This is a genomic window from Nonomuraea cypriaca, from assembly GCF_015645445.1.
In the GTDB taxonomy this organism is placed as follows: domain Bacteria; phylum Actinomycetota; class Actinomycetes; order Streptosporangiales; family Streptosporangiaceae; genus Nonomuraea; species Nonomuraea cypriaca.
This window is the reverse complement of sequence record NZ_JADOGI010000016.1, coordinates 1-54,091: the sequence shown is the minus strand read 5'-3', so window position 1 is coordinate 54,091 and position 54,091 is coordinate 1. Positions and strand designations below refer to the sequence as shown.

Annotated in this window: 58 protein-coding genes and 1 tRNA gene (1 of these 59 cut by a window edge); 27 read left to right on the top strand and 32 right to left on the bottom strand. The window is 69.7% G+C overall.

All coding sequences use genetic code 11. The annotated features are described in order from the left end of the window. Window positions 1-415: the 3' end of an RNA polymerase sigma factor gene (locus tag ITP53_RS07875; protein WP_195894633.1), read on the top strand. It extends 743 nt beyond the left edge of the window; 415 of the gene's 1,158 nt are visible here — the last part of the coding sequence; the start codon falls outside the window, past its left edge; it ends in the stop codon at window positions 413-415. Between the two features lie 81 nt (window positions 416-496). Here ITP53_RS07875 and ITP53_RS59115 read toward each other — a convergent pair whose 3' ends face one another. Both ITP53_RS59115 and ITP53_RS07865 read right to left on the bottom strand, forming a co-directional pair. Next, window positions 497-628: a hypothetical protein gene (locus ITP53_RS59115; RefSeq protein ID WP_268960975.1), complete on the bottom strand. Its 132-nt coding sequence runs from the start codon at window positions 626-628 to the stop codon at window positions 497-499. Beyond that, window positions 622-948, bottom strand: coding sequence for a helix-turn-helix domain-containing protein (locus tag ITP53_RS07865; RefSeq protein WP_195894632.1), 327 nt, complete (start codon window positions 946-948; stop codon window positions 622-624). The genes ITP53_RS59115 and ITP53_RS07865 overlap by 7 nt, the downstream gene beginning before the upstream one ends. A 91-nt stretch (window positions 949-1,039) precedes the next feature. Here ITP53_RS07865 and ITP53_RS07860 point away from each other — a divergent pair, with 91 nt between their 5' ends. After that, window positions 1,040-1,426, top strand: coding sequence for a helix-turn-helix domain-containing protein (locus tag ITP53_RS07860; protein WP_236050559.1), 387 nt, complete (start codon window positions 1,040-1,042; stop codon window positions 1,424-1,426). A gap of 121 nt (window positions 1,427-1,547) precedes the next feature. Here ITP53_RS07860 and ITP53_RS60995 read toward each other — a convergent pair whose 3' ends face one another. Both ITP53_RS60995 and ITP53_RS07850 read right to left on the bottom strand, forming a co-directional pair. After that, window positions 1,548-1,817, bottom strand: coding sequence for a helix-turn-helix domain-containing protein (locus ITP53_RS60995; protein WP_195894631.1), 270 nt, complete (start codon window positions 1,815-1,817; stop codon window positions 1,548-1,550). Window positions 1,818-1,893: 76 nt separating this feature from the next. Next, window positions 1,894-3,063 (bottom strand): citrate/2-methylcitrate synthase, encoded by a 1,170-nt coding sequence (locus ITP53_RS07850; protein ID WP_195894630.1) that lies wholly within the window; start codon window positions 3,061-3,063, stop codon window positions 1,894-1,896. Between the two features lie 135 nt (window positions 3,064-3,198). On the opposite strand from ITP53_RS07850, the gene ITP53_RS07845 reads away from it, so the two are divergent. Continuing rightward, window positions 3,199-4,293: an isocitrate/isopropylmalate dehydrogenase family protein gene (locus ITP53_RS07845; protein WP_195894629.1), complete on the top strand. Its 1,095-nt coding sequence runs from the start codon at window positions 3,199-3,201 to the stop codon at window positions 4,291-4,293. A 30-nt stretch (window positions 4,294-4,323) separates the two neighbouring features. After that, on the top strand, window positions 4,324-5,616 hold the full coding sequence (locus ITP53_RS07840) for a CitMHS family transporter (RefSeq protein WP_207755639.1): 1,293 nt from the start codon (window positions 4,324-4,326) through the stop codon (window positions 5,614-5,616). On the opposite strand, the gene ITP53_RS07835 is transcribed toward ITP53_RS07840, so the two are convergent. After that, window positions 5,603-5,755 (bottom strand): hypothetical protein, encoded by a 153-nt coding sequence (locus ITP53_RS07835; RefSeq protein WP_195894628.1) that lies wholly within the window; start codon window positions 5,753-5,755, stop codon window positions 5,603-5,605. The genes ITP53_RS07840 and ITP53_RS07835 overlap by 14 nt on opposite strands. A 6-nt stretch (window positions 5,756-5,761) precedes the next feature. Between ITP53_RS07835 and ITP53_RS07830 the strand changes: the two genes are divergently transcribed. Further along, window positions 5,762-6,721 (top strand): TAXI family TRAP transporter solute-binding subunit, encoded by a 960-nt coding sequence (locus ITP53_RS07830; RefSeq protein ID WP_236050557.1) that lies wholly within the window; start codon window positions 5,762-5,764, stop codon window positions 6,719-6,721. A gap of 108 nt (window positions 6,722-6,829) precedes the next feature. Here ITP53_RS07830 and ITP53_RS07825 read toward each other — a convergent pair whose 3' ends face one another. Both ITP53_RS07825 and ITP53_RS07820 read right to left on the bottom strand, forming a co-directional pair. Further along, on the bottom strand, window positions 6,830-8,338 hold the full coding sequence (locus ITP53_RS07825) for a HAMP domain-containing sensor histidine kinase (protein ID WP_195894627.1): 1,509 nt from the start codon (window positions 8,336-8,338) through the stop codon (window positions 6,830-6,832). Between the two features lie 6 nt (window positions 8,339-8,344). Then, complete coding sequence (locus tag ITP53_RS07820; protein ID WP_195894626.1) at window positions 8,345-9,028, bottom strand: response regulator transcription factor; 684 nt, start codon at window positions 9,026-9,028, stop codon at window positions 8,345-8,347. A 170-nt stretch (window positions 9,029-9,198) separates the two neighbouring features. On the opposite strand from ITP53_RS07820, the gene ITP53_RS07815 reads away from it, so the two are divergent. The 3 genes from ITP53_RS07815 to ITP53_RS07805 are packed head-to-tail and all read left to right on the top strand — an operon-like array spanning window position 9,199 to window position 12,210. After that, the gene (locus ITP53_RS07815; protein WP_195894625.1) at window positions 9,199-10,221 is read left to right on the top strand and encodes a tripartite tricarboxylate transporter substrate-binding protein; all 1,023 of its coding nucleotides are present in this window, start codon (window positions 9,199-9,201) and stop codon (window positions 10,219-10,221) included. A gap of 1 nt (window position 10,222) precedes the next feature. Beyond that, window positions 10,223-10,684, top strand: coding sequence for a tripartite tricarboxylate transporter TctB family protein (locus ITP53_RS07810; RefSeq protein WP_195894624.1), 462 nt, complete (start codon window positions 10,223-10,225; stop codon window positions 10,682-10,684). A gap of 20 nt (window positions 10,685-10,704) precedes the next feature. After that, window positions 10,705-12,210, top strand: coding sequence for a tripartite tricarboxylate transporter permease (locus ITP53_RS07805; protein WP_195894623.1), 1,506 nt, complete (start codon window positions 10,705-10,707; stop codon window positions 12,208-12,210). A 20-nt stretch (window positions 12,211-12,230) separates the two neighbouring features. On the opposite strand, the gene ITP53_RS07800 is transcribed toward ITP53_RS07805, so the two are convergent. The 5 genes from ITP53_RS07800 to ITP53_RS07780 all read right to left on the bottom strand — a co-directional run bounded on the left by ITP53_RS07800 (window position 12,231) and on the right by ITP53_RS07780 (window position 22,575). Further along, complete coding sequence (locus ITP53_RS07800) at window positions 12,231-14,393, bottom strand: penicillin acylase family protein (protein WP_328814287.1); 2,163 nt, start codon at window positions 14,391-14,393, stop codon at window positions 12,231-12,233. A 518-nt stretch (window positions 14,394-14,911) separates the two neighbouring features. After that, window positions 14,912-17,677, bottom strand: coding sequence for an FtsX-like permease family protein (locus ITP53_RS07795; protein WP_207755637.1), 2,766 nt, complete (start codon window positions 17,675-17,677; stop codon window positions 14,912-14,914). Further along, window positions 17,674-20,925, bottom strand: coding sequence for a permease (locus ITP53_RS07790; protein WP_195894622.1), 3,252 nt, complete (start codon window positions 20,923-20,925; stop codon window positions 17,674-17,676). Before ITP53_RS07790 ends, ITP53_RS07795 begins: the two co-directional genes overlap by 4 nt. A gap of 16 nt (window positions 20,926-20,941) precedes the next feature. Next, the gene (locus ITP53_RS07785; protein WP_195894621.1) at window positions 20,942-21,646 is read right to left on the bottom strand and encodes an ABC transporter ATP-binding protein; all 705 of its coding nucleotides are present in this window, start codon (window positions 21,644-21,646) and stop codon (window positions 20,942-20,944) included. After that, window positions 21,643-22,575 carry an ABC transporter ATP-binding protein gene (locus tag ITP53_RS07780; RefSeq protein WP_195894620.1) on the bottom strand — a complete coding sequence of 311 codons (933 nt, stop codon included), beginning with the start codon at window positions 22,573-22,575 and terminating at the stop codon, window positions 21,643-21,645. The genes ITP53_RS07785 and ITP53_RS07780 overlap by 4 nt, the downstream gene beginning before the upstream one ends. Before the next feature lie 800 nt (window positions 22,576-23,375). On the opposite strand from ITP53_RS07780, the gene ITP53_RS59110 reads away from it, so the two are divergent. Then, the gene (locus ITP53_RS59110; protein ID WP_207755636.1) at window positions 23,376-23,540 is read left to right on the top strand and encodes a VOC family protein; all 165 of its coding nucleotides are present in this window, start codon (window positions 23,376-23,378) and stop codon (window positions 23,538-23,540) included. A gap of 242 nt (window positions 23,541-23,782) precedes the next feature. Here ITP53_RS59110 and ITP53_RS07770 read toward each other — a convergent pair whose 3' ends face one another. After that, window positions 23,783-24,679 carry a M23 family metallopeptidase gene (locus ITP53_RS07770; protein ID WP_195894619.1) on the bottom strand — a complete coding sequence of 299 codons (897 nt, stop codon included), beginning with the start codon at window positions 24,677-24,679 and terminating at the stop codon, window positions 23,783-23,785. 345 nt (window positions 24,680-25,024) lie between these two features. On the opposite strand from ITP53_RS07770, the gene ITP53_RS07765 reads away from it, so the two are divergent. Continuing rightward, window positions 25,025-25,453 carry a protein-tyrosine phosphatase family protein gene (locus tag ITP53_RS07765; protein WP_195894618.1) on the top strand — a complete coding sequence of 143 codons (429 nt, stop codon included), beginning with the start codon at window positions 25,025-25,027 and terminating at the stop codon, window positions 25,451-25,453. 13 nt (window positions 25,454-25,466) lie between these two features. Here the strand turns inward: ITP53_RS07765 and ITP53_RS59105 are convergent, their stop codons facing one another. The 4 genes from ITP53_RS59105 to ITP53_RS07750 form a co-directional block, all read right to left on the bottom strand. Continuing rightward, window positions 25,467-25,595 carry a hypothetical protein gene (locus ITP53_RS59105; RefSeq protein ID WP_268960974.1) on the bottom strand — a complete coding sequence of 43 codons (129 nt, stop codon included), beginning with the start codon at window positions 25,593-25,595 and terminating at the stop codon, window positions 25,467-25,469. 161 nt (window positions 25,596-25,756) lie between these two features. Continuing rightward, entirely contained in the window at window positions 25,757-26,137 is a 381-nt protein-coding gene (locus ITP53_RS07760; protein WP_195894617.1) for a hypothetical protein, read from the bottom strand. Window positions 26,138-26,329: 192 nt separating this feature from the next. After that, window positions 26,330-26,467: a DUF6351 family protein gene (locus ITP53_RS07755; protein WP_195894616.1), complete on the bottom strand. Its 138-nt coding sequence runs from the start codon at window positions 26,465-26,467 to the stop codon at window positions 26,330-26,332. 6 nt (window positions 26,468-26,473) lie between these two features. After that, complete coding sequence (locus ITP53_RS07750; protein ID WP_195894615.1) at window positions 26,474-26,623, bottom strand: hypothetical protein; 150 nt, start codon at window positions 26,621-26,623, stop codon at window positions 26,474-26,476. Between the two features lie 6 nt (window positions 26,624-26,629). Here ITP53_RS07750 and ITP53_RS07745 point away from each other — a divergent pair, with 6 nt between their 5' ends. After that, window positions 26,630-26,905 (top strand): FCD domain-containing protein, encoded by a 276-nt coding sequence (locus ITP53_RS07745; protein WP_195894614.1) that lies wholly within the window; start codon window positions 26,630-26,632, stop codon window positions 26,903-26,905. A 321-nt stretch (window positions 26,906-27,226) separates the two neighbouring features. Here the strand turns inward: ITP53_RS07745 and ITP53_RS60140 are convergent, their stop codons facing one another. The 3 genes from ITP53_RS60140 to ITP53_RS07735 form a co-directional block, all read right to left on the bottom strand. Then, window positions 27,227-27,337, bottom strand: a complete 111-nt coding sequence (locus tag ITP53_RS60140; RefSeq protein WP_328814280.1) for a carbohydrate-binding protein — start codon at window positions 27,335-27,337, stop codon at window positions 27,227-27,229. Further along, window positions 27,307-28,683 (bottom strand): hypothetical protein, encoded by a 1,377-nt coding sequence (locus ITP53_RS07740; protein ID WP_195894613.1) that lies wholly within the window; start codon window positions 28,681-28,683, stop codon window positions 27,307-27,309. Before ITP53_RS07740 ends, ITP53_RS60140 begins: the two co-directional genes overlap by 31 nt. Window positions 28,684-28,778: 95 nt before the next feature. After that, a complete protein-coding gene (locus ITP53_RS07735) occupies window positions 28,779-29,309 on the bottom strand; it encodes an AAA family ATPase (protein WP_195894612.1) in 531 nt (176 codons plus the stop codon). Between the two features lie 133 nt (window positions 29,310-29,442). Between ITP53_RS07735 and ITP53_RS07730 the strand changes: the two genes are divergently transcribed. The 5 genes from ITP53_RS07730 to ITP53_RS07710 all read left to right on the top strand — a co-directional run bounded on the left by ITP53_RS07730 (window position 29,443) and on the right by ITP53_RS07710 (window position 34,124). After that, window positions 29,443-31,254, top strand: coding sequence for a flavin-containing monooxygenase (locus tag ITP53_RS07730; protein WP_195894611.1), 1,812 nt, complete (start codon window positions 29,443-29,445; stop codon window positions 31,252-31,254). 290 nt (window positions 31,255-31,544) lie between these two features. After that, entirely contained in the window at window positions 31,545-31,751 is a 207-nt protein-coding gene (locus tag ITP53_RS07725) for a hypothetical protein (protein WP_195894610.1), read from the top strand. Beyond that, window positions 31,748-32,149, top strand: coding sequence for a type II toxin-antitoxin system VapC family toxin (locus tag ITP53_RS07720; protein WP_195894609.1), 402 nt, complete (start codon window positions 31,748-31,750; stop codon window positions 32,147-32,149). Before ITP53_RS07725 ends, ITP53_RS07720 begins: the two co-directional genes overlap by 4 nt. Before the next feature lie 71 nt (window positions 32,150-32,220). Next, the gene (locus tag ITP53_RS07715) at window positions 32,221-33,378 is read left to right on the top strand and encodes a sensor histidine kinase (protein ID WP_195894608.1); all 1,158 of its coding nucleotides are present in this window, start codon (window positions 32,221-32,223) and stop codon (window positions 33,376-33,378) included. Between the two features lie 104 nt (window positions 33,379-33,482). Continuing rightward, entirely contained in the window at window positions 33,483-34,124 is a 642-nt protein-coding gene (locus ITP53_RS07710; protein ID WP_328814275.1) for a response regulator transcription factor, read from the top strand. Here ITP53_RS07710 and ITP53_RS07705 read toward each other — a convergent pair whose 3' ends face one another. After that, complete coding sequence (locus tag ITP53_RS07705; RefSeq protein ID WP_195894607.1) at window positions 34,125-34,556, bottom strand: VOC family protein; 432 nt, start codon at window positions 34,554-34,556, stop codon at window positions 34,125-34,127. It lies immediately after the preceding gene. A 43-nt stretch (window positions 34,557-34,599) separates the two neighbouring features. Here ITP53_RS07705 and ITP53_RS07700 point away from each other — a divergent pair, with 43 nt between their 5' ends. From ITP53_RS07700 to ITP53_RS07685, 4 genes are all read left to right on the top strand, one after another. Next, entirely contained in the window at window positions 34,600-35,394 is a 795-nt protein-coding gene (locus ITP53_RS07700) for an MBL fold metallo-hydrolase (protein ID WP_195894606.1), read from the top strand. A gap of 73 nt (window positions 35,395-35,467) precedes the next feature. Next, on the top strand, window positions 35,468-36,043 hold the full coding sequence (locus tag ITP53_RS07695) for a PadR family transcriptional regulator (protein ID WP_195894605.1): 576 nt from the start codon (window positions 35,468-35,470) through the stop codon (window positions 36,041-36,043). Continuing rightward, window positions 36,040-36,414 carry a hypothetical protein gene (locus ITP53_RS07690; RefSeq protein WP_195894604.1) on the top strand — a complete coding sequence of 125 codons (375 nt, stop codon included), beginning with the start codon at window positions 36,040-36,042 and terminating at the stop codon, window positions 36,412-36,414. The genes ITP53_RS07695 and ITP53_RS07690 overlap by 4 nt, the downstream gene beginning before the upstream one ends. 309 nt (window positions 36,415-36,723) lie before the next feature. Next, on the top strand, window positions 36,724-37,467 hold the full coding sequence (locus ITP53_RS07685) for a hypothetical protein (RefSeq protein ID WP_195894603.1): 744 nt from the start codon (window positions 36,724-36,726) through the stop codon (window positions 37,465-37,467). A 291-nt stretch (window positions 37,468-37,758) separates the two neighbouring features. On the opposite strand, the gene ITP53_RS07680 is transcribed toward ITP53_RS07685, so the two are convergent. Both ITP53_RS07680 and ITP53_RS07675 read right to left on the bottom strand, forming a co-directional pair. Further along, complete coding sequence (locus ITP53_RS07680; protein ID WP_328814271.1) at window positions 37,759-39,177, bottom strand: sensor histidine kinase; 1,419 nt, start codon at window positions 39,175-39,177, stop codon at window positions 37,759-37,761. Then, on the bottom strand, window positions 39,174-39,845 hold the full coding sequence (locus tag ITP53_RS07675) for a response regulator transcription factor (protein WP_195894602.1): 672 nt from the start codon (window positions 39,843-39,845) through the stop codon (window positions 39,174-39,176). Before ITP53_RS07675 ends, ITP53_RS07680 begins: the two co-directional genes overlap by 4 nt. Window positions 39,846-40,020: 175 nt before the next feature. On the opposite strand from ITP53_RS07675, the gene ITP53_RS07670 reads away from it, so the two are divergent. Beyond that, entirely contained in the window at window positions 40,021-40,512 is a 492-nt protein-coding gene (locus ITP53_RS07670; protein WP_195894601.1) for a hypothetical protein, read from the top strand. Between the two features lie 167 nt (window positions 40,513-40,679). On the opposite strand, the gene ITP53_RS07665 is transcribed toward ITP53_RS07670, so the two are convergent. After that, window positions 40,680-41,117 (bottom strand): hypothetical protein, encoded by a 438-nt coding sequence (locus tag ITP53_RS07665; RefSeq protein WP_195894600.1) that lies wholly within the window; start codon window positions 41,115-41,117, stop codon window positions 40,680-40,682. A 220-nt stretch (window positions 41,118-41,337) separates the two neighbouring features. On the opposite strand from ITP53_RS07665, the gene ITP53_RS07660 reads away from it, so the two are divergent. After that, the gene (locus ITP53_RS07660; RefSeq protein ID WP_195894599.1) at window positions 41,338-41,874 is read left to right on the top strand and encodes a peptidylprolyl isomerase; all 537 of its coding nucleotides are present in this window, start codon (window positions 41,338-41,340) and stop codon (window positions 41,872-41,874) included. A 277-nt stretch (window positions 41,875-42,151) separates the two neighbouring features. Continuing rightward, on the top strand, window positions 42,152-43,039 hold the full coding sequence (locus ITP53_RS07655) for a rhomboid family intramembrane serine protease (protein ID WP_195894598.1): 888 nt from the start codon (window positions 42,152-42,154) through the stop codon (window positions 43,037-43,039). A gap of 36 nt (window positions 43,040-43,075) precedes the next feature. Here the strand turns inward: ITP53_RS07655 and ITP53_RS07650 are convergent, their stop codons facing one another. Further along, window positions 43,076-43,321, bottom strand: coding sequence for a cell division protein CrgA (locus tag ITP53_RS07650; protein WP_195894655.1), 246 nt, complete (start codon window positions 43,319-43,321; stop codon window positions 43,076-43,078). A gap of 144 nt (window positions 43,322-43,465) precedes the next feature. Here ITP53_RS07650 and ITP53_RS07645 point away from each other — a divergent pair, with 144 nt between their 5' ends. The 3 genes from ITP53_RS07645 to ITP53_RS07635 are packed head-to-tail and all read left to right on the top strand — an operon-like array spanning window position 43,466 to window position 44,824. Further along, a complete protein-coding gene (locus tag ITP53_RS07645; protein ID WP_195894597.1) occupies window positions 43,466-44,077 on the top strand; it encodes a class E sortase in 612 nt (203 codons plus the stop codon). A 1-nt stretch (window position 44,078) separates the two neighbouring features. Next, on the top strand, window positions 44,079-44,237 hold the full coding sequence (locus ITP53_RS07640) for a hypothetical protein (protein ID WP_195894596.1): 159 nt from the start codon (window positions 44,079-44,081) through the stop codon (window positions 44,235-44,237). Next, a complete protein-coding gene (locus tag ITP53_RS07635; protein WP_195894595.1) occupies window positions 44,234-44,824 on the top strand; it encodes an anthranilate synthase component II in 591 nt (196 codons plus the stop codon). Before ITP53_RS07640 ends, ITP53_RS07635 begins: the two co-directional genes overlap by 4 nt. Before the next feature lie 117 nt (window positions 44,825-44,941). Here ITP53_RS07635 and pknB read toward each other — a convergent pair whose 3' ends face one another. The 7 genes from pknB to ITP53_RS07600 all read right to left on the bottom strand — a co-directional run bounded on the left by pknB (window position 44,942) and on the right by ITP53_RS07600 (window position 53,666). Next, on the bottom strand, window positions 44,942-46,798 hold the full coding sequence (gene pknB / locus ITP53_RS07630; protein WP_195894594.1) for a Stk1 family PASTA domain-containing Ser/Thr kinase: 1,857 nt from the start codon (window positions 46,796-46,798) through the stop codon (window positions 44,942-44,944). A gap of 83 nt (window positions 46,799-46,881) precedes the next feature. Continuing rightward, window positions 46,882-48,258 (bottom strand): serine/threonine-protein kinase, encoded by a 1,377-nt coding sequence (locus ITP53_RS07625; protein ID WP_195894593.1) that lies wholly within the window; start codon window positions 48,256-48,258, stop codon window positions 46,882-46,884. Between the two features lie 21 nt (window positions 48,259-48,279). Next, on the bottom strand, window positions 48,280-49,740 hold the full coding sequence (locus tag ITP53_RS07620) for a peptidoglycan D,D-transpeptidase FtsI family protein (protein ID WP_195894592.1): 1,461 nt from the start codon (window positions 49,738-49,740) through the stop codon (window positions 48,280-48,282). Beyond that, on the bottom strand, window positions 49,737-51,131 hold the full coding sequence (locus ITP53_RS07615) for an FtsW/RodA/SpoVE family cell cycle protein (protein ID WP_195894591.1): 1,395 nt from the start codon (window positions 51,129-51,131) through the stop codon (window positions 49,737-49,739). Before ITP53_RS07615 ends, ITP53_RS07620 begins: the two co-directional genes overlap by 4 nt. After that, complete coding sequence (locus tag ITP53_RS07610) at window positions 51,128-52,441, bottom strand: Stp1/IreP family PP2C-type Ser/Thr phosphatase (RefSeq protein ID WP_195894590.1); 1,314 nt, start codon at window positions 52,439-52,441, stop codon at window positions 51,128-51,130. Before ITP53_RS07610 ends, ITP53_RS07615 begins: the two co-directional genes overlap by 4 nt. Further along, window positions 52,438-52,908 (bottom strand): FHA domain-containing protein FhaB/FipA, encoded by a 471-nt coding sequence (locus ITP53_RS07605; RefSeq protein ID WP_195894589.1) that lies wholly within the window; start codon window positions 52,906-52,908, stop codon window positions 52,438-52,440. Before ITP53_RS07605 ends, ITP53_RS07610 begins: the two co-directional genes overlap by 4 nt. Window positions 52,909-52,925: 17 nt before the next feature. Then, the gene (locus ITP53_RS07600) at window positions 52,926-53,666 is read right to left on the bottom strand and encodes an FhaA domain-containing protein (RefSeq protein ID WP_195894588.1); all 741 of its coding nucleotides are present in this window, start codon (window positions 53,664-53,666) and stop codon (window positions 52,926-52,928) included. Window positions 53,667-53,865: 199 nt separating this feature from the next. On the opposite strand from ITP53_RS07600, the gene ITP53_RS07595 reads away from it, so the two are divergent. Then, window positions 53,866-53,948: transfer RNA gene (locus ITP53_RS07595), tRNA-Leu, on the top strand. Window positions 53,949-54,091: the final 143 nt, after the last annotated feature.

The following is a 54,091-nucleotide window of genomic DNA, read 5'->3' as shown; positions in this document are numbered from 1 at the left end:
CGTCGAGGTCCTGCAGGCGGCCCTCGCCCGCGACCGGCTGGGCGAATTCCAGGCCCAGGCCGCCATCGCGGCACTCCACGCTGACGCGCCCACCGCCGAGGAGACCGACTGGGTGCAGATCGTCGAGTGGTACGACGAGCTCGTGCGCCTGACCGACAGCCCGGTCGTGCGGCTCAACCGCGCGGTGGCCGTCGGCGAGGCCGACGGACCGCGCGCCGGGCTGGCGGCGCTCGCGGCGCTGGACGACTCACTGCCCCGCCACGCCGCGGTGGCGGCGTACCTCCACGAGCGCGACGGCGACATGGTGACGGCGGCACGGCTGTACGCCGAGGCGGCCAGAAAGGCACCCAACCTCGCCGAGCGCGACCACCTGACGCGCCAGGCCGCCCGTCTCAACGCCCGCCGGTGTCGCTGACGGGTCGCCCTCGAACTTCTCGCAGCACTCGGGCGAGGCCCGGTGGCCAGAGCGGTCGCCTCAAAGTGAGAATCTCGCGGATCATCGGGCCGGAGTGGCCGGAGCGATGACGATCGTGGGGTGGTAGCGGCTGACCGCGAGCACGGCGTCGCGCGCCCCTCTGGCCTCCTTGGCCGTGGCAGGCGCGGCGCCGCGGCTGGCGAACGTCAACACGGTACGGATCCGAGCCGGCGACAGCCGGGCGATGATGTGCGCGGCGGCCACGGCGGCGAGCGCGGGCGGGCGGCGCCGCCAGGGCAGCCGCGGCCGTGGGCGGGCACCATGTGCCCGCCCACGAGGTCGGTCTCAGATACTCGCAGCGCCGAGGCGAGTCCGGAGATGTAGGAGCGCCGGTCGAGGGTGCTCAGCCCGCGCTCGATGTTGAACAGGTGAAACTTGCTCATGCCTGCCTGGTCGGCCAGTTCGACGAGCGTCATCCCTCTCCAGTGACGCAGTGTCCGCAGCCTGGCCCCGATGGTAGTTTCATCGTTCACAGCCCTGCGCCTCCTGAAGGCTCGGCAACTTCAGGCTACGGCGTGAGGCTTTTCTGTTGCCATGCCGAATGGCGATCGGGGGCCAGGAACTATGCGGCCAGAGCCCGAGAAGCAGCGCTATGAGCTCTATTTGATGAAACGCCAAGGGGGAGGGCATTTCGTGACGGGATACACGCGCTGGAAGGACATTCGTGCTGAGCATGTTGAACGTGCGGGCGGCGAGGAAGCCGTGGAGGCGGGCAAGCAGGCACTCCTCGCCAAAGTACAAGGGCACCGCCTTGCTGAGATCCGCCGTAGCCGCGGGCTGACCCAGCAGGACATCGCGCAGCGACTGCGGCTCACCAAAGGCCGTGTCTCACAGATCGAGCAGGGCAAGATCTCTGGGCAGGAAATTCTCGTGCGGTACGTTACTGCTCTCGGTGGCAGGCTCCATCAGTCGATCTACTTCGAAGACGGTGACATCGCCGCCATCGCATGAGACATGAGCGAGAGGCCCATAGCGGCTGGTGTCGAGGTGCTTCCCGTTCATAGTCCGGGGAAGTCCTCTGGCAGGAGTTCACTTGCCCTCGGGATGACATTGCGGGCCGTCGGCGGGGGTGCTACGGACAGCAGTAGGTACATTGACACCGGCTTACGTGATCACATGTCAGCAGCCCGGTCCGGTGAGGCAAAGCAGGGTCTTGGCCGCAGCCGTCCAGTTCCTCAACGGTCTCGGGAGTAGGCAGGAGCTGGCCCGTCTCGATCCGCGAGATCGAAGGCTGCGCCACCTGCGCCCGTTCAGCGAGATCCTTACCGGTCAGACCCGCATCCTTGCGCAGCCGCCGCAGCAGCTCACCCAGCGCCCTCAGCCGATCCCGTCGCTCCGCCACACCGAGCGTTCTACCACCAGGTCACACCGCGCAGTGCCGAATTGCTCTCATAGGGATCAAGGCGTCGGCGCGGCGGTCATCGACGCGCGGCTGACTTCTCCGCGTACTCCTCGATCGCGTGCGCGAGCCAGCCCGCCGACCTCGCCAGGACGAAGATGGCCTCGCCCGCGCCGCTCACCATGTCGTACAGGAAGCACAGGGCGCCGAGGGCGAACTCGATGTTGGGATGCTCGCCGTTGCGCCGGCGCACCAGGTCCGCGACCGAGCGGACGACGTCGGACCGCTGGGCGTCGGGGGCCCGGCCGAGCGCGAGTTCGAGCAGGAAGGCGGCCCTCGGGTCCTTCCCGGTGTATCGGGGCTGGCCGAAGCCGGGGAGCGCGGCGCCCGTACGCAGGTGCTCGGAAAGGACGACGTGTACCCGGTCGCGGTGCGCGATGTCGTTGAGCAGGCTGTGGACGCGGAGTGACGACCCACCGTGCTCCAGCCCGCTGGCCACGCTCATCCCGGTCAGCACAACCGAGTACGGGTCCGCGGCCGTCGCGGCCGCGATCCGCGCCGCGCGTGTGGACGGCGCCAGGCCGTGGTCGGCGCTCACGATCAGCGCCGCGTCGAGGAGCCGCCGCTCGTGGTCGCCGACCGGGGCGGCGGTCAGCCGCGGCCACAGCGCCTCGGCGATCCCGTCGCCGGCGGGCGGCGTGTCCGTCAGCGGCGGGAGCGCGCCGACCAGGGAGGCCAGCAGGGATCGGCCCACCGCGAGCACCGCCGCAGGGGACAGGTCGTACCTGAGCGCGTCCACGGCGCCGAGCGACGCGGTAGTGATCTTGAGCCGGTCGACTGGAAGGCACAGCTCGGGCAGCGGCACGACCTCGGCGTGCGCCTGAAGGGCGCGTGAGGGCCGCCACGGCGGCACCGGCCCCTCGTGCCGCCGCCACAGCCACTCCGCAGTGCCTTCGAAGGTGTTCTGCCGTGCCATCGCGATGGCGTCCCGGTCTTGATAGAGCAGCCGGTCGTCCACGATGGAGGTCACGTGCGTCAGCTCGCTCGCCGCGGTGCGGCGCGGCTGGTGCTGCGCGCGGTCTCCCCGTTTGAGCTGCTCAAGCTCGCGCGGGTCGAACCAGCTCTGCCTGCTGCCCGGCAGCACGTGCCGGGCCAACTGGCCGCGGCTGACGTAGGCATAGATCGTCCGCCGCTGCACCCCAAGCAGCTCGGCCGCCTCATCGGCAGCCACCAACTCGTTGACGTCCACGCGCATCCTCCCGCTATTGACGCAACGTTAACAATGATGCACATTGTCGTCTACCTTGTCGTCAACGTTGACAACCTAGTTGAATCAACCACCCCCTTCTGACCTGACCTGACCTCACCTCACCAGAGGAGTGACATGGCCGCACGACGCCACCTGTCCATCGGGTTGATCCCCGGCGACGGGATCGGCCCCGAACTGGTCGACAGCGCCGTGGCCGTACTCAAGGCCGCCTGCGCCGGGGATATCGAGCTGCGCTTCACCGTCGAGGACGGCGGAGCCGACACGTTCCGCAGGACCGGGACCGCGCTAGGCCCCGACGCGCTCGCCCGCATCAGGCAGAGCTACGACGGAGTGCTCAAGGGCCCGGTCGGCCTGCCTGAGGTCCGGCTCCCCGACGGCACTGAGGCGGGCCTGCTCGGCGGGCTGCTCCGCGGCGGCCTGGACACCTACGCCAACGTCCGCCCCATCACGCTGCTGCCTGGCGCCGTCACGCCGCCGCGCGCGCCGGACACGAGGACCGACATGAAGATCGACTACGTCATTGTGCGGGAGAACACCGAAGGGCTGTACCTATCGCGCGGGCGCGGCGTCGGCAACGACCGGGCGGTCGCCGACCAGCTGCTCATGACCAGAGAGGGCGTCGAACGCATCGTCAGATTCGCCTTCGACCTCGCCCGCGGGCGGCACGGCGCCCCTGCCGACGGGATCAGCAGGGTGACCTGCGTGGACAAGAGCAATGTCCTGCGCAGCTTCGCGTTCTTCCGCGATGTCTTCGACGAGGTCGCCGAGGAGTACCCGGACATCGAGCGGGACTACCGCTACGCCGACGCGGCCGGCCACGACCTGGTCGCCCGGCCCGAGCACTTCGACGTGCTGGTCATGGAGAACCTCCTCGGCGACATCCTCAGCGACGTCGGCGCCGCCACCGTCGGCGGCCTGGGCATGTGCCCCTCCGGCAACATCGGGAAGACCAGTGCGTACTTCGAGCCCATTCACGGCAGCGCCCCCACGATCGCTGGGCAGAACAGGGCAAACCCCACCTCGCAGATCCTCGCCGCCGCGCTCTTGCTGGACCACCTCGGCGAGCACGCGACCGCGACGCGGATCAGGACCGCCGTCGCCAACGCCTACGCCGAGGGGCGCATCCGCCTGCTCCCCGGCGGTTCGCCCGAGTGCGGAACGGACGGCGTGACCCGAGCCGTCGTCGACGCGCTCGCGCCCGTCGGCTGACGAGCGGAACCCCCCATTCCTTGTGAGGCGATGATGCTTTCGATACTCGGGTTCCTGACCCTCGGCACGTTCATGCTGCTCGTCCTGCGGAAGTACGCGACCGCGTTCGTGGCGATCATGATCACGCCCATCGCGTTCGCCGTCGCCGCGGGCTTCGGCGCCGACATCGGCGACATGATGCTCAGCGGCCTGGAAACGGTCGCGCCGACCGCGATCCTGCTGCTGTTCGCCGTCCTCTACTTCGGCATCATGATGGATGCTCGCCTGTTCGACCCCATCGCCACACTGATCATCAAGCTGTCGAAAGGCGACCCGGCCCGCATCTGCGTCGGCACGGCCGTGCTGGCCCTCCTGGTGGCGCTCGACGGCGACGGCACCACCAGCTACATGATCATCTGCTCGGCGTTCCTGCCGATCTACCGTCGCCTGAACATCAATCCGCTGGTGATCGCCGCCATCGCGACGATGGCGCTCGGCACCATCTCCGGCACTACGCCGTGGGGCGGCGCGGCGACCCGCGGGATCAGCGTCCTGCATCTCGACGCCACTGACTACTTCCTGCACATGATCCCCCCGATGGTGCTCACCTCCGCGTTCATCATGGGCATCGCCTACGTCCTCGGGCGCCGACAGCGCAAGCGGCAGGACCCGGCGGCCGTTGAAGAACTCACCGCGGAACTGGCCCAGCGCGAGCCGTCCCACGCGCCGGGCTGGCGGCTGTGGTTCAACGCCGGCCTGACGGTCCTGCTCCTCGTGCTGCTCATCATGGGCGCCGCGCCGCTGGAGGCGCTGTTCATGGGTGCCTTCGTCATCGCACTCATCGTCAACCATCCGCGGCTCGCGGAGCAGGGCGAGGTGATCCGCGGCCACGCGGCCAATGCCGTGCCGGTCGTGATGCTCGTCCTCGGGGCGGGCATCTTCACCGGCATCATGACGGACACCGGCATGACCGAGGCGATGGCCACGTCACTGCTGGCCGTGGTGCCGGAGTCGCTCGGCCACCTCATACCTCTCTTCACGGCCCTGATCGGGCTGCCGCTGAGTTTCTTCATGTCCAACGACGCCTACTTCTTCGGCGTCCTGCCCGTTCTCGCGGAGTCCGCGGGACAGTTCGGCATCGCGCCCACCGAGATCGCCAGGGCCGGCGCCATCGGGCAGATGATGCACTCGATCGGGCCCGCGTCCGCACCGCTGTGGGTCCTGCTCGGGCTCATCAAGCGCGAACTCGGCGAGTTCCAGCGTTTCGCCCTGCTCTGGGTCCTCCTCGCCTCGCTTGCCTACATCGCGTTCGCGGTGGTCACCGGGGCCATCAGCGTCGCGTGACCGGCGACTCCTGCTCGGTGTGGTGCTCGCCAAGGCGCCGGGCGGTCGAGCGGATCGCCGTCGAGGCGTCGTGCCGCCCGGTGGTCGACGCCTCGATCGGCGGGAGGCGTACCATCGAGTCTGCCGCCGTTCGTATCATCTCGGCATGGTGATGGACCTGGAGTTACGGCTCAGCCGGCGGGCGGTGCTCCTGGCCGCTGGCGGGCTGCTCGTCGGTTGCTCCCGGCAGCCCGACGGCGACAAGGTGGACCTGCGACTGGCCACCGGGCCGGCGGGGGCGGTGTATCGCCGCATTGGCGGTTCGCTGGCCGAGCACATCTCCGAGCAGGTGCCCGGTGCCACGGTGAGCACCGTGCCGAGCAGGGCGTCCACCGACAACATCCGGATGCTGCGGGCCGGCGAGGTGCACCTTGGGCTGACGAGCATGGACGCGCTGATCACGACCGACGGCAGCGCGCCCGAGGGGCTCTCGGCGATCTGCCGGCTGTACGACAGTCATCTGCATCTCGTGGTCATGGGCGGTTCGGCGATCGACGAGTTCCGGGACCTCGCGGGCAAGCGCATATCCCTCGGTGCCCGTGACTCGGGTACGGAGTTCACGTCCCTGCGGGTTCTGGAGCTCGGCCTGGTGAACGCCGACGGTCTCTACCTCAGCCAGGCCGAATCGGCGGCGGCACTGCGTGACGGCGAGATCGACGCGATGTTCTCCCTGACCGGCGTCCCGACACCCGCCATCACGGAGTTGGCGCAGCGGCATCCGATCCGGCTGATCCCGTTGGACGCGCAGGCGGACGCGCTCTTCACGGCGTTCCCAGGTCCCTACGCTCCGGCCATGATCCCCGCGACCGCCTACGCCGGCGTCCGGGCCACCCGCACCGTCGCGGTGCCGAACGTGCTTCTCGTACGCAATGACCTGCCCGATGACCTGGTCCACGCCATCACCGACACGATCTTCACGCACACCGGCCCGATCACCTCCGCCGGCCGGGACGACGCGGAAGCCGTTCCAGAAGCGTGGCAGATCAACGTGCGTACCGGGATCTCCACCGCATCGATCCCGCTCCATCCGGGCGCTGCCGCCTGGTTCCGCGACCGCAAGCGCTGACCCGAGACAGCAACAGGCCCCGAGACAGCAACAGGTCCCGAGACAGCAACAGGCCAGCGAAACACAGCTACAAGCCGGCGAGGGAGGTCGGCGACGGGGCCCGGGGCATCAGACCGGGGACGGAGCCGGGGCGTCGGAGGACGAGGACACCCGCGGAGCGACCGGCAACGCGACCACCGCGGCGAATCCGTGCCCCGACCCGTCCGGCCGAGGGAGGCCCTCCTCCAGTCGCAGCTCGCCCCCTGCCGCCCCCACCAGATCGGCGCAGATGGCCAGTCCCAGGCCGGTCCCGGACACGTTCTGGTGCCGTGGCGACCGCCAGAACCGCCGTAACGCCTGCGCCCGCTCGGACGCGTCGATCCCCTGCCCGTCGTCACGGACAGCGATCGTGACCACGCCTCTGGCCGCGGAGGCACCCACCCCTCCGGCCGCGGAGGTGCTCACGCCAGCGGAGGTGCCCGCGCCGCCGGGGACGACCCGGGCGCTCACCTCCACGGCCCGCGCGTCCGACAGCCGTAACGCGTTGCTGATCAGCTCGTCCAGGATGCTGCCCAGTCCGCCCGTCGGCTCCAGCAACCGCAGCCCCGGCGGTACGTCGACCGCCAGCGTCTGCCCCGCCGTCGCCGTCAACGCCCGCCACCGGTCCACCCGGGTCGCCAGCACCGCGTCGAGATCCACCGGGGACGCCGTCCGTATGCTCTCCATCCGCGCACTGGCCTGCAGCGAGTTCAGCATCCGCTGCATCGCCTTCAGCTCGTCCACGGCGACGCCGTACACCTGCCGCCCGTTGCCCGCCGGGCGCAGATGCGGTTCCAGGCTCTCCACGGCGAGCCGGAGACTGGTCAGCGGATTGCGCAACTGATGGGACGCGTCGGACACGAACGCCCGTTGCCGCTGCACGGCGTTCTCGACCGCGTCCATCATGGTGTTGAACGACTCCGCCAGCCGCCGCAGCTCGACCGGGCCGGCCTCGGCATCGGCCCGGATCGTGAGGTCGCCCTGTGAGATCCGCGAGCTCGCCGCGTCCAGCTCCCGCACCGGCCGCAGCACCCACGCCGACACCGGCCAGGCGACGGCCACCAGCGCGATCAACGGCAGCAGCCCGAGCCCGGCGAGCTGGGCCCATCGCAGGAGGATGCGATTGCGCGTCTGCGACAGGTCGGAAATCGTCACGACGGCGCCGACGACCTCGCTGTCCCGGCCCACCGGCTCCGCGACCACGAGTGCGGAGTCGTCCCAGGGCGCCCATTCGCCGGACGGTTCCGGCCTCGCCCCGGCCAGCGCCGCGGTCACGATCCTGGACAACGCCGGCTCGGACCGCGCCGCCTCCTGGTACGCACCGGCCGGCCCGAGCAGCACCGTGCCCGACGTGTCGATCACCGCGACCGGGATGCCGTACAGCTCGTGGTAGCGCGCCAGCTCCTGGTGGAGCGCCTCGGTCCGCCCGGCTGACAGCGCGGTCTCGGCAAGCGACGCGAACCGGCCGACGTCGTTGAGCCGGTCGACGTACGTCTCCTGCATCTCCCGCTCGGCCACGGTGACGCTGAGCGGCACCCCGAGCGCCGCGACGAGCAGCACCGCGAGGGGCACCAGGACCACGAGCAGGCGACGGCGCACGGCGCGTCAGCCGATCAGCTCCGGCCGGTCGGCCAGGAGCCGATAGCCGACCCCGTGGATCGTGCGGATGACCACGGCCGGCCCGAGTTTGTGCCGCAACGCCGCGATGTGGGTGTCCAGGGTGCGACTGGAGGACTCCCAGGTCGCGCCCCAGATCTGGTCGAGGATGACGTCACGGCTCACCACGTTCGGCGCCCGCCTGGCCAGCAACAGGAGCAGCTCGAACTCCTTGCGGGTCAGCGTCACGGGCGTGTCGTCGACGGTGACCTCGCGGGTGCCGACGCCGATCCGCATCGGGCCGAGGACGAGCGGCTCGTCCGGGTGGCTCAGGGCGCGCGCCACGCGGGTGCGCCGCAGTACGGCGTCGATCCTGGCCAGCAGTTCAGGGATGCCGAACGGCTTCACGATGTAGTCGTCGGCGCCGGCGCGCAGGCCACGTACCCGCTCGTGCTCCTCAGAGCGTGCTGTCACGGCGATCACGGCGGTCTCCGGGCGGTCACGCAGCTTGCGGATCACGTCGAGCCCGTCGCCGTCGGGCAGGCCCAGGTCGACGAGGACCACATCGCTCGGGGCGGCACGCACGGCCTCCGCGGCGGTGGCGATGCGGTGAACCTCGAAGCCCGCTTGGGCCAGGACGGTCACCAGACCCCGCGCCACGCGGTCGTCATCCTCGATGATGGTGATCCGCATACCGGATTGTAAGGCCCGGATCGACGCCGGTGTTAGCCCTTTTCTTGGGATTTCTCTGACATTCGGCGTATTCCTTGGGATTCCTCTGACACCATTCACCTCCTTGTCAGCCGAGACTGAGGCCGCGCACTCACCGACAGATGCGCATGCGCTGAGGAGGAGGCCGCGACATGAGAACGACCAGCAGGTACCGTGCCGTCGCGCGGATGATCGTCGCGATCGGGGTGGTTTCGCTCGTCGCCGCCTGTTCCGGCAACGGGGGCGCCACCGGCGGAGGCGACACCGGAGGCTACCCGGACCAGAACATCACGTTCGTCGTGCCGTTCAGCGCGGGCGGCCCGACGGACACCGTCACACGCATGATCGCCGAGCCGATGGGCGCCAAGCTCGGCGCCCAGATCGTCGTCCAGAACGTCGAGGGCGCGGGCGGCACGGTCGGCGCCGGCGAGGTCGCGCGGGCCGAGCCCGACGGCTACACCGTGCTCATGCACCACATCGGCATGTCGACGGCACCCGCCCTGTACCAGGACCTGGGCTTCAAGCCGCTCGAGGACTTCGAGATGATCGGTCTCGTCACCGAGGTGCCGATGACGGTCGTCGCCCGCAAGGACTTCGAGCCCGCGACGCTCCAGGACCTCGTGACCTACGTGAAGGCGAACGCCGACAAGGTCACGCTGGCCAACGCCGGCATCGGCGCCGCGTCCCACCTGTGCGGCCTGCTGTTCCAGACCGCCGCCGGTGTCAAGCTCCAGGAGGTCCCGTACGAGGGCACCGGCCCCGCGCTGACCGACCTCGTCGGCGGCCAGGTCGACTTCATGTGCGACCAGACGACCAACACCAGCGGCCAGATCTCCGCGGGCGAGGTGAAGGCGTACGCGGTCACCACGCCGGAGCGGGTGAAGAGCCTGCCCGACGTGCCCACCGCGGCCGAGGCCGGGCTGCCCCAGCTCGAGGTCAGCGTGTGGCACGGTCTCTACGTCCCGAAGGGCACGCCGCAGGACGTCGTACAGAAGCTGACCGAGGCGCTGAAGGTGGCGCTGGCCGACCAGAAGGTCATCGACCAGATGGCCAAGCTCGGCACCGCGCCGGTCCCGGCCGGGGACGCGACCCCGCAGGTGCACCGGGCCAAGCTCGAAGAGCAGCTCGGCACCTGGTCGAAGGTCATCGCCGACGCGGGCGTCAAGGCCTCCTGAGGTGGAGCGCCGCCGTTCCTTTCCCGACGTACTCGCCGGGGGAGTCTTCATCCTGATCGGTGGCGGATTCGTGGCGGGGGCGCTCGGCTACGAGCTGGGCACCCCGCTGCGGATGGGCCCCGGCGCCTTCCCGCTGCTGGTCGGCGCGATCGTGGGCGCCTTGGGCCTGGCGATCGTCATCAAGGGACTCATCGTCGGCGAGGTGGTCTCGTTCGGGCCGATCCCCTGGCGTGCGGTCGCCGTCATCGTGCTCGCGGTCGTGTTCTTCGGATTCACCGTACGGGGGCTCGGATTCGTACCGACGTCGGCCGTGACCGCCCTGCTCACCACGCTGGCCAGCACGCGCGTACGGCCGCTCACGGCCGTGGCGGTGGCCGCCGGGCTGACCGTGGCCAGCACGCTCATCTTCGTCGTCGGACTTCAGCTGCGGATCCCGCTATGGGGCCCTTGGCTGGGATTCTGACGCGGCATCCGGATTGAGGCATGGAACTTCTCGACAACCTCGCGCTGGGCTTCTCGACAGCCCTCCTGATCCAGAACGTCCTCTACTGCTTCGTGGGAGTGCTGCTCGGGACGGCGGTCGGCGTGCTGCCCGGCATCGGGCCGACGGCGACGGTGGCGATGCTGCTGCCGATCACGTTCAGCTTCGAGCCGGTGACGGCGCTGATCATGCTGGCCGGCATCTATTACGGCGCACAGTACGGCGGCTCGACGACAGCCATCCTGATCAACCTGCCCGGTGAGTCGTCGGCGGCGGTCACCGCGTTGGACGGGCACGAGATGGCCAGGCAGGGCCGGGCCGGCGCGGCGCTCGCCGCCGCCGCGGTCGGATCCTTCATCGCGGGTACGGTGGCCACCGTCGCGCTGGCCGTCGCGGCCCCGCCGCTGGCCCGCGTCGCGTTGCAGTTCGGCCCGGCGGAATACTTCTCGCTGGTGCTGCTCGGCCTGATCGTGTCGATCGCGCTGGCACGTGGCTCGGCGCTCAAGGCCCTGGCGATGATCGCGCTCGGCGTCCTGCTCGGCACGGTCGGCCAGGACATCTACACGGGTACGCCCCGGTTCGTGTTCGGCCAGCGCGAGCTGTACGGCGGCATCGACTTCGTGTCGGTCGCCGTCGGCATGTTCGGGGTGGCCGAGATCCTCCGCAACCTGGAGAACGAGCAGACCCGTACGGCGGTCATCGGCAAGGTGAAGAACCTCTGGCCGACCCGCGAGGACCGGCGCAGGATCGTTGGGCCGATCCTGCGGGGTACCGGTCTCGGCGCCGCGCTCGGTGTCTTACCTGGCGGTGGTCACGTACTGGCCTCCTTCACCTCGTACGCCGTCGAGAAGCGGATCTCGAAGCGGCGGCAGGAGTTCGGGCACGGCGCGATCGAGGGCGTCGCAGGGCCCGAGTCGGCGAACAACGCCGCCGCGCAGACGTCGTTCATCCCGCTGCTCACCCTGGGTCTGCCCGCCCACCCGGTCATGGCACTGATGGTCGGCGCGTTCATCGTCCACGGCATAACCCCAGGCCCGAACGTCATCATCGACGAACCGGCGCTGTTCTGGGGCCTGATCGCGTCGATGTGGATCGGCAACGTGCTCCTCGTGCTGCTGAACCTGCCGCTGATCGGCTTGTGGGTACGCATGCTGCGCATTCCGTACCAGGTGTTGTTCCCGATGATCATCCTGTTCGCCGCGATCGGCACGTACTCCCTGTCGTTCAACGCGTACGACGTCTACGCGATCGTGTTCTTCGGGATCCTGGGCTACGTCCTGATCAAGTGCGGCTGCGAGCCGGCGCCGCTGCTGCTCGGCTTCGTACTCGGGCCCTTGCTCGAGGAGAACCTGCGGCGGGCGCTCATCATCCAGCGCGGCGACGCGTCGGTCTTCCTGACCCGGCCGATCTCCGCGGTGCTCCTGGCCCTGGCCGTGGCGGCGCTCGTCGTCGCCGTCCTCCCGATGATTCGCAGGCGCCGCGAGATCGTGTTCACCGAGGAGGAGTAGGACGTCGATCCCATGACTGATCACTTGCCGGGCTTGTAGCTCCGTTCGATATGGCCCTTGAGATCATCGGGATAGAAATAGACGGGCCGGAGGTCGCCGCTCGCGTAGCGTTCGGCCTGGTCGTTGAAGTGCGGCGAGTCGGGATGCCCGCTCGCGCCGCCCGCCGTCACGGCCCAGGCGCGCACCTTCGGCCCGAACTCCACGACCGCCACGAAGCTGTTGCCGCTGGTGCCGTAATAACGCTTCGTTCCCGGGTAACGCCTCGCTCCGAACGAGGCGAGGGAGCCCCATTGCGCGGAGGTGAAAGGCACCGGGCTGCTCGGCTTGGCGTCGTCGAACTTCTGGACGATCGCGCCGTCGTTGCGCTGAAAGCGGTTGATCTCGCTCCAGGGCACCTGCCAGCTGCCGAAATCCTGGGTCAGCCGCTCCGCCGCCTCTCCGAGCGTCGTGAGCCGCTGGGCATCGGTGGCGCGGTCGGCCATGTAATCCCACACCGACAGGCCCGCGTCCCTGGCCGGCTGGGCCGAGACCGCCCAGAGCGCCTCGCCCCAGAACACGGCCAGCGAAGTCGCGGTCGAATCCGCGGCCCACCGATGGTCCCAGTCCCGCAGCAGGCCGATCGGGCCGGCGAGCTCTTCCTTTTGCTGGTCACCCTCGGGCAGGTCGTCCCACGCCGAGACCAGTCCGGGCACGAGCCTGGCGAAGGCGGTGAGGTAGGGATCGAAGGCGGCCTCGATCAGCGTCTCCGGCGTGAAGTCGTTCCGCGCGCTCAGCACCCGGATCGCCTGCGGGCCGCGCGGGTTCTCGCCGGCCTGGTCGAAATAGCGCGCGTAGTCGCCGGCCTTGGGACTGTCCGGACCGGCCGCGGTCCAGGGCCAGTTGTTCGAGTTGAAGGCCCAGCCGTTCTTCGGATTCACCGCCTGCGGCAGGCTCGCGAGGCTGTGCAGCCCGCGCCAGTTGGTCGCAGGATCGCTGCCGTCGACGGGCCTGCGATAGTCGAAGCGATCATCGCGAAGCGGCATGAACTGCGGCATCAGGAAGGCGATCCCGCCCTTCGAGTCCGCGAACAGCGTGTTGTTCGAGCTGTTGGCCTTGAAGTCCGCCGTCTTGATGAAGTTCGCGTAATCCCGCGCCTTGGTGCGCAGGAAGCTCTGCTGCAGCGCCTCGAGCGGCTTGTTCATCAGAGCGAACGCGATCCACTTGCCGTCCGCCTCGCGCACGATCGGGCCGTGATGCGTGGCGAAGGTGGTGAAGGTACGCTGCGCCTGCCCGCCGTCCGCGGTGCGATAGGACAACGTGATCTTCTTCGTCGTCACCGGCCGGAGCTCGTTGCCGTAGCGGTAGGAACGGCTGCCGTTCGCCCCGGTCTCGATCGTCTCGGCGAACTCGTCGACGTTGTCTACGCCGCTCGACGTGTGCATCCAGCCCGCGTTCGCGTTGAAGCCCTGGTAGATGAAGAACTGCCCCCAGGTGGCCGCGCCATAGACGTTGAGCCCTTCGCCGCTCGTCACGTGCTGCTCGGAGCGGAAGAAGAAGCTGGTGTGCGGGTTGATCAGGAGCAGCGCATGGCCGTCGCGCGTGTGGCTCGGCGCGATCGCCATGCCGTTCGAGCCCTTGGGTTCGCGGAACAGCAGCTCGCGCTCCTCATCGGTCATCGGCAGCTCGCGGTCGCCGTAGAAGGCTTCGAGCTGGGTGAGCGGCACCCGTTCGATGTCGCCGCCGATGCTGCCCTCCGAGAAGCTCAGCGCCATCCACGGCTCGAAACGCTTGATCACGCGCGGGCGCACGTCGGGGTGCGTCGCGAGGTAATAGTTCAGGCCGTCCGCCCACGCCTGCATCAGCTCGCGCAACCAGCCCGGACTCTTCGCGTAGTCCTTCTTCAGCACCCCGGGGTCGATGAACAGCCGCTGGCGGAGGTCCTGCCAGATCGCACTCTCGCCGTCGGCCTCGGCGAGGCGGCCGAGGCTGACCAGATAGTTGTTCTCGATCCGGTTGAAGTCGTCCTCGGCCTGGGCGTAGATCATCCCGAACACCGCGTCGGCGTCGGTCCTGCCCACCACGTGGGGGATGCCCCAGTCATCGCGTGTGATCGTCACGTGCGCCGCCTGCTTGCGCCAGCGGGCGAGATCGGGCGCGGTACGCGTGGAATCGGCGGACGCGACGCCGGACACCGGCAGCCCCACCGCGACGGCCGCGGCTCCAGCGGCCAGTCCGGCTGCTCCGCCCAGAACGCGGCGTCGGCTCAGCCCTTCGCTCTGCGGGTGGTTCATGAGTTGGTCTGCCTTTCTCAAGGTCAAGGGGGTGCTGGGGGTCACACGACGGGTGCGGTGGTGGGGCGCGAACGCGGGGCACCGTGGCCCGGACATCGAGTGCGGGGGCTGCTACTGATCGCGCCGAGGCGGGGTTCACCACCGCCGTGCCTCGGGTCAACGTCCCCGGCCGTTCCCTGCCGGGCAGAAGGGGTCCTGGTGCCGGCCGCTCACGTGTCAGGGGGTGCTCGACGGGGTGACGCGGCCGGATGGCTGGTGGGTGGAGGAACGGCCGCCGTTCGGCCATGGGACGGCAACGATCATCACTGCCTCCCTGACGGCTCTGTGATCACCTGCACCAAAATGACTATCACTCGCTCGGGCGCGCGGCAATAGACATCGGAAGCCGGGTTGGCCATGATCTGTGCCGCAGGGCGGCGAACATACGGTGGCTAGGCTTCGCCCGCGCGGAGCACTTCGCTCAGCCGCCGGCGGCGCCGCAGCGCCGACTCGACGGGCACCACCACGGCGACCGCCGCCGGCAACACAACGGTCACCGGACCGAGCAGCCACCACGGCGTCACCAGGGCCGGGTCGGCAACCTGCCCGGTGAGCAGTCGCAGCGCGAGCGAGTCGAGCGTCAGGCGTGCGAGCAGCACCCCGAGCAACGGGCCGACCACAGCGACGACCGCCACCGGCGGCAGCAACTCCGCCGCGGCGACCCAGCGGGCGTCCCGCGGCCGCAGACCGAGGGTGCGCAGCCGGCTCAGGGTCTGCCACCGCTCCGGTGCGCTCGCGGCCGCGCCGAGAGCCAGCCCGAGCAGTCCCAGGGCCAGCAGGGTCGCGGCCGACGCCCACGCCAACCGCAGCAGCCCTGAGGTCAGCGGCGCCGTCCGGCGTGCCCGCAGCACGTCCGTGAGCAGCACGGTGTCCGCGCCGACGGCGTTCGCGGTGACCGCCCGCGCCGCTCCGGAGCCAGTCACCCACACCGTGTTGGGGACGGCGGGCATACCGGCGGCGGCGACGGTCGCGGCATCCACGAGGACGACGTCACCGGCGTCGCCGACGGCGGGTGCTGTACCGACGGTGGTGAGCTGGATGGCTGGGGCACCGTCCCGGAGCAGTTCCAGCCGCATGCCGGGCCGCAGGCCGCCGTCACTCGAGCGCACCAGCGCAGGGACGTCGCCGTGACCGGATGCCGCGAGCCGGGTGAGCGCCGGTGCGTCCGGCAGCGGTGTGGAGGCCAGCAGCCGCTGGAACGCGGAGGCGTCCACGATCACCAGGCGCGAAGTGACGATCAGCGAGTCGGCGACCACGCGCGCCCTGTCGCTCACCTGCGCGGCGACGGCCTGCCGAACTCCCGACGCGGCGGCGATGCGTCGGGCGAGCACGGGGGTGGAGGCCGCGGCGGCGGGGGAGACGTCGAGGCGGGCGTCCGCGCCGACGGTGTGCCACGCGCCGTCCGCCAGGCCCTGGCGGCTGGTGGCGTCGAGGGTGAGCGCGAACGACGCCAGTGCGACGGATGTCATGAGCACCAGGAGCGGCAGTACACGCGCGGACGTGGCGGCCGCCCGAGCTGTGCAGAACACCGCCAGCGGGCGGCGTGAGCGCAGAGCCTGTTTCAGCGCGAGGCGCGTCCCGGCGGGTAGCAGCCGCAGCAGGACGAGCGTGCCGGCGAGAACGCCGAGGGCGGGCGCGCTCGTGGGCAGCGCCGCGCCACCGTCCGGACCGGCCGCATCGCCGGAGGGGGCGGCCGGAAGAATCCCGCGCTGGTGCAGCGTGACGAGGGCGGCGACCGCAGCGATGAGAACTGCGGCCTCGAGGGTGGCGCGGCGCAGTTGGCCGGTACGGCGCGCCCAGCGGCGCGCGGTCCGGTTGGCGGGGACACGCCGGTCGCGGGTGGCACGGGCGGCGGCGAGCGTGCCGAACGCCGGGCCGGCGGCGGCAGCGGCAAGGACCACGGGGACCACCCACCCCCAGGAGGCGCCCGGGGCGACCGCGTGGGCCAGCGCGAGCCCGGCCGCGGCACCGGACAGCGCCACCCCGGCGGACTCGAGCAGCAGCTCGGCGCCCAGGTCAGGCAGGGCGGCCCCCCGTTGCCTGGCGGCGGCCAGCGTGGGGACGCGGCGGCGGGTCAACAGGTCGGCGGCGAGCAGCAGGACCAGGATCGCGGCTGCCAGGACGCCGGTGAGCAGGGCGGACGCCTGCGTGGACGCGGTGCTCACCTGCGATCGGACGTCCCGCAGCACGGCGTCGAGCTGCGTCTCCCACTTCAGGGAGCTGTCGAGGACGCCGGAGGAGCCGGAGGTCGCCTTGAGTGCGACCACGGTCTTGGCGATCGCCTGGGCGGAATCCCAGGTGAGCACGCCCGGGTTGGGGGCGAACCAGGTGGTGCGCTGCAGTTGGTCCTGGTCGAAGGCGAGCCGGGCGTCGGGAAGGGAGTCGGGTGACAGCAGTCCGGCGAACCGGGTGGTGCCGACGCCGTCCGCGCCTGAGACGGGATGCAGCAGCGAGGGGGCGAGCCGCCAGGCGGGATCGGCGCTGTCCGTCGCCCGGAAGATGCCGCTGACCTCGACCTTCGTGACGCGGCCCTGGTCGTCCTCGAGCGGGATGTCAGCGCCGGGACGCAGCTCGAGAGCGTCGGCGTCCGCTTCCGACAGGCCGACCTGCACCGGCCATGGCGGCCCTCCGTAGGGGACCTCGGTGTGACTGTCCGCCGCGGGGACGGCGGCCCTGGGCGGGCCGCCCGCGATCCAGGTCACGTGTGGCCCACGGCCGTGGTCGTTCGCGAGGTAGGTGAGCTGGAAGGTGCGCAGCACGCTGCCATCAGTGATCTTGAGTGCGGCGCTGGTGACGGTGGCGACGGGCGGATGCAGCGCGGCACGCAGGCTGGGGCCGAGCGCTTCCGCGGCCCTGTCACGGAAGTCGTCGACGTCCTCGGCGAGGCGGGGATGGCGTACGCGACCGCCGTTGGGCCCGTCGTCGTCCTCCCAGCGGGCGTGGACCGCGATGTCCGCGTCGCCGTTGGCGCGGCGGAACGCGTCTTGGACGGCGTCGTCGGCGGTCGCGCTCAGCAGCGGCGGTACGGCGCCGGCGAGCAGAGTGACGACCGCGACGACGGCGGCGACCAGCAACAGCGGCCCCGCGTCGGCGAGGGCGCGACCGCGGATGCTGGGCCAGTGCAGGACAGGCGGCCGCAGGGCGGTACGCCTGCTCACGATGCCACCCGCAGGTGCGCGACATCGGCGCGGCGGGCCTGGACGGTGACCACGGCGGTCACCGCAAGCGTGCAACCGGCCAGCACCAGCGCGAAGAAGGCGGCCTCGGCGGCCCACGGCCAGCTGGGCAGGGCGGCAGGGACAGGCGCGGCACCGATGTCGGAGCGGACGAGCAGGGGCGCGAGGACGCTGGTGGCGAGCGCGCCGACGACGGCGCCTGCCGCGAGCAGGGGCAGCAGGACGCCGACGTGCTGGCCGAGCAGCACGATATGGATCTCGCGCCGTAACATCCCCATGCCCCGCAGCCGCGCCACGTCGAGGGCGCGGACCTGCAGGTCGCAGGTCACATGCAGGACGACACCGGCGAGCAGGAGCAGGGCCGAGGCGGGGACGAGGAGCCGGAGCGCGGACGGCAGCCCGGCGCGCAGGGGGCCGCCGGTGAGGCGGTCCGTCTCGGCGGCGCGAGTGGTGACGGTGCCGAGGTGGAGTGCGGTGGCGCGCGCGGCGGCGTCGCCGTGGGCCGGCTGACCGACCCACCAGGCGTCCACAGGAAAGTTCAGGTCGCCGCTGACGACGAGGGCGCGGGAGAGGGCGTCCAGGTCGGCCAGGACGGCGGCGGCGCCGGGGGCGGACGGGACGGTGGGCAGCACCTCGCTGACGCTGATCGGGACGGGCGTGGTGCCGACGGTGAGGCTGAGCCGGGAGCCGCGCTGGGCGCCGACCTCGTCGGCGAAGCGGGTGGAGACGGCGACGGGTATCGGCCCGGGGGCGGGGAAGGCGGTGGCGACGAGGTTTCTGGCGGCGTCCGGGGGGCCCTTGAGCTTGACGGTCGTCCTCATCCTCAGCTGGGTGCCCGTGGGGGTGCTGGCAAGGGCGACGGCCGGATCGACGAGTTGCCCGGGGGCGGGCGCGGCGGAGGTGGCGGTCCAGGTCGACCCGAGCGCCGTACCAGCGGAGGCAGGAGCTCTCGGCACCGTGAGTGTGACGGCGACGCGGCTGTCGCCGGCGTCGGTCGCAGGCCCGGCGAAGGCATCGGAGGAGCCGATGCCGACATCCCCCGGTGCGGTCACGTCGGTCGCGACGGGGAGGGAGACCGCGACCAGTCGCAGCCCTTCGGCCGTCGCGCAGGCCGGCAGCGGGTGCGCCTTGCCATCGAGCAGGACGGGGGCGCCGCCGCAGGACGTCCGCAGGCCCGTGACGTCCTGCAGCAGCAACCGGGGTGTCACGGTGAGCGGGGTCGTGCCGGTCGCCGTCCCCGTCAGGGTGAGTGCGGCGCCGACCGGGACGGCGACGCCGGTGGCGGGGGTGGGCGGCGCGAGGGCGGCGCCCACGTCCGTCCAGCTGCGGCCACCGTTCAGCCGTCCGCGCAGCAGGGCTTCGGCGCGGGTGGTGTCGACGGCGACCAGCCGCGGCGCGGTGCCGGCGCTGCCGAGCCACTGCCCGACCGCGATACCACGGTCGGTCGCCGGGCTTACCGGTCCGCCGGTGGCCGCGCTGACGGCCGCGCCCTGCCCGGCGACCGGCGGGGAGGTAAGGGTGAGAGCGAGGTCCGTGCCGACAAGCAGGTCTGCCTGGTCGCGCTGCGAGCGCTGCCACGTGGCGTCGAAGGCGATCCCGAACGTGCCGGCCGCGCATGCCAGGCCGATCAGCAAGCCCGCGGCGACCGCTTGCGGGCGGCGGGCGGCTTCGAACGCGGCCAGCGGGAGCACCAGCCCGTGGGCGCGGCGAGCCAGCCGGTCGGCGCCGCGCAGCGCGGGGAGCACCAGGCGCAGCGCCAGCGCGGAGCCCGCGGTGAGTAACAGCGCGGGAGCGAGCACGCGAACGGCGTCGGCGCGGAAGCCGGCTCCGGTGGGCTGGGCGTGCAGCTGCCACCAGCCGACGACGGCGAACGCCACGAGCAGCAGGTCGGCACCGGAACGGGCCAGCAGCTCGCGCCGGTGGCGACGGGCGGCGACCGCCGGGGCGGGCCGTACCGCGAGGACGACGAGCACCGCCGCGAGCGCCAGCGCGCCGCCGGCGATGGCGAGCACCTGGACACTGGTCACGCCCGGAAGAGTGGCGAGCCCGGCGCCCGCCATGGGCGACAGATGGGTCAGACCGGCGTGCAGGGCGGACGAGGCAGGGATGGCGAGCGCGGCGGCGAAGACGGCGAGTGTGCAGGCCTCGACGGTCGCGGCGGCGGCGAGTTGGCCGCGGCTGACGCCCAGAGCGGACAGCAGGGCGGTCTCGGTGGCGCGCACGCCGGCGGTGAGCCGCCCTGCGAGAGCGAGGGCGGTCGCGGTCAGGACACTGCCGGTGACGGCGACGGCGAGCACAGTGGCGGTGGTGACCTGCTGCTGGCCGTGGGCGGCCTGCATGGTCAGCGGCAACTGGGAGGCGACGCGTTCGATCCCTACCCGGTCGCCGAGGGTGCGCGCCAGTCGACGGTCGGCGCCGAGCACGGTCTCCGCGACGGCGTCGAGATCGCGGAGGGTGGAGGCGGACAGGTCAGGATGGGCGGTGATCTCCAGCCGGTCGATGGCGAAGCCACCGGCGAGCAGGTCGGCGAGGTCGACGATGAACGGCCCGTATGCGTGGACCGGCCGAACGGAGCGGCCGTCGCGATAGGCGAGGTCGTAGCCGGCGGCGCCGAGGGGCTCGCGGTCCCAGCCGCTGTCCGGCAGTGGGCGTACGACGCCGACGACGGTTACGTCGACCGCAGGGGCGGGGTCGACGGACAGCTCCGGGCCGAGGCGTACGCTGCTGCCGAGGGCGAGGCCGAGCACCTGCGCTGTGGACTCGAGCACGACCGCCTCCAGCGGCGCCGCGGGGCGCGCGGCGCCGGCCGCGGCCCGTGGCCAGCGTCCCGTGGTCAACTGGGCGCGGGCCGGCAGATTCTCCGCACCGGACAGGTAGGCCTCAGCCGGTACGCCGTCCCTCCCGGCACGCGTCGGCGGCAGCGACCGCATCTCTGACGATGCGCGTGCGGCCGTCGTCGCGGGTAACGGAGCGAGCGCCGAGGTCAGCACGCCGCGGGTGTCGTCGGCGACGGATCGCGCGTGCGGGCCCCGGACGGTGACGGTGTAGGCCGTGACGTCGACGTCGCCGGGGTCGGCGCGAGACACGGCGGTCTCCAGCGCCTGCTCGGCGGTGCGGGTGATGAGAAGGGCGCAGGTGCCCAGCAGGGTGGAGCCGATCACGACGACCGTCAGGAGGGCTGCCAGCAGTGGCCACTGCGCGCGGGCGCGGCGGGCGAGCAACCTCAGCATGGGCCGTTCCGGACGATCAAGAGGTTTCCTGCCCGTCGATCCGCCCGTCGCTGATCCGGATGGCTCGGTCCGCCAGCGCGATCATCACCGGGTCGTGCGTGGATACCAGCACTGTGACGCCCTCGGACTCCACCACTCCGCGCAGCAGTGCCATCACCGACAGGCCCGTCTCGGCGTCCAACTGCCCAGTCGGCTCGTCGGCGATCAGCAGCCGGGGGGAGGCGGCCAAGGCCCGGGCGATCGCCACCCGCTGCTGCTGACCGCCGGACAGCTCGCCCGGACGCTGCGGGGCGTGGTCGGCCAGGCCCACCAGCTCCAGCAACAGTTCGACACGGCGCTCGCGCTCTTTCGACGGGACGCGAGCCAGCCGTAACGGAGCGCCGACGTTCTCCGCGGCCGACAGCACCGGAATCAGCCCGAACGTCTGGAACACGTAGGCGACCTTTTCGCGCCGCAGTCGGGACATACCGTCCTCGTCGAGGGCGCTGACGTCGGTGCCGTCGACGAGGACAGTGCCGGAGTCCGGGCGGTCCAGGCCGCCGACGATGTTGAGCAGGGTGGTCTTGCCGGAGCCGGACCGGCCGACGAGGGCGACCATGGTGCCGGCGGCGACGTCGAACGACACGTCCCGCAAAGCGTGGACGGCGGTGGGCCCGGTACCGAAGCGCCGGTGGACGCCGCGCACGGTGAGCAGCGGCCCCACGGCTGGACCGGCACTCATGCGTGCCCGTCGAGGTCGGAGCGGATCGCAATGTGGTCGGCCTCCAGCGCCAGCCGGACCCGCCTGGTCAGCGCCAGCGCGTCGCGGTAGTCGCGCGGCACCTGGACCCGCCCGGCACGATCCATCACGGCGTACTCCTCGGCGATCACGTGCATGTCGCCGTCAGCGCTGGTGGCGGTGCGGCGTAACACCTCGCTGCTGGTACGCCCGTCGCGGATCGCCACGGTTCGCTCGACCTGGCCGCTGACCTCAGGGTCGTGGGTCACGATGACGACGGTGACACCGAACTGCCGGTTGACGTTCCGCATCGCCGAGAAGATCTCCGCGGAGGTGGCGGTATCAAGCTCGCCGGTCGGCTCGTCGGCCAGCAGGACGCGGGGCTTGTTGGCGAGGGCCACCGCGATGGCGACCCGCATCTGCTGGCCGCCGGACAACTGCGCGGGACGCCGATCGGCGCAGTCGGCGACGCCGAGGACGTCCAGCAACTCGGCGGCGCGGGCGTGGCGGGTGCGGGCCGGTGCGCGGGCCGCCGTCATCGGCAGGTCGATCATCTGCCGCGCGGTCAAGTACGGCACGAGGTTGCCGGCCGTCTGTTGCCGGACGAAGCCGACGGTGTGCCGCCGGTAGTGCACGCGGTCGGCACGAGACATCGCCAGCAGGTTCCACCGGTCGACGCGCGCCCGACCGGCGGTGGGGGCGTCGATCCCGGCGAGGATGGACAGCAACGTCGACTTGCCGGACCCGGACGCCCCGACCACGGCGACCATCTCGCCGCCATCGACGACCAAGTCCAGCCCCTGCAGCGCCTGTACCTCGATCGATTCTGACTGGTAGATCCGCACCAGGCTCTCGCAGACGATCAGCGCGTCCCGCCCGAACTCCGGCGCCCTTTGAGGCGGCTGCGGCAGGGACAGCGGCGTGATGGACATGCGCCTCCTCTGGTCCAGCGTCGCGCTGACCTCGGGCCAGACTCTATAGTCCGATGCGCCGACGCCGACACCCCCCGAACAGGCTCTGGTGATGATCACCCTCTTCGCGGTCCCAGGGCGCCGCACCCGGGCGTTCGGCCTGGAAGGCGCTTACGTCGCACAGGTCGTCACCGGAGGTCGTCGAGGTCGCCGACCCTTTTTCTGAGCAGGCGAGCGTCCTTCCCGGGCAGAACATGAACCACTGCCTCCAGGAGCGCACGAAGCTCGGCGGGATCGGGGCAGCACATCATCTCTCCGCAGGATTGCGCCGGATCGAAAAGCCGATGCCATGGATCCCGCAAGAAGAGCGACCAGGCGCGTAACGCCTCTCGCGCCGCACCGGGCCAATATCGCTCGTGCTCCAGACGAGCGACCGCGATACGGCCTCGGAACGACAGGCCTGGAATCGCGGGAACTTCCGTGGCGGTCGCCCGCGAACGCAATGCGCCATCAGCGCGAATCTGAGCTGGACGCCTACGCGCCATGACCCTTTCGTGTGTTCGGCATAACGTCATCCTGCCATACAGTGTCGTCATGGGCGCGGCGTCGCACACGGCAGACGACGAATCTTCGCCCTGCCCCGCGTGCGGAGCCGGCCCCGAGCAGTCCACCGATCCAGAGCGCATGTGGACCAGCGTCTGCTACTGCGGGCATCCGAGGTTCTACGACTACAAGCACCGCGACGGCACTTGCCCATGCATCACGGGCCACTGAGATCAGCGCCATCGTCCCCGGCCGAGGGTGACCGGCCGAGGACGGGTGTGCGGGAGCGGTCCTGGGATTGTGCTTCGCCGGCACCGATCCGTACGGTATCGAAGCTCGGCGCCGAGGCGATGGGCGGGCTGGAACGTGACGCGGTTGGCGCCTTCCAGGTGATGGCCGATCCAGAAGGCAACGAGTTCTGCTTCGTCTCCGGTATCGCGTGAATAGCCCCATGAGCGGCCATGGATCGCCCCTGAGAAGGCAGCACATCTATGGGTTGGCAATTCCGATCCGCGCCTGGCGTCATGGTCATCGGTGTGGTGGTGGGTGTCGGTGAAGAACTCGCCGGTCGAGGCCCCGAAGGGGGACCGCGTCACCATTCGATGACGCCACCCAACCGGACACTTGCTCGTCTGCGAACGGGGTCCCGCCGGGTTCCGTTCGCAGGCGAGCGTGGCGATGGTGCTTAACCGCAGTGCTCGAAGGGACTGGTGTAAGAGCTACTGCCGATCGAGCCGCCCCACTTGACGCATTGTCCGGGGGCGGAGCGTGTGACAGGCCCCGCGTAGTAACTGAAACTGCCTGAGTTGGTCGTCCTGCTCGCCCCTTCCGGCTCCAGGAAGGCCGACATCGACGAGGCCGAGCCGACGTTCGTCGTCTTCAGCGTCACGACGCAGTTATTGCCGTTACCCGTGTTGTAGAGCAGGTACGTGCGACCACCGGTGAGAGCGGCCGAGTCGATGACCCCGTAACCGCTGCCGCAGACCTCTTCAGGGGTGTAGGGGTTGCCGCCGCTGCAGGCGTTGCTGCTCGTGATGGCTTTCTCCTGACCCAAGGACACGGTCACGCCCTCAACGGTGGGGCTGGTGTCCACCGCACCGGTGGAGGTCCGCTGCTCGTAATGCAGGTGCGGAGCGTCGCTGCCGCCCGTGGAGCCGACGGTCCCGATCGTGGTGCCCTGGCCGACGCTCATCGAGCCGCCGGCCGATCTCACCATGGTGGCGAGGTGGGCATAGCGGGTCCTGGTGCCGTCACCGTGACGTACCTCCACCCACTTGCCGTAGCTGGTGCTTCCCGCGTCGCTGAAGTAGGCGGTGCCCGAAGCGGTGGCACGTACGGTCTCGCCGTTGATGGCATCGCTGCCGCGAGTCTGCCAGTCGATGGAACCGGATGGGCTGTGGCCGGGGCTCCAGTTGTTGGCGTCGAAGGTCTTTCCGCAGTTGAACGGGCTCTTGTGGGATGCGAGGAGGCCGGCCTCCTGTGCCGAGGCGGCTTGGGGAAGTAGTGCTGCTGCGAGAGTGAATAACAGGGCGAGGCCGGCGGATTTGAGGGTCCGCCGGCTCGGCGTACCGGATGTGGGCATGCTCACCTCTCTAAACAGGCGGGTAAAGGAGGGATCTGATTGGTGCCCGTTTGATGTCGAATCGCCTGGTGGCAGATTGACGGCATGGTGATCGAATGGCGGGAAGGAGGGCCGTCTTCGGGGATGCTCCGACATCTCGCGCCGTCCAGCAGGGCGGGCTGATCAGGAACATAACTCCGAAAGTTCTTTTCATCAATCCCTGCTGACATGAAAGTTTGCGGCGCTCGGTTCGGCCAAGTCGAACCAGCCCGTCAAGATCTGAACGCCGCTCATGCCGGAAATTCCCGCCCCGGTCACGGTGGTGACGAGCCCGACGGAGAGTGTGACCGGGGCTAGGCTGCGGTTGTGACCGTTACATGGGAGAGCACGGCGAAGGGTGTGCTACGCCTGCCTTCAGGCCGGTTCGTCCGCGGCCGAGGGCTGAGGCACCCGCTTCCGCCGGGTCCGCAGCCCGAGTTCGCGCTCTACCTGCAGGGCCGCCAACCGCCTGTCGTCACCTGGGAGCATCGGTGGTTGCGCTGGCCGGACTTCTGGTTGCCGGCCGATCGCGAGGCGACCGCCGAGGCGCTGCGGGAGGCATGGGAGCGGGCCGCCGGCGAACGCGTCGAGGTCGCCTGCGGCGCCGGGCGCGGCCGCACCGGCACGGCCCTGGCCTGCCTCGCCGTCATCGACGGGCTGCCCGCCCACGAGGCGGTCGGCTACGTACGCGAGCACTACGACAGCCACGCCGTCGAGACGCCCTGGCAACGCCGCTTCGTCGCCCGCTTCCGATGAACCAGGGGCGATCTCAGCCCACGCGCACGTCGTCCACGACCTCGAGCACCCGTGACAGCTCCGCCGCCACCGCCTCCACCCCCGCGCCGGGGGCCAGTGCCCCACACAGATCCCGATACAACCGGCTACGCTCCGTTACCACGGTCCCAGTGTGGGCCGGAGCGTGCCGCACGGGCCAGCGAATTTCCGTGCACATCGCCAAGGGAACAAAGCACGATCGTGCCCCGGCGAGCTGGTGCAGGCCGCCGGCCCGTCCACCGAAGCCGATCCCGTGGGCGCCCAGGACCACGTTGTGTGGCACCGCTATTCGACGGGAATCTGGAAGGCGAGCAGGCCCATGCCGAGGGCGTCGATGACGCGGGGGCCGGCGCGGCGGTGGGCGACGTACGACACGGTGGCGTCAGCGGGTGCCGGCCGGTCCAGCGTCAGTACCAAGCCGCGGCCGCGTTTCCAGAGCACGGATTCCACGATGGTGCCCGGTACCCGGAAGTCCGCGGCGGCGCCGTCCTCGACGGTCAGCGGGTGGGTGAGCGGAGTTTCAGCAGCAGTTGGTGTGGGTTTTTGTCGATTCGATGGGCCGATCTGGGGTTCGGTGGTGCCGGACGCGGTGGTCCGTCGGGTCGTCTGCCGGCCCCCGCGGGTGGTCCGCAACTCGACCGCGGTGACGTCCGGGCCGAGTGCCACCCCGCGGATCGGCCACGCGTACCAGCTGGTAGCCCGCGGCCTCGGCGTCGCAGGACGTCGGCAGGGCGTCGGTGGTGATCGGTCCGGCGGCGGCGACGCCGGGGACGGTTGCGGCGGCGAAAGACAGGGCAGCGCATCCCACGGCTAACAGATGTCGTGGCATGGGCACTCCTCCATGGGCCGAGGTCGAGGTCAGTTGAGCGTCAGCCAGGTGCCGCGCAACGGCCGCTGCCCGACTCCGGGCTTCGTCCAGTCGCACACGCCCGACGGGAAGATCTCCAGCAGCCGACGGCGTTCGGCCGGGCTGAAGGTGACCGAGTAGCCGCTCACCGGACATCACCGGTCTTCCCATCGCTCGCCCGGCGGCACGATGGCGTTCATCGGCAGGTGGGCCGTGAGGCCGGGGATGCGGTTGGTGTTGCTGAAGCGCAGCAGGGTCAGCTCGGCGGTGCTCAGCGCGCGGTCGTAGACGCGGAACTCGTCCATGCTGCCGTGGAACCGGTCCGCCCCGTCCAGCCGCTGCCCCTGTTGCTGAGGCTGTTCGACCAGTTCTGGCTCGCCTTCCACGCCGCGGCGCCACCGCCGCGCAGTCGCACGCCGATGAACGCGTACCAGGGCCACGCCACCATCTTCGAGGCGATCCTCAGCGGCGATCCGGATCGGGCGCGTGCGGCGATCCAGGACCACTACATCGGCATCGAATCCAAGCTCACCGAGAACCCGCCCGCCGATATGTCGCCGGTCGAGACCAACACGGAGGCAGGCTGACAGGCGGCTCGCGCCGGCGGCGCCGGCGTCGCGGTCGGAGACGATCAGGACGGTGGTCGGCCGGCGCCTGGCTTCACCCGGGCGAAGCCGTGGGGCCGACGGCGTTGAAGCCCAGCCGGTTGCCGATCAGAGGGTTTCGTCGCCGTCCTGTAGAAGGAGACGAACCAGATGAGGGCGCCATGGCCTGTCGCGGCATTCACCGCGATATGCAGGTAATTGTCCGACGCTCCCAGACGTGACCGAATCTTGTTCCGCATCGAAGTTGACCCGGCGCGGCGGCGATCAGCGGGGAGCCGAACGCCGCCGCGAGGTGTTGTCGCGTCAGACGCGCTTCCACAGGGCGGCCACGTTCGGGGGCTCCCAGCCGGCGAGCGCCGTATGTGCCTGTAGGCACTCGTAGCTCAGCCCGTTGTACGTCGCTCTGTCCCCCACGTGGTAGACCGTGCCCGCGCGCCAGGTGCCGCCTGGCTGGGTGACGGTCGGGGCCGGAGGTCGTCACGGGCGACCAGCGACAACCCCAGCGCCAGGAACACCAGCGGGATCGCCGGAATCACATAACGCACGTCGAAGGCCGCGAGGAACGGCGGCGACACCATCAGCGCCAACGCCGCCAGACCGGGCAGCAGCACGTCCCACCGCCGCCGCACCAGCCCCGTCACCAGCGCGCCGGCCAGCACCAGCGTCAGCACGGGGAACGGCACGTAACCGAACCGCTGGTACGCCCGCAGCCACCCGGCGAACGGCTCCACGACCCGCGTGGCGGCCGGCCCGCCCTCGTAGGACTCCGCGACGTCCCGTACCGACTCGTTGAGCGGCCGCTCGGACGCCGGCAGCTTGTACGGCGTCTTCTCGTCCACAGCAGTCCGCTCCCACCGGAACAGCCCCGTGAGATCGGTCGCCACCGCCCCCAGGTAACCGCCGGGCTGGGCGAGGATCGCCGCCCTGCCGAACTCCCCGGCGAGCTGGTTGCGATTGGCCGGCCCCGGCACCTTGAGCAGCGGCGAGAAGCTCTCCCACAGCCAGTGCGGCGGGTAGGGGCGCTCGGCGACCGGCATCTGAGGGCAGAGCACGGCCAGCCGCTCGGGCGGTTTGATCACGTCGCAGTCGGCGAAGCTCATGGTCCTGGACCACAGGAAGTTGCCGTCGGCCTCGGTCAGCGCGAACTTCCCCTTCTCCACCTTCATCCACGTCGCGTATGCGCCGAGCGGGATCGCGCCCGCCACCAGCAGCGCCACCAGCGGGCGCCAGCCGTAGCGCCTGATCAGCAGGTAGGCGGCAGTCAGCAGCAGCAGCGGCAGGCCGACCGTCCTGGTGATCCCGGCCAGGCCGAGCAGCACCCCGCCGACGGCGGCAGTGGCAGGGGTGACGCGCCACACGATGAGAACGACCGCGGCCGTGACGAGCACGATGAAGATCGCGTCAGCCATGATCATGTGCTCGAGCAGCACGAGGAACTCGTCGTACAGCAGCGGGGTGACCAGCAGCGTGGCCCCCCAGCCAGGCAGGCCGCGCCGGCGTAGCAACGCGTAGACCGCGACAGCCAGCGCCAGCCCCAGCAGGTGCTGCAGGACCGTCACCAGCGTGAGGCTGTGCGCGGGGCGCAGCACCGCCAGCAGCAGGGAGTATCCCGAGGGCCTGGTCGTGCCGGGGGCCAGCTTCTCGCTCAGGAACGCGAACGAGTCGCCGTAGAAGAGCAGCGCCGGCGGGAAGCCCAGCACGGCGAGTACGCGCAGCCCGATCGCGGGCAGCATGGCGATGACCAGTGCGCGGTGAGCCAAGGGGGATCCGCTTCCTCGTGTGTCCGGGCCCCAACACCATAGCCCCGACCGCCCCCGCCCCGGTCATCGAGCACCCGAAGCCTGGGACGTGCCCCCTACTGTCCTGAGCAAGCGTCCGAGGTCGGTCCTGAGCACGCGTCCGAGGTCGGTCCTGAGCAAGCGTCCGAGGTGACCAGCCGCAGGACGGCCGCCGCCACCTCGGCCGCCGGCGCGCTCGCGTCCACCTCGAAGCTCGCGCCACGTCTCAGCAGCGGCTCCACCGCCTCCAGATCCTGTAGCACCATGGCCAGCTCGGCCGGATCCTTCCCGTACGGGTTGTTCGTCCTGGCTGCCAGCCGCGCCACGATGACCTCGGGCGGCGCGCTGAGCAGCACGACGTGGTCGAACTGTGGGTAGAACGCCACCTGGTTCCTCGTGGTGCCGCTGACGAAGAGCATGTCGGCGTCCTCAGTGGACAGCAGGTCCTGGATCCTGTCTTCGTCCCACAACCACTCCTCGGCGGTGGGATGCCAGACCGTCAGCCCGCCGTAGTCGGTGTCCACGGTCTTGTGGCCGCGCGCGGCCAGGTCGGCGAGGAGCGTGGACTTCCCGGTTCCGGACATCCCGGTGATGAGTACGCGTTTCATGACGGCAGGCCCATCGTCGTGGAGGCGGACAGTGGAGGCGGACAACCGTCTCCAGGATGGCCGAGGGTGGGCTTGTCGGAGGTGATTACCGAATGACATTCTGGAATTGCGCCCCGAGGCTCCCGGAGGATGCATGACAGATCACCCCAGCATCGACAAAGACGCCCTACGCCGGAAATATCGCGAAGAGCGGGACAAGCGGCTTCGCCCGGATGGCAACGACCAGTACCTCCGCCTCAGGGGAACGCTGGCCCGCTACCTCGACGACCCGTACACCCCGAGGACCGAACGCGAGCCCAGGACCGACCACGTCACCGTCGCGTTCATCGGCGGGGGGTTCGCCGGCCTCGTCACCGGCGCGCGACTGAAGGAGGCCGGGGTCGAGGACGTACGCGTCATCGAGAAGGGCGGCGACTTCGGCGGCACGTGGTACTGGAACAGGTACCCGGGAGCGCAGTGCGACACGGCGTCGCTCGTGTACATGCCGCTCCTGGAGGAGACCGGCCACATGCCCACCGAGAAGTACGCGCACGGCCCCGAGATCCTCGAACACTGCCGCCGCATCGGCAAGCACTACGACCTGTACGACAACGCGCTGTTCCACACGGAGGTCCAGAGCCTCGAATGGGACGAGCGCCGATCCCGGTGGCGCGTACGCACGGACCGGGGCGACGACTTCACCGCCCAGTTCGTCGCCATGGGCATCGGCCCGCTGCACGTGCCCAAACTCCCCGGCATCCCCGGCATCCAGTCGTTCGGCGGGCATTCGTTCCACACCAGCCGCTGGGACTACGCCTACACCGGCGGCGACCCGCTGGGCGCCCCCATGGACCGGCTGGCGGACAAGCGGGTGGCCGTCATCGGCACGGGCGCGACGGCCGTTCAGTGCGTGCCCCATCTGGCCCGGGCGTGCGGTCGCCTGTACGTGTTCCAGCGCACGCCGTCCTCGGTGGACGTACGGGACAACCGGCCGATCGACCCCGAGTGGTTCGCGAAGATCGCGACGCCCGGCTGGCAGCGGCGCTGGCTGGAGAACTTCACGGCCAACCAGGCGGGCGGCGCGGCCGAGGACGACCTGGTGATGGACGGCTGGACCGACATCTCCCGCCGGTACCGGGGGAGGATCCAGGAGCTCGACGAGCTCACACCGGAGACCATGCGGGCCGCGTTCGAGGACTCCGACTTCGAGAAGATGGAGGAGATCCGCGCCCGGGTCGACGCCGTCGTGAGAGACAGGGAGACCGCGCGGAAGCTCAAGGCCTGGTACCGCCAGCTGTGCAAGCGCCCGTGCTTCCACGACGAGTACCTCCAGGCGTTCAACACCCCGGGCACCCACCTCGTCGACACCGACGGCAAGGGCGTCGAGCGGATCACCCCGGACGGGGTCGTCGCCGCCGGCGAGGAGTACGAGGTCGACTGCGTCATCTACGCCTCCGGCTTCGAGGTCGGCACCGACTACACGCGCCGCGCCGGCTACGACCTGACGGGACGCGGCGGGGTCAGACTGTCGGACCACTGGGCCCAGGGCATGCGCAGCCTGCACGGCATCCACGTGCACGGCTTCCCGAACGCCTTCCTCGTCCAGCCAACCCAGGGCGCGAACCTCATCTCCAACATCCCCCACAACCTGACCGAGGCGGGCAGGACCATCGCGCTGATCGTCAAGTACGCGCTCGACCACGGCCACGAGGAGGTCGAGGTCACCAAGGAGGCCGAGGACGCCTGGGTGGAGCTGCTGCTGTCGGGCCCCGGCCCGCTGCTGGGCTCGCCGGACTGCACGCCGGGCTACTACAACAACGAGGGCCAGGACCTCGGCCTGCGCGGCCGGCTGAACGTCGGCTACCCGCACGGGGCGATGGCGTATTTCGGTTATCTCGAGCGGTGGCGTACATCGGACGCCTTCGATGGGCTCGAGTTCCGGAGCGCGAAGGCTTTGTACGATTAAAAGCCCGCAATTGCGGACCTCGTCGGAGTCTTCACGAAGACCGATGACTGATTCATCGTGCGATTACCATATCCGTCCCTTTATGCCGACGGAAACACCATTCGCCCCTACCTGGTGTCAAGCTGTCATCGCCCCCTCATGCGGTTCGAAGACCTCATGCGCCACTACGACGCCCCCTGTGACGTCGTACGCGAGCCCGGCCCCGGCGTCGGACGGTACACAAGAAATAGGCCGATAAATCCGAACTTGGGGCAGCCCGAGCGCCCGCTGGAAAGCCGTAGAATCCCTCCATGAGTCTTACGCGTGCCGAGCTCCACGAACTCGTGGACCGCCTGCCGGACGAAAAGGTCGGCCCATTGCTCCGCCTCGTCCAGTGCGAGTTGGGGGACCAGCCCATAGCCCGGGATCTGCCGTTCATCGGCATGCTGGCGGCCGAACCTGATTTCGCCGAACGCTCTGAAGAAATCTTGCACGCGGAGGACAATCGGTTTTTGTGATCGTCATTGATTCGGGGCCGCTGATCGCGGCGGTCAACCGTCAGGACAACCATCACGACGTCTGTGCCGCCTTCCTGCGGAGCTACCCCGGCCTGCTGCTCGTTCCCGCCACCGTGGTCGCCGAGGTCTGCAGGCTCGTCGAGAAGCGCGACGGCGGCCGCGCCGAGGCCGCCTTCCTCCGCTCGTTCCAGTCCGGTCTGGTATTGATCGACATCCTCCAGCACGACCTCGACCGCATCAGCGACCTCGTGGAGACCTACTCCGGCCTCGGCGCCGTCGACGCCTCTGTGATCGCGGTGACAGAACGCCTCGGCCTCACCCAGATCGCCACCCTCGACCGCCACCACTTCACCGCGGTGCACCCGCAGCACGCCGAGGCGTTCACGTTCCTGCCGTAGCCCCTGCCCTGGTGTGAAAGGTAGACCGAGCACTACTGCCGGTCCCTCCCCCCTGTGGATAACGTCGAAAGGTGCTCTACAGGACCGCGTTGGAGGCGATCACCCAGCGGCCGGTGCCGTTCCTCAGGTCGGTCTGGCCGTGGCGGTGCGTGGCGTACCTGCTGGCCGGTGCCGTGCCCGGCGTGGCCGTCGTGCTCACCGTCGTGCTCGCCACGCTCATCGGGCTCCCCATGGGCGTCGTGGCGGGGCTGCTCGTGCTGGTGGTTTCCATCCCGCCCATCGCCTGGTTCGAACGCCGCCGTCTGCGACTCGTCGACCCCGTCGACCTGCCCGACGTGCCGGACCGTCGCAGGCGCGAGGCGGCGGTGGCGATCATGACGGTGTTCGCGCTGTGGTGGATCGACCTGGTCATGGTCCTGCTCACCGTGGTCGGCCCGCCGATGCTGATCCTCACGCCGGTGCTCCAGCCTGAGGTGCTGCCGGGGATCGGCGTCCTGGCGGCCGTGATGGGCGTGCTGTTGCTGCCCGTGGCCGCGTACACCGTCACGGCCTGGGGCGGCGCGCGGGGAGCCATGGTCAGGGCGCTGCTCGCGCCCCAGAGCTCCGAGCTGAGCGAGGTGCTGCGGTCGCGGGCGCGGCTGGTGGACGCGTTCGAGATGGAGCGCCGCCGGATCGAGCGCGACCTGCACGACGGCGCCCAGCAGCGGCTGGTCTCCCTGTCGATGACGCTCGGCATGGCGAGGCTCGACCTGCCCGGCGACTCGGACACGGGCCGGCTGATCGGGCTGGCCCACGACGAGGCCAAGCAGGCGCTGGGCGAGCTGCGCGAGCTGATCAGGGGAGTGCACTCGCAGGTGCTCACCGACCGGGGGCTGGAGGCGGCCGTCCACGACGTGGCCGGCCGCTCGCCCGTGCCCGTCGACGTCGACTTCGAGCCGGTCGGCCGGTTGCCCGCCCCGGTGGAGGTCACCGCGTACTACGTGGTCAGCGAGGCCCTCACTAACCTGGCCAAGCACAGCCAGGCCACCAGGGGCTCCGTCACCGGCCGGGTCGAGCGCGGCACGCTGGTCGTGGAGGTGCGCGACGACGGCAAGGGCGGCGCCGACCCTGCCGAGGGCACCGGGCTCACCGGGCTGGCCGACCGGCTGGCCGTGGTGGACGGGAGACTGTCCCTGTCGAGCCCGGCAGGCGGGCCGACCCTGGTCCGAGTGGAGGTCCCGTGCGGGTAGCGATCAGCGAGGACGCCTGGGAGGTCCCGTGCGGGTAGCGATCAGCGAGGACGCCTGGGAGGTCCCGTGCGGGTAGCGATCAGCGAGGACGTCTGGGAGGTCTCGTGCGGGTAGTCATCGCCGAGGACGCCGTGCTGCTGCGGGAGGGCCTGGTGGGGTTGCTGGAGCGCTTCGGCCACACCGTGGTCGCCTCGGTCGGTGACGCGCCCGCCCTGCTCGCCGCCGTCCCCGAGCACCGCCCCGACGCCGTGGTGACCGACGTACGGATGCCGCCCGGCTTCACAGACGAGGGCCTGCGGGCCGCGCTGGAGCTGCGCGAGCGGCACCCTGAGCTGGCCGTGCTGGTGCTCAGCCAGTACGTCGAGCAGACGTACGCGGCCGAGCTGCTCGACTCCGGCGCCGGGGCCGGCATCGGCTACCTGCTGAAGGACCGGATCGGCGACGTACGCGAGTTCGTCGAGGCCCTCGACCGGGTGGCCGCCGGCGGCACGGTCGTCGACCCCGAGGTGGTGCGGCAGCTACTCCGGCGGCGGCGCGACCCGCTGGCCAGGCTCACCCCGCGCGAACAGGAGGTGCTCGGCCTGATCGCCGAGGGGCGCTCGAACGCGTCGATCGCCAAGGAGCTGTTCGTCACCGAGGCGGCCGTGGCCAAGCACATCGCCAACATCTTCACCAAGCTCGACCTCCCGCCGGCCGCCGACGGCCACCGGCGGGTGCTGGCGGTGCTGGCGTACCTGCGGGGCTGATCAGCTGACGCAGAACTCGTTGCCCTCGGGGTCGGCGAGAGTGACCCACCAGTTGGGCCCCTGGCGGCCGCGGTGCAGCTCCTTCGCCCCCTTGGCGGTCAGCCGCGCAACCTCCGCCTCGATGTTGCCCGCGCCGGTGCGGATGTCGAGGTGCGTGCGGTTCTTGACCGTCTTGGGCTCGGGTACGAGCTGGAACAGCACGCGAGGAGCGCGTTCGAGACCGTCGGGATGCCTGATGGCAGTGCCCGATTTCCACACCAGCGCGCCGTTGTGCATGGTCGTGTCGTCGTCCGTGGCGTACCCTTTCTCGATCATCTCGCGGATGAGCGCCTCGTCCTGCGGCTCCACCCGCCAGCCGAGCGCGTCCGCCCACCAGTCCGCCAGCGGATGCGGGTCGCCCGTGTCGATGACGACCTGGAAGTCATATGCCATGTATCGATCCTAGAAGTACGGCTCAAAAGTAGGATTCGTTGGCATGAACGAGCAATGGCAGGAGGTCGGCGAGCAGGTATTCGTTCGGCGTCATGAGTCCTTCGACATGAACACCGGGCTGATCGTGGGGGACGGGCACTGCCTGGTGCTCGACACGCGTACGTCCCACGAGGAAGCGGCGGACCTCGTCGCGGCGGTCAGGAGGATCACCGCCGCCCCGTGGACCGTCGTCAACAGCCATTCCCACTTCGACCACTACTTCGGCAACGCGATCTTCCGTCCCGCCGAGATCTGGGGCCACGTCAGGTGCGCCGAGGAGATCGAGCTGCACGGTGAGCTCCAGCGCGCGAACGTCATCGAGCGGTTGCCCGAGCGGCGCGCGGAGCTGGAGGAGGTCACGATCGTGCCCCCCGACCACACGTTCGCCGTCACCGCCGGTCTGGACGTCGGCGGCCGCATGGTGCATCTGCGGCACTTCGGGCTCGGACACAGCAGCAACGACGTCGTCGTACACGTTCCCGACGCCGGGGTGGTGTTCGCCGGGGACCTGATCGAGGAGGGCGCGCCGCCGGCGTTCAGCGACTCGTACCCGCTGGACTGGCCGGACACCGTGGCGGCGATGCTCATGGAGATGCCCGAGCCGGTGGTCGTGCCCGGCCACGGCGCGGTGGTCGACCGCGCCTACGCGCTGGCGCAGCAGGCTGACCTGGCGCTGGTGGCCGAGTTGGCCAAGCGCGCGCACGTCGAGGGCCTGCGCGACGTGATCAAGCTCTTCCCCTATCCGGAGAACGTCTCCCAGCAGGCCATCGCCCGCGCCTTCATGCAACTCGACGCCTGACTCCCTCTCGCGGACATCGACAGGTGACGTCGTCTCGGCCTATATTGCGTTTTGCAATATAGGAGGATGCATCATGGCGAGAGGCCACGACCTGGTCGGCCTGACCGTGCTGGCGCTGCTCTCCGTACGAGCCGCGCACCCGTACGAGCTGCACCGTTTCATCGTCGACACGCACAAGGACTACATCGCGGGCCTGCCGCGCAGCCTCTACCACGCGGTCGAGCGGCTGGCCAGGGACGAGTTGGTCGTGCCGGCCAAGACAGACCGCGCGGGCCGCAGGCCGGAGCGCACGGTCTACGAGATCACCGAAGAGGGCCGCAAGGAGCTGGCCACCAGGTTGCGGCGGCTGCTGGAGCAGCCCGACCCCGACCGGCGCACGCTGGTCGCGGGCCTCTCCCTGATCGGGTGCCTGCCGCCGGACGAGGCCCAGCGCGCGCTGCGCGGCCGGGCCGCCACGATCGAGGGCGTCCTGGCCGGGATGGACGCCCACCGGCGGGCCATGACGGACAGCGGCCTGCCGGAGATCCTGATGATCGAGGTCGAGTGCGAGCAGGCCCTTCACACGGCCGAGCTGGAGTGGATCAGAGGGCTGCTCGACCGCCTCGGCAAGGGAGAGCTCGAATGGATCGAGAAGGGAGCCTGGCCATGAGGAAGAAGCTCATCACCGAGGTCGCCGGAGTGATCGAGGCGTCCGTCGAGCAGGTGTGGGCCGCCCTGCTGGATGACAAGCCGGGGTACGAGATGAAGACGGAGATCGGCGAGCATACCGTCGCCTACCAGGGCGGCTGGTGGTATCGGGGCGAATGGTCGGTCACCGCCCACCCCGAGGGCGCCCTGCTCGTCCACCGCGTCTTCGACGTGGCCGACCGGATGACCTGGGGGGTGCCGCTGGCCAACAGGCTCTTCATCGGGTTCGCCAAGAGCACACGTGAGTCGTTCGCCGACGGCCTGACCCGGCTCGGCAACCGGTTGGGCTGCGCCACCCGACTCGCACGGACTTCGGATCTCCAAACGGGTTGAAGGCTTCGGATCCACAAGATGGCCAGATGAAGACGGTCATGATCACGCTCTGCGAACATTCCTTGCGGAGTGTCCCTTGCCACATTTCATTTTGAGCAAGGCGTAGAAATGCCGTCAAAGACCGACATTGAAGGATTCGCCAGGGAGTAAAGTGCACTCCGTATGGTTACGGGATGTGAGTTGCCAAATACGGCTTCTGAAATATTTGCGCAAGATATAGCTCACTGGTGTATAACTGTCCAACGCCCGCGTTTATGCGTGTTTGCGTGGCGCGGATCTTTCGTAAGCGGTCTCCAGAGAGGCACCCCCTTGAAGACGCTGTCCTTTCTCGCTGCGGGCTTCCTCGCAGCTTCGAGCATCGCCGTGACGGCTCAGGCCGCCGTCGCGGATCCGACCGAGAGCCCCACTGCTACGCCCGCTCCTGCGGCCACGGCGACCGAGGCCCCCGCCACTGTGCCGAGCGCGACGAACGCGGTGGAGTGTGGCAAGGTCACCCTGACCTTCAACAACCCGACCAAGTACGACCACACCTTCGACTACCGCGTGGACAACCAGCAGGCGAAGCGCGGGCCGATCTCCGGTGAGGTAATCAAGGAAGGCCCGTTCGCGGGCGAGAAGTTCAGCTCGCGCTACAACCCGGTCAAGGTCGTCGCCGGCAAGTCCAAGACGGTGGCCGTGCCGTTCCTGGCGCGGAGCGGCAACCACCGGGTGAGTTACTGGCTGCAGGTGGGCCCGGAGCAGAAGTGGTTCCTCGCCCCGGTCACGGTGTCGGTGAAGACCGCCTGCAAGACGGCCACCACGGCTCCGACGTTCAAGCAGCCGCGCTGCTCGGACAAGGACGCGCACATCGTCACCACGGCGACGCCGAATGTGCGCTACTACTACCAGACGGGCCTTCGCAAGGTCGCCCTCGCCGACGGTGACAACAAGGTCCGCGCGGGCTCCTCCGGCACAGTGGTCGCTGTGGCCACCAGCAGCGCGGCGATCCTTTCCGGCAAGAAGAGGTGGTCCATCAAGTTTGACAAGGCCCCGAGCACGTACACCTGCTCCTGACCCTTCTTCGACCGAGAAACCCCCGCCCTGCACCGCAAAGGCGGGGGTTTTTCTATTGTCCGTCTCTTCGCCTGAGGTGCCATTCACGTGATTCGGCTCGGGACGGCGTCCACGTGAATGGCTAATTTGTCGCCCGTCGCGGTAACAAGACGGGCAAGAACGCGACACGCGGACATTACGAGGATATGTGTCTTTGAGTCGATGAACCACTGCAGGGACAGCGTGCCGACCCCTCGCCGGCCGCTCACCGTCGGCCGGTCGCGAGCCTTCCGCGGTGGCCGGGGGACCCTTTCACGCGAGCAGGGGGAACCGAGCGACGAAGCCGCCGTCCGCGTACACGAGGGTGCCCTGGTGCAGGAGCGCGATGTCGCGCGCGATCGGCAGCCCGAGCCCGGCGCCGCCCGCGTCCCTGGCCCGGGCCTCGTCCAGCCTGGTGAACCGGTCGAACACCGCCTCGCGCTGCCCCACGGGGATCCCAGGGCCGTCGTCAAGCACCTCCAGCACGGCCTGGTCCCCCTCGGCCCGCACGCGGATTCGTACGGTGGACGCGGCGTGCCGTACCGCGTTGTCGGTCAGGTTGGTCACCAGGCGGTCGAGATGCGCGCGGGAGCCGTTCATCACCACGTCGGGCTGCACGTCCAGCTCCAGCCGCACCTCGGGCCGCCGCCTGGTCCGCAGGGACTCCTCGGCGGCCACCTGGCCCAGGTCCAGCTCGCCCGTGCGCAGCGGCTCGCCCGCGTCCAGCTTGGCCAGCATGAGCAGATCGGCCGCCAGGGACTGCAGGCGTTCGACGTCGGACAGGGCCTCGCGGGTGAGCTCGCTCGGCGGTGCCAGCTCCAGGCGGGCGCGCAGGGTGGCGATGGGGCTGCGCAACTCGTGGGCCGCGTCGGCGACGAACCGCTTGTGCCGCTCCACGGCGGTCTCCAGGCGGTCGAGCGTGCCGTTCACGGTGGTGGCCAGCGCCGCGACCTCGTCCTTGGACCGTGGTACGGGAACGCGCTGGTGCAGGTCCCTGGCGGTGATGTCGGCGACCTTGGCCCGGATCGCGGCCACGGGGGCGAGCGCGCGGCCCACCGAGAACCACGTCATCCCGGCCACCACGATCAGCACGCCTGGCACGCCTGGCAGCAGCGCCCCGTACAGCGTCCGCAGCGCGTCCTCGGCCCCCGCCAGGGAGACGCGCGACCACACCATGGCCGGGCCGTCGGCGGTGGTCACCTTGACCCCGGCGACGGCGTACTGGTGCGGCCGCGCCCACTCGGACGAGGCGGCCTCCTCCTTTGTCAGCATGACGTCGGGATCGGCGACCCCGGCCACGCCGCCCTGGCGCATGTACAGGTCGCCGTCCTTGCCGGAGATCTGGAGTAGTTTGGCGGGCTTCACCGTGGCGCTCAGACCCGGCTCGCCGTTCTCGCCGATCTTCAGAGTCTCCGCGTACGGCGCCACCGCCTCGGCCTTCTTGACCGCCTCCGCGCCCGCGTTGCCCTCCAGCGTGCCGCGCAGGGTCCCGACCAGCACCAGCGCCACGACGCCCAGGACCAGAGCCACCACCAGCGTCGCCGCAGCCGTCGCCCGCAACCGCACCGACGAGAGCCCGGCGGACACCCGCGCCCAGCTCACGCCGCCTCCAGAGGACAGCCCGGCGGACACCCGTCCCCGGCTCACGCCGCCTCCAGAGGACAGCCCGGCGAACAGCCGCTGCCAGTTCACGCCGCCTCCAACCGGTAGCCGGCCCCGCGCACCGTCATGAGCGTCGTACGGCCGAACGGCCCGTCGATCTTGCGGCGCAGGGCGCTGATGTAGACCTCGACGATGTTCGGGTCGCCGTCGTAGGAGAAGTCCCACGCCTGGGCCAGCAGTTCGCTCTTGGACACCACCTCCCCGGCCCGCCGGGCGAGCGCGTGCAGCACCGCGAACTCCTTCGGCGTCAGCCCGATCGCCACCTCACCCCGACGGCACCGCAGCCCGGCCGGGTCGATCACCAGGTCGCCGACGCTGATCGACACCGGCCGCTCACGCCCTCCCCGCCGAACCAGCGCGCGCAACCGGGCCAGCAGCACCACGTACGAGAACGGCTTGGCCAGGTAGTCGTCGGCCCCGTTGTCGAGCGCCTCGGCCTCGTCGTAGATGCCGTCCTTGGCGGTGAGCATCATGATCGGCGTCCAGTCGCCCGCCTTGCGCAGCCGGGAGCAGACCGCGTACCCGTTCATCCTGGGCAGCATCACGTCCAGGACGATCACGTCGTACGTGTTCTCGGTGGCCATCCACAACCCGTCGCGGCCGTCGTGCGCCACGTCCACCGCGAAACCCTCGCCCGCCAGCCCGCCCTTGACCAGGTCGGCCAGCCGCTCCTCGTCCTCCACCAGTAGCACTCGCACACCGACCAGAGTGCCGGAGCGCACCTAAAGCCAACCTGAAGATCATTTAGGGCCTCTTCAGGATCGCTTCAGGCGCGCCGGTCCAGTCTCGGGGTCGTCCGACCGATCCCAGTGGTCGACCGACTCCAGTGGTCGACCGATTCCCAGTGATTCGACGATCTCGTAAGGAGAATTCATGTACAAGCGACGTCTCGCGGTGCTCGGAGCGGCAGCCGTGCTCGCCATCACCGGCCTGGCCGGCTCCGCCATGGCCGACGAGGCCCCGCCCGCCGGCGGCAAGGTGACCTGCATGACCAGCGACGGCAAGCCCATCGAGGTGGCCGAGTTCAAGCAGCCCATGAAGCTCGACCGGGACGGAAAGGTGACCAAGGCCGAGCCGGGCAAGGCGTTCAGGCTGGAGCAAGGCAAGCCGGTCAAGGTGCTCGGGCGGGACGGGAAGCCGATCGAGGTCAAGCCCGGCGTCAGGTCGGACGAGACGGTGGAGCTCTCTCGTGTCACTGAGGGCGACGTGGTGCCGGCCAAGCCGCTCCCGGCCGATGAGTTCCCGGACGGGAGGCGTGCGGTGCCCTCCGAGGATGCCGTTCGCGCGCAGCCTGCCGAGCCCGGCGCCGACGTGCCCGAGGGCGTGGCCAAGCCCGTGAAGGTCATCTGCAAGAAGGCCGAGTAGCCGTCACAGGAGGCCGGAGGACAGGCCATGCTCGTCCGGCTCCAGGAGCACCCTGAGCCGCCCGGGCCCTTCGACGTTCCGTGAGCGGCAGGCCGTCAACGGGGGACGGCGAAAGCGCGCCCTCGATCCGAGATCGAGGGCGCGCTTTCGCATGAAATTTGGCGGAATCACGGCATCTTGCGTGACGCTTCATCCGCCTGGTTCGACACATTGGCCGCCATCCGGTCCGCGGACTCGGTGGTTCTGTCAGCCTTCTCGCCGACCCAGCGTGACGCATCGGATGCGGAATCCTTCATGTGCTCGGTCCACTGCTGGGCATTGCGCCGGTAGAACATGTAGCCGATCGAGCCCACAGCGAGGCCGGACAGCAACATGAACATCGGCCACCGCCGCGACTGCGACGGCTTCGGGTCGATCTTCCTGGCCGCCGCGGACAGCATGGAGCTGACCTTGGGCGCGACCTGGCCCTCGAACCCGTGTGCCGCGGAATGCAGCCGCGGCGCCGCCCAGTAGCGGGCGTCTTCGAAGCGCTGGGCGGCGGCCACTCTTGCCTGGTCCGCCATCGGCGCCATCCGGTGGCCGGTTCGCACGGCCTGGGCCTTCATCCGGCCCGTCCACGTGGTGGGTCTCTCCATGGCCACGCGGCGTTTTCTCAGTGTCAGGGACACGACAACCTCCCCTGTCGTTGGGGCCCCGTGCCTGACCTTCCCTGGACAAGGCGGCTCAATCATGGCCGGTCGTGGGAGGATGGCCCGGATGGCCGTACGGCCATAGTCCTCAAAACATGACGAACTAACCCTGTGCATAGAGGGGGGCAGCTGTCTCGTGGCTGAGAAGCTGATCGCGAACCTGCAGACCAATCGCGGCAATATCAAGGTAGAACTCTTCCCCAACAAGGCCCCGAAAACGGTGCGAAACTTCGTGGAGCTCGCCGAAGGCGGCCGCGAATGGACGCACCCGGGCACCGGTGAGAAGAGCACCGGCCGTTACTACGACGGCACGATCTTCCACCGGGTCATCTCCGGCTTCATGCTCCAGGGCGGCGACCCGCTCGGCCAGGGCATCGGTGGCCCCGGCTACGAGTTCGACGACGAGATCCACCCGGATCTCTACTTCAACCGCCCCTACCTGCTGGCCATGGCCAACGCGGGCATCCGCTTCGGCAAGGGCACCAACGGCTCGCAGTTCTTCATCACGCTCGTGCCGACGCCCCACCTCAACGGCAAGCACTCCATCTTCGGCGAGGTCCTCGAGGGGCAGGACGTGGTCGACGCCATCGGCAAGACCCGTACGGACGGCCGCGACCGGCCGGTCGAGGACGTCATACTGGAATCGGTCACCATCGACCGCGTCCAGGGCTGACGCCACCGGGGCCATGCGCCCTGCCGCCACGCGGCGGGGCGGCGTACACGCTGCCCCGCCGCGCGGCAGCACCGCCCGCGGCCACCCCCACGAGCGCCGAGTCCCATGTGCGGGCGCCAGAAGGCCACCAGACACCCGAAGGCCACCAGGGCAGCCGAAGTGCCTATTCGGCCCCCACAAGCCCCATACAGCCCCGCAAAGCGCCCTCAGGGCCGTGTCGGAGGGGGGCCGGTCGCGGGGACACGCGGCACGCGCGCACAAGCCATAGGCTTCGGTCATGACCAGCCAGCCGCCCCCACCCCCGCAGCCCGAGCAGCCCGCAGAGGCGGTGCCCACGTGCTACCGGCATCCCAGCAGGGAGACCTGGGTCCGGTGCCAGCGCTGTGATCGCCCGATCTGTCCCGACTGCATGCGCGACGCCGCCGTGGGCTTCCAGTGCCCCGAGTGCGTGGCCGAGGGCAACCGCGGCATCCGCCAGGCCAAGACCGCCTTCGGCGGCAACATCGTCCGCACGCCGTACGTCACGTGGGCCATCCTCGGCATCACCGCGCTCGTCTTCGGCGCCCAGCTGCTGGCGGGCAGCGCGGTCACGGCGGCCCTGGCGATGTTCCAGCCGGCGGTGGCCCTCGGCGAGTATCACCGGCTGCTCACCGTGGCCCTGGTGCACGACGCGGGCAGTCCGCTGCACCTCCTCTTCAACGGCTGGGCCATCTTCGCGATCGGCCCCTATCTCGAGCGGGCCTTCGGACATCTCCGTTTCCTGGCCGTCTACCTGCTCAGCGCGCTCGGCGGGTCGGTGCTCGGCTTCTGGCTCGACCCGATGCCGACGATCACGGTCGGCGCCTCGGGAGCCGTCTTCGGCATGTTCGGCGCCGTCTTCGTGGTGGGGCGCAAGCTCAAGCTGGACGTACGCGGCATCGGCGTGGTCATCGCGCTCAACCTGGCCATCACCTTCATCTTCCCGCTGCTCTCCTCGAACGCCCGGATCAGCTGGACCGGCCACGTCGGCGGCCTGATCGTCGGGACGCTGCTGGCGGGGGCGCTGGCCTACGCCCCCAAGAGCAACCGGACCCTCTGGCACGTGCTGACGCTCGCGGGAGCGTTCGTTCTGCTGGGCGTGCTCGTGGTGGTCAGGACGTCGGCCATCCTGAGCGGTGCGAGCTGAACCTTCCCCAGGCTGTGGAAAAAACTGTGGAAAAAACTAACGCCAGCGGGTGGAAAGCACCACACCGAAGATGATGAAAACAAACCCGATCAGCAGGTTCCAGTTCTGGAGGTCGCTGAAGAAGGGCGCCTGCGGTGCGACGTAGTAGATCGCGATCCACAGGATGCCGATGATCCATGACGCGACCATCGTGGGCGCCAGCCAGCGGGGGCTGACCTTTACCTGCTGGGTTCTCTGCGGCGGGGTGTAAACCGCCTTCTTGCGAGCCTTCGACTTGGGCACTGGATAACTCCTGCTGAGGGCCTGGGCTTCCGGATCGTCCACAGGCTCTTCGATAAGCGTAGTTGAATAGGGGGCCAGGATAGTCGCCACGCGCACGCCATGGCGATCCCCGGTCCCCGCTTCGTGCCGGAATACCCTGACCGCATGCGGGCCATGCTCCGGGCCATGGGGGAGATCAGCATCACCGCGGGCCTGATCCTCATGCTCTTCTGCGCCTACCTGCTCTGGGGGACCGGTGCCTACACCCAGAGCCGGCAACTGCTGCTCCAGCGCGAGTTGCAGGCCAGGGAACGCGGCCACCTCGAACGCATCGAGCTGGGCAAGGCCGTCGCCCTGCTACGCATCCCCAGGCTGGGCCGCGACTACGAGTACGCCGTGGTCGAGGGCGTCGACGCCGAGCACCTGAAGAGCGGCCCGGGACACTACCCCGACAGCGCGATGCCGGGCCAGATCGGCAACTTCGTGGTGTCGGGGCACCGGACGACGTACGCGGCGCCGTTCAACGAGATCGACGATCTCGAACGCGACGACGAGATCGTCGTGGAGGCCCGCGAGGCCCGCTACACCTACCGCGTCACCTCCCAGGACATCGTGGAGCCCGACGAGATCGACGTGCTCGCCCCCGTGCCCGGCAAGCCCGACATCCGCCCCATCCGCGCCTTCATCACCCTGTCCACCTGCCATCCCGAATACTCGGCCGCCCAGCGCCTCATCGTCTACGGCGTGCTGAAGACGACCGAGCCGAGGAAGGAGTGACATGTATCCCTGGCTCTGGCGCAGGCTGCCCGGCCGCGGGCGCACCCGGGTGCTGACGGCCGCCGTGCTGGTCGCTGCCGTGGTGGCCGTACTCTGGTATGTCGTGTTCCCGCTCATGGAGCCCCTGGTGACGCTCGACGAGGTGACCGTACGAAGATGACCCGCGTGCTGGTCGTGGACAACCACGACAGCTTCGTCCACACGATCGTGCAGTACCTGCGCGCCCTGGGCGCCGACTGTGACGTGCGGTCCCGCGACGACGTGAGCGTACGCGACGCCGGCGGCTTCGACGGCGTCCTCATCAGCCCGGGCCCCGGCACCCCGGAGGCGGCCGGTGTGAGCATGCCCCTGGTCCACCACGCGGCCGAGCAAGGCCTGCCCCTGCTCGGCGTGTGCCTGGGCCACCAGGCCATCGCCGTCGCGTACGGCGCCACCGTGTCCCGCGCACCCGAACTCGTCCACGGCGGCACCAGCGCCATCTCCCACGACGGCAAGGGCGTGTTCGAGACGCTGCCCACGCCGGTGCGGATGACCCGCTACCACTCGCTGGCCGTGCGGCCCGACACCGTGCCCGGCGACGTGCTGGAGGTGACGGCCCGCACGCGGGACGGCGTCATCATGGGGCTGCGCCACCGGTGGGCGCCCATCGAGGGCATCCAGTTCCACCCCGAGTCCGTGTTGTCCGAACACGGCCACCGGCTGCTGCGGAACTGGCTGCGCGGAATCTGTAACAAACCTCCCGCGTAGGGCGACTAACAAATGAGCGTCCCCGCCGTTGCCCCCGAGCGGCGGGGGCGTTTTTCGTACGTACGTGAAAGGGCCGCCCGCCCCCGGCACCGGGAACGGGCGGCCCTTCCGCGTACGTCAGCCGCTGAGGCCCCCGTCGTCGATCGGGTTGTCCTCCGGAGGCTGCTGCTCATCCGGGAACTCTTCCGTCGGCTGCTCCTCCGTGGGCAGGTCGGACGGGAACTCCTCCGTGGGCTGCTCGGTCGGGAACTCGGGACCGGTGGACACCACGATCGTGACCGTCGTGCCCGGTGGCAGCGGGGTGCCATCAGCCGGGTTCTGCTGGACGACCGTGCCCTGCGGGTCCTGGGCGGGCTGCGGGACGACCTTCGCCTTGAACCCGGCGCCCTCGATCTGAGCCCTGGCGTCCTCCTCGGTGAGCCCGATCACGCTGGGGACCTCGCCCAGATCCTTGGGCACGTAGAGGGTGACGGTGCCGTTCTTCTCGATCTCCTCACCGGCCTTGGGCCTGGTGTCGATGACCGTGCCCTGCTTCTTGCTGGAGACCCTGGTCTTGACGGTGCCGCGCAGCTCGGCGTCCGACAGCATCTTCATCGCCTCGTCCTGGGAGAGGCCGACGAGCCCGGCGGGCACCTGGATCTTCTCCACGCCCTTGGACACGAACAGCTTGACGTTGTCGCCCTTGTTGACCTTGGTGCCCTCGGCCGGCTCCGTCTTGATCACGGTGCCCTTGTCGACGTCGGAGTTGAACTCCTGCACCACCTCGACGTTGAGCTCGAGCTTCTTGAGCTGATCCTCCGCGAAGGCCCGCTGCTGCGAGACGAGCGACGGAATCTCGATGGACGTCTCCGCGGGAGCGCCCGGGTTGCCGAAGACCAGGTAGCCGACCGTCACGAACGCGCCGATGATCAGCAGCGGAATGACGATCCACAGGGCGGTCTTGACGGCGTTGCCGCCTCCGCCGCTGGCCCTGCGCCGCCCGCCGCGGCCGCCGCCCTCACCCTCGCCGTACTCGTAGGGCGGGACCGCGCCGGTGCGCTGCGTGGATGGACCCGCGCCCGCCTGCGTGGTGGACATCATGCGGGTGCCCTGGCCGTAGTTGCCGGTCATCGCCATCGTCTGGGCGTCGACCGGCATGCCGGACATCGCCCGCTGGATGTCGGCCCGCATCTCGCCCGCGCTCTGGTAGCGGTGCGCCGGGTCCTTGGCCATGGCCTTGAGCACGATCGCGTCGGCCCACGCGGGGATCTCGCGGTCGATCTGCGACGGCGGGATCGGCTCCTCGCGCACGTGCTGGTAGGCGATCGCGACCGGGGAGTCGCCGGTGAACGGCGGCTGGCCGGTCAGCAGCTCGTACAGCAGGCAGCCGGTGGAGTAGATGTCGCTGCGCGCGTCGACCCGCTCGCCCCGGGCCTGCTCCGGCGAGAGGTACTGAGCGGTGCCGATCACCTGCGCCGTCTGCGTCATCGTGGCCGCGGAGTCGGCCATCGCCCGCGCGATGCCGAAGTCCATCACCTTGACGTCGCCGGCGCGCGTGATCATCACGTTGGCCGGCTTGATGTCGCGGTGCACGATCCCGCCGCGGTGGCTGTAGTCGAGCGCCCGCAGAATGCCGTCGACCAGCTCGCTCGCGCGCTCCGGCAGCAACCGCCGGTCCTGGCGCAGCAGGTCGCGCAGCGTCCTGCCGTCGACGTACTCCATCACGATGTACGGCACGGGGGCACCGTCGGTGACGTCCTCGCCGGTGTCATAGACCGCGACGACGGCCGGGTGGTTCAGGGAGGCCGCGGACTGTGCCTCGCGGCGGAACCGGGCCTGGAAGGTGTGGTCTCGCGCCAGGTCGGACCGGAGGGTTTTGATCGCGACTATGCGGTCCAGCCGGATGTCTCGGGCGCGATACACCTCGGCCATGCCGCCACGCCCGACGACACCGTCGAGCTCGTAACGACCTCCGAGTAGCCGAGGCTGAGTCATTTCCTGCACTGTCCCTTACCGTTCATCTTGGGTACCGGCCTGCGCGGGGGGCCGCCGGTGTCCATCATCGACCCCGTGACGCGTCACGTCTCCTCCTTGGGCGGGTTTGTCTCACCCGGGTCTGGCGAGGCGGTCGGTGTCGGAGTTGTCGGTGTAGTGGTGGGCGTTGGGGTGGGCGTGGGTGTCGGGGTCCGGGTGGTCGGTGTCGGTTTCGGTGTCGGCTTCTTGCTAGGACTTGCCGACTTGCTTACGGTAGCCGACCGTGAGGGTATCGGCCCGCGCGTCTTCACCGGAACGACCGGTGGCCGCCGCGTGCGCGTCCTCTTGGTGCTGGGCCGTGCCTGCTCGGGGGTCAGCATCGTCGACTCCGTGGGCTCGGACACATCGGGCGGTCGCGGGGGCGGCTCGCGGTCGGCGAACGTGATGGCGCTGAGCCCCACCGCGGCCACGCAGCCCGCCGTGGCCACCAGGGTGAACGTCCGCCCGCCCTTGCGCCGGCCAGGAGGGGCCTGACGCACCTGCAGGGCCGTCGCGGGGCCGAACTTGTCGGTCACCAGCTCGTCCTCGGGCCGCGCCTCGGCACCGGTCTCCGGATCGCGTACGCGAAAACCCGACGGGTCGGTGAGCATGCTGAGCTCCGCGCCCCGCTCGGCGCCCGCCAGTGACTCGCGCAGCACGTAGGCGCGGTCGGCCAGCTCCAGCGCCGAGCCCGGGCGCTGCTCGGGCTCCTTGGCCAGCAGCCCCAGGACCAGCTCGCGCACCGGCGCGGGCACGTCCACGCCGAGCGGTGGCGGCGGCTCGTTGAGGTGCTGCAGCGCGATCGCCACCTGGGTGTCGCCGCGGAACGGCGTGCGCCCCGCCAGGCACTCGTACGCCACCACGCCCAGGGAGTAGAGGTCGGTCGAGGGCGTGAGCGGGAAGCCCTGCGCCTGCTCGGGACTGACGTACTGGGCGGTGCCCAGCACCGTGCCGGTCTGCGTCACCGGCGCCGCCTCCAGCGCCCGAGCGATGCCGAAGTCGGTCACCTTGATCGTGCCCTCGGGCGTGACCAGCAGGTTGCCCGGTTTGATGTCGCGGTGGATGATCCCGGCGGAGTGGGCGGCGTGCAGCGCCTTGGCGGTCTGGTGCAGCACGTCGAGCGCCACCTCGGGCCCGAGCGCGCCGTTGCGGGCCAGGATGGTCGACAGCGGCTCGCCGTGCACGAGCTCCATCACCAGATAGGCGAGATCGCTCTGCTCGCCGTAGTCGAAGATCTGCGCGACTCCGGGGTCGGCCAGCGCCGCGGTGATCCTGGCCTCGTTGCGGAACCGCTCCCTGAACGTGGGGTCGGCGTAGATGTGACTGCGCAGGATCTTCACCGCGACCTCGCGGCCGAGAAGCTCGTCGCGGGCACGCCACACCTCTCCCATACCGCCCGTGGCGATGCGGGAGACCAGGAGATAGCGGTTACGGAGCCGCATGATCCAGCAGGTTACCGTCACTCACTTGTTCAGCACCGCCTCCAGCACGGCCTTCGCGATCGGCGCGGCGGTGCCGCCGCCGGTGGCCTCCGCGCCGACGTTGGCGGCGCCGGACTCGACGATCACCGCGAGGGCGATCTTCGGGTCCTCGGCCGGAGCGAAGGAGATGAACCAGGCATGCGGCGGCTGGCCGTCGGCAGTCTCCGCGGTGCCCGTCTTTCCCGCTACTTGGACGCCGGGCACCTGCGCATGGTTGGCAGTGCCGTTGCTGACGACGCTCACCATCATCTCGTTCAGCTTGCTCGCCGTCTCGGGGCTGACCGCGTCGGTCAGCTCCTCGCGCTGAGCCTCCTCGACCGCGTCGCCCTTGGCGTCAGTGATCTTGTTGACGAGGTACGGCTTCATCACCGTGCCCTCGTTGGCGATGCCGGCCGCGATCATGGCCATCTGCAGCGGCGTCATCCGGTTGCTCCGCTGCCCGATGGAGGCCATCGCCATGGCCGCCTGGTCCTCCTCGGGACCGAAGTCGCTCTGGGCCACCGACATCGGCACGCCGATCTGCTCGCCCATGCCGAACTTCTCGGTCTGCTCGTTCATCTTGTCGTAGCCGAGGTCCATGCCGATCTTGCCGAACGGCGTGTTGCAGGACTGCTCCAGCGCGAAGATCAGCGTCACCTGGCCGGAGCCGCAGGCCGAGCCGCCGTAGTTGGGCAGGCTGATGTTCGTGTTGGGCAGCGGCAGCCGCTGCGGCGCCGCCACGGTGGTCTGCGCGTTGCGCGAGGTGTCGTCCTCCAGGAACGCCGCCGTCGTCACCACCTTGAACGTCGACCCCGGCGGGTACGTCTGCCCGATGGCGCGGTTGAGCAGCGGCTGGCTCTTGTCCTTGGCCAACTCGTCGTAGCGCGAGAAGACCTTGCCCTTGTCGGTGCCCGACAGCTCGGTCGGGTCGTAGGTCGGCAGCGAGACCATCGCCAGGATCGCCCCGGTCTTCGGGTCGAGCGCGACGAGCGCGCCGCGCTTCCCGCTCTGCCGCAGCGCGTCGTAGGCGGCCTTCTGGGCCTTGGGGTTGATCGTGAGGTCGACGTTGGCGCCCTTGGTCGGCTCGCCGGTGAACAGGTCGATGCTCCGCCGCAGCAGCAGGTCCGCGCTGGAGCCGTCGAGCAGTCTGTTCTCGCTCTGCTCGATCGCGCTCGCGCTCTCGGGCGAGAAGAAGCCGGTGACGTGGGCGTAGAGCTTGGCGTCCGGGTATTCCCTGATGAACTTGAAGTTCTCGTCCTTGGTCTCGACGGACCTGGCGATCACCGCGCCGCCGGCGGTGATGCGGCCGCGCTCGATGGCGTAACGCTCGTAGAAGTTGCGGGTGTTGCGCGGGTCCGAGCTGAGGCCCTCAGCCCGCACCCCCTGCAGGAAGTTCACGTTGATCATCAGCAGCGCGAACATGGCCAGGCAGGCCACCGCTATGCGCTTAAGAGTGCCGTTCATCGCTGGAACACCTGTGTCATTCCTTCGTTCTGGATCGCTTGGGGCGGGGGGCGCCTGGCCGTATCTGACATGCGTACCAATAGCGCGATAAGGATCCAGTTAGCAAGCAGTGCCGAGCCACCCTGGGACATGAACGGGGTGACCAGGCCGGTCAGGGGAATGAGGTTCGTCACGCCGCCGACGATGATGAACACCTGCCAGGCCAGAATGAACGACAGGCCGCACGCCAGCAGCTTCGAGTAGGGGTCGCGGGCCGCGAGCGAGGTGCGCAGACCACGCTCGACGATCAACGCGTAGATCATCAGCAGCGCCATCAGGCCCGTCAGGCCCAGCTCCTCGCCGGTGGCGCTGAAGATGAAGTCGGAGAACGCCAGCGGGATCAGCTCGGGATGGCCCTCGCCGAGCCCCGTGCCGAGGATGCCGCCCGAGCCCATGGCGAACAGACCCTGCATGAGCTGGGCGCTGCCGCCGATCTGGTCGAACAGCTGGGGGTCGCCGGGGTTGAGATAGACCTCGAAGCGCTGCTGAACGTGGTCGAAGACCAGGCCGGCCAGAATCGCGCCGCCCGCGAAGAGCAGGATGCCGATGATGACCCAGGAACTGCGCTGCGTGGCGACGTAGAGCAGCGCCACGAACGTGCCGAACAACAGCAGCGAGGAGCCCAGGTCCTTCTGCATGATCAGGACGCCCAGGCTGACGCCCCAGGTGATGAGCACCGGGCCGAGGTCGCGAGCCCGCGGCAGGTCGATGAACAGCAACCGCCGCCCGGCGAGGGCGAGCACGTCCCGCTTGGCCACCAGGTAGCCGGCGAAGAAGACGACCAGCGCGAGCTTGGCGAACTCGGCCGGCTGGATCTGGCCCACCCCTGGGATGCCGATCCAGATCCGGGCGCCGTTGATCTCCTGGCCGAGGAACGGGATCAACGGCGAGACCAGCAGGAACAGGCCCAGCGCGCCGGCGGTGTAGGTCAGCCGCTGGAGCACCCGATGATCGCGCAGGAAGATCAGAGTGAGACTGAACAGCACGATGCCGACGAGCGTCCACAACAGCTGGGTGGTGGGCGAGGCGAGCGTGGCCGACGGCAGGGTCGAGTCGGACTCGGAGAGCCGGTAGATCATCACCAGCCCGAGACCGTTGACCAGCGTCACGAGCGGCAGGATCAGGGGGTCGGCCCACGGGGCGAACTTGGCGAGCACGAGGTAGGCCGCCAGCATCAGGCCGCCCAGGCTCAGACCGTACGTCAGCATGCCCGAGGGGATCGCGCCGTCCATCGCCAGGCCCACGTTCGCGTACGCGCCCATGACGATCAGCACCGCCAGCGCGAGCATGATCAACTGGGCCCCGCGCCGTTTGGCCGGCATCGGGACGGGGGATTCGGCGACTTCGCTCATTGCTGCTGATTCGTCTTGGTCGCGGTCGCGGATGCGTCCGGGGAGGGCGTCGTGGTCGCGGTCGTGGGAGTGTCGCCTTCCTTCGCGGCCTCGTCCTTCGAAGCCTCGGAGAACTTCAAGCCGTTGATTTTCGTCATGCCTTCGGCGACGGTGGTGACGGGAATGCCGCTCTTGATCAGCGCCTGGTCAGCCTCGGACAGCTGGGAGAGCTGCCGGCCAGTGGGTTTGGAGACGTGGAAGAGCTGGAACGGGCCCACCTCCCTCTGGATCCCTTGGAACACGACCACTTCGCCGCTTCTTTCGCCGACGAAGAAGTGGTCCTGAGTCCACTGGTATCCAAAGTAACCCCCGCCGACGACGATCGCGGCGAGCACGGTGACCAGAATGGGCCACACGCGACGACGCCTGCCCGGTCGCCGCGGCTCCTGCGCGACCGGCTCGTCGAAGTCCTCGTCGACGGCGAGCGTCGGCTGCGGTGCCGTCACCGCGCTGATCTGCCCCGGCGAGCCGTCGTGAGGGTTTCCGCGCAGCCGGTTCATGCCCGCCGCGCCGACGACGGCGATCTCGGCCGGGACCTGCTGCCCGTCGCTGATCTCCAGGACGTCGGCCAGCACGCAGGTGATGTTGTCCGGCCCGCCGCCCCTGTTGGCCAGGTCGATGAGCTGGCGCACGACCTCTTCCGGGTCGTCGATGTTGGTCAGCGTGGCGTGCAGCGTCTCCGCGCTCACCACACCTGACAGGCCGTCGGAGCACAGGAGGTAGCGATCGCCCACCTGCGCCTCGCGGAGCGTGAGATCGGGATCGACCTCACCGCTGCCGTCGAGCGCGCGTAGCAGGATCGAACGCTGTGGATGCGTGGCTGCCTCCTCCGGCGTGATGCGCCCGTCGTCGACGAGTTGCTGCACCAGCGTGTGGTCATGGGTGATCTGGTAGAGCTCCCCGCGCCTGAGCAGGTAGGCGCGCGAGTCGCCGACGTGCACCAGGGCGACCTGGGTGCCGTGCCAGAGCATGGCCGTGAGAGTCGTGCCCATGCCTTTGAGGCTGGGATCCCGCCCCACCATTTCGTGCAGCCTGCGGTTGGCGTCGCGTACCGCTGCCTCGATGGTGTTGAGCAGGTCACCCCCCTGTTGGGCCTCTTCCAGAGAGGCCATGGCGGCGATGGCGACTGAGCTCGCCACCTCGCCGTGTGCGTGCCCGCCCATGCCGTCTGCGACGGCGAGCAGGCGGCCGCTAGCGTACGCCGAGTCCTCGTTTCCTTCGCGGAGGAGGCCGACGTCCGAGCGGGCGGCGTAGCGGAGTGCGATGGTCATTTGCGCAATTCAATGACTGTCTTGCCGACGCGGATCGGAACACCGAGCGGCACCGGGGTCGGGCGGGTGACTTTCGAGCGGTCGAGATACGTGCCGTTCGTCGAACCGAGATCTTCCACGATCCACTGACCGTCCTGAGGGAAGAGCCGGGCATGCCGGCTGGAAGCGTAGTCGTCGCTGACTACCAGCGTGGCGTCATTCGCCCGGCCAATGGTGATGGGCGTCTCCGTGAGGTTAATGGTGGTGCCTTGCAGCGGGCCACCCGTAACGATGAGCTGGCGTGGCTCGCCCTTTTTGCTCTTGGGCTTGGCCACGGGTTTGGCGGGTTTCACGGCTTTGCGTGCACCCGTCGCAGCAGTGCGTGAGCCGAACAAGTCAGTCCGGATCACGCCGACTGCGGCAATGACGAAGAACCACAGCACCGCCAGGAAGGCGAGCCGGATCAGCAGCAGCGTGAGCTCGGACATGGACCGTCTGTCTACCTCTAATCGCGCCGGAACACCAGAGTCGTACGCCCCAACGTCACTCGCGTGCCGTTCTGGAGTTCGATCCTGCGTACCGGCTGGCCGTTGACGAATGTGCCGTTGGTCGATCCGAGGTCGACGAGGGCCACGATCTGTCCCTCGACGCGGAGCTCGGCGTGGTGGCGTGAGACACCTGGATCGACCAGACGAAGATCGCAGTCGGTGCCCCTGCCCAGCAAGGTCACCGGAGTGGTGAGCTCGTAGGAACGGTCGCCCTGCGGGTCGTCCTGAGTGGAGACGAGCAGCCTGGGCCGCCCGTTGAACGCGTTCGGCTTGGACGGGGGCAGGTCGCTCGCCGGCTGGCGAATCTCGTCCTGCTCGACCGTCGCGCCGCGAATGACGCCTGATCTGATGCGGAACAGCCCCACAGCCAGGTCACCGGCGGTCTCGAAGCGGACCCGTACCGGTCCCACGAAGGAGTAGCCCTGCTCCTTGGCGTACTCCCTGGCGAGGTTGGCCAGTTCGTGGCTGATGCTGTCCGCGTAGACCTCAAGCCGCTCGCTGTCGGTCGTGGACAGTTCAACCACGAAGTCGTTGGGCACGAGCGTGCGACCTTGAGCGACGATCGCCGCACGCTCATCCATCTCCCGCTGAACCGCGCTGGCGACCTCGACCGGCTGAAGGTCAGATTTGAACGCCCGCGCAAAGGCTCCCTCAACCAAGCCTTCGAGCCTTCGCTCGAAGCGCTGAAGGACTCCCACCGGGTACCTCCCTTCCTCCGTGCATATGATCGCGGCCCCCAGACGCTTCCGGCGCCCGGTTCCCGCTCGTTCCACGTCACGGCCTTCCAGGCGCTCGTCGGCGGTCGCGCCCAGCTCCTCCGGTGCCGTGTCTTATGCGATCGTATCCGGGTTCAGTACCAGTGGCTGTTCCGTGCTACTGTTTCTCCGCACCCAAAAAGGGCGGGTGGCGGAACGGCAGACGCGCACGGTTCAGGTCCGTGTGTCCGAAAGGACGTGAGGGTTCAAATCCCTCCTCGCCCACTCGGTGACTGGGGATCCTTGGTCGCCCTCCCTTCGGGAGAGGCTTCCTCGGGTCCCCTCGTCGTGTTTTCCGGGGGATAACCCCCGGACCCCCAACGGTAAAGCGTTCCGGGGGTGTTCCCCCGGACCCCCCAGTCCGGGGG

What these genes read in the sequence shown, in the direction of transcription:
- ITP53_RS07615 (WP_195894591.1), bottom strand. Translation starts at nt 51,131, where the DNA reads ATGAGCGAAGTCGCCGAATCCCCCGTCCCGATGCCGGCCAAACGGCGC.
- ITP53_RS07780 (WP_195894620.1), bottom strand. Translation starts at nt 22,575, where the DNA reads ATGTCCATCACGCCGCTGTCCCTGCCGCAGCCGCCTCAAAGGGCGCCG.
- ITP53_RS07640 (WP_195894596.1), top strand. Translation starts at nt 44,079, where the DNA reads ATGTATCCCTGGCTCTGGCGCAGGCTGCCCGGCCGCGGGCGCACCCGG.
- ITP53_RS07700 (WP_195894606.1), top strand. Translation starts at nt 34,600, where the DNA reads ATGAACGAGCAATGGCAGGAGGTCGGCGAGCAGGTATTCGTTCGGCGT.
- ITP53_RS07695 (WP_195894605.1), top strand. Translation starts at nt 35,468, where the DNA reads ATGGCGAGAGGCCACGACCTGGTCGGCCTGACCGTGCTGGCGCTGCTC.
- ITP53_RS07835 (WP_195894628.1), bottom strand. Translation starts at nt 5,755, where the DNA reads ATGATACGAACGGCGGCAGACTCGATGGTACGCCTCCCGCCGATCGAG.
- ITP53_RS07735 (WP_195894612.1), bottom strand. Translation starts at nt 29,309, where the DNA reads ATGAAACGCGTACTCATCACCGGGATGTCCGGAACCGGGAAGTCCACG.
- ITP53_RS07610 (WP_195894590.1), bottom strand. Translation starts at nt 52,441, where the DNA reads ATGACCATCGCACTCCGCTACGCCGCCCGCTCGGACGTCGGCCTCCTC.
- ITP53_RS07620 (WP_195894592.1), bottom strand. Translation starts at nt 49,740, where the DNA reads ATGAACGGCACTCTTAAGCGCATAGCGGTGGCCTGCCTGGCCATGTTC.
- ITP53_RS07815 (WP_195894625.1), top strand. Translation starts at nt 9,199, where the DNA reads ATGAGAACGACCAGCAGGTACCGTGCCGTCGCGCGGATGATCGTCGCG.
- ITP53_RS07625 (WP_195894593.1), bottom strand. Translation starts at nt 48,258, where the DNA reads ATGCGGCTCCGTAACCGCTATCTCCTGGTCTCCCGCATCGCCACGGGC.
- ITP53_RS07690 (WP_195894604.1), top strand. Translation starts at nt 36,040, where the DNA reads ATGAGGAAGAAGCTCATCACCGAGGTCGCCGGAGTGATCGAGGCGTCC.
- ITP53_RS07705 (WP_195894607.1), bottom strand. Translation starts at nt 34,556, where the DNA reads ATGGCATATGACTTCCAGGTCGTCATCGACACGGGCGACCCGCATCCG.
- ITP53_RS07785 (WP_195894621.1), bottom strand. Translation starts at nt 21,646, where the DNA reads ATGAGTGCCGGTCCAGCCGTGGGGCCGCTGCTCACCGTGCGCGGCGTC.
- ITP53_RS07750 (WP_195894615.1), bottom strand. Translation starts at nt 26,623, where the DNA reads ATGGACGAGTTCCGCGTCTACGACCGCGCGCTGAGCACCGCCGAGCTG.
- ITP53_RS07860 (WP_236050559.1), top strand. Translation starts at nt 1,040, where the DNA reads ATGCGGCCAGAGCCCGAGAAGCAGCGCTATGAGCTCTATTTGATGAAA.
- ITP53_RS07805 (WP_195894623.1), top strand. Translation starts at nt 10,705, where the DNA reads ATGGAACTTCTCGACAACCTCGCGCTGGGCTTCTCGACAGCCCTCCTG.
- ITP53_RS07670 (WP_195894601.1), top strand. Translation starts at nt 40,021, where the DNA reads ATGTACAAGCGACGTCTCGCGGTGCTCGGAGCGGCAGCCGTGCTCGCC.
- pknB (WP_195894594.1), bottom strand. Translation starts at nt 46,798, where the DNA reads ATGACTCAGCCTCGGCTACTCGGAGGTCGTTACGAGCTCGACGGTGTC.
- ITP53_RS07845 (WP_195894629.1), top strand. Translation starts at nt 3,199, where the DNA reads ATGGCCGCACGACGCCACCTGTCCATCGGGTTGATCCCCGGCGACGGG.
- ITP53_RS07725 (WP_195894610.1), top strand. Translation starts at nt 31,545, where the DNA reads ATGAGTCTTACGCGTGCCGAGCTCCACGAACTCGTGGACCGCCTGCCG.
- ITP53_RS07605 (WP_195894589.1), bottom strand. Translation starts at nt 52,908, where the DNA reads ATGTCCGAGCTCACGCTGCTGCTGATCCGGCTCGCCTTCCTGGCGGTG.
- ITP53_RS07830 (WP_236050557.1), top strand. Translation starts at nt 5,762, where the DNA reads ATGGTGATGGACCTGGAGTTACGGCTCAGCCGGCGGGCGGTGCTCCTG.
- ITP53_RS07840 (WP_207755639.1), top strand. Translation starts at nt 4,324, where the DNA reads ATGATGCTTTCGATACTCGGGTTCCTGACCCTCGGCACGTTCATGCTG.
- ITP53_RS07655 (WP_195894598.1), top strand. Translation starts at nt 42,152, where the DNA reads ATGACCAGCCAGCCGCCCCCACCCCCGCAGCCCGAGCAGCCCGCAGAG.
- ITP53_RS07645 (WP_195894597.1), top strand. Translation starts at nt 43,466, where the DNA reads ATGCGGGCCATGCTCCGGGCCATGGGGGAGATCAGCATCACCGCGGGC.
- ITP53_RS07665 (WP_195894600.1), bottom strand. Translation starts at nt 41,117, where the DNA reads ATGAAGGCCCAGGCCGTGCGAACCGGCCACCGGATGGCGCCGATGGCG.
- ITP53_RS07730 (WP_195894611.1), top strand. Translation starts at nt 29,443, where the DNA reads ATGACAGATCACCCCAGCATCGACAAAGACGCCCTACGCCGGAAATAT.
- ITP53_RS07820 (WP_195894626.1), bottom strand. Translation starts at nt 9,028, where the DNA reads ATGCGGATCACCATCATCGAGGATGACGACCGCGTGGCGCGGGGTCTG.
- ITP53_RS07790 (WP_195894622.1), bottom strand. Translation starts at nt 20,925, where the DNA reads ATGCTGAGGTTGCTCGCCCGCCGCGCCCGCGCGCAGTGGCCACTGCTG.
- ITP53_RS07770 (WP_195894619.1), bottom strand. Translation starts at nt 24,679, where the DNA reads ATGCCCACATCCGGTACGCCGAGCCGGCGGACCCTCAAATCCGCCGGC.
- ITP53_RS07635 (WP_195894595.1), top strand. Translation starts at nt 44,234, where the DNA reads ATGACCCGCGTGCTGGTCGTGGACAACCACGACAGCTTCGTCCACACG.